This window comes from Streptomyces sp. CBMA152 (genome assembly GCF_014596475.1).
Classification (GTDB): Bacteria; Actinomycetota; Actinomycetes; order Streptomycetales; family Streptomycetaceae; genus Streptomyces.
Window position 1 is genome coordinate 228,497 of the sequence record NZ_MECJ01000028.1, and the last position, 56,818, is coordinate 285,314.

General features: G+C 70.1%; 54 protein-coding genes and 1 pseudogene (2 of these 55 cut by a window edge). 19 read left to right on the forward strand and 36 right to left on the reverse strand.

Translation table 11 applies throughout. The features are described 5' to 3' along the window. The 4 genes from BG418_RS24515 to BG418_RS24530 all read right to left on the reverse strand — a co-directional run. Positions 1–385, reverse strand: the 5' portion of a protein-coding gene (locus BG418_RS24515) for a DUF2079 domain-containing protein (RefSeq protein ID WP_188276138.1). Its footprint begins 1,118 nt before the window's first position; the window shows 385 of its 1,503 coding nt (coding positions 1–385); it begins with the start codon at positions 383–385; its stop codon lies beyond the left edge, outside the window. A gap of 30 nt (positions 386–415) precedes the next feature. Then, on the reverse strand, positions 416–1,210 hold the full coding sequence (locus BG418_RS24520) for a class I SAM-dependent methyltransferase (RefSeq protein ID WP_188276139.1): 795 nt from the start codon (positions 1,208–1,210) through the stop codon (positions 416–418). Between the two features lie 113 nt (positions 1,211–1,323). After that, a complete protein-coding gene (locus BG418_RS24525; RefSeq protein WP_188276140.1) occupies positions 1,324–2,031 on the reverse strand; it encodes a prepilin peptidase in 708 nt (235 codons plus the stop codon). A gap of 243 nt (positions 2,032–2,274) precedes the next feature. Next, entirely contained in the window at positions 2,275–2,562 is a 288-nt protein-coding gene (locus BG418_RS24530) for a hypothetical protein (RefSeq protein ID WP_188276141.1), read from the reverse strand. Between the two features lie 1,664 nt (positions 2,563–4,226). Here BG418_RS24530 and BG418_RS24535 point away from each other — a divergent pair. Together BG418_RS24535 and BG418_RS24540 are read left to right on the forward strand one after the other, a co-directional pair. Next, complete coding sequence (locus BG418_RS24535) at positions 4,227–4,583, forward strand: DUF192 domain-containing protein (RefSeq protein WP_188276142.1); 357 nt, start codon at positions 4,227–4,229, stop codon at positions 4,581–4,583. Positions 4,584–4,702: 119 nt separating this feature from the next. Then, entirely contained in the window at positions 4,703–5,107 is a 405-nt protein-coding gene (locus tag BG418_RS24540; protein WP_188276143.1) for a VOC family protein, read from the forward strand. 178 nt (positions 5,108–5,285) lie between these two features. Here the strand turns inward: BG418_RS24540 and BG418_RS24545 are convergent, their stop codons facing one another. From BG418_RS24545 to BG418_RS24610, 14 genes are all read right to left on the reverse strand, one after another. Beyond that, entirely contained in the window at positions 5,286–5,942 is a 657-nt protein-coding gene (locus BG418_RS24545) for an OmpA family protein (protein ID WP_399000102.1), read from the reverse strand. Positions 5,943–5,950: 8 nt separating this feature from the next. After that, positions 5,951–6,505: a hypothetical protein gene (locus BG418_RS24550; protein ID WP_317453746.1), complete on the reverse strand. Its 555-nt coding sequence runs from the start codon at positions 6,503–6,505 to the stop codon at positions 5,951–5,953. Between the two features lie 63 nt (positions 6,506–6,568). Then, complete coding sequence (locus BG418_RS24555; RefSeq protein WP_188276562.1) at positions 6,569–7,282, reverse strand: pilus assembly protein TadG-related protein; 714 nt, start codon at positions 7,280–7,282, stop codon at positions 6,569–6,571. Further along, positions 7,279–7,509 carry a hypothetical protein gene (locus BG418_RS24560; RefSeq protein ID WP_188276145.1) on the reverse strand — a complete coding sequence of 77 codons (231 nt, stop codon included), beginning with the start codon at positions 7,507–7,509 and terminating at the stop codon, positions 7,279–7,281. Before BG418_RS24560 ends, BG418_RS24555 begins: the two co-directional genes overlap by 4 nt. A gap of 165 nt (positions 7,510–7,674) precedes the next feature. Next, complete coding sequence (locus BG418_RS24565) at positions 7,675–8,424, reverse strand: response regulator transcription factor (RefSeq protein ID WP_188276146.1); 750 nt, start codon at positions 8,422–8,424, stop codon at positions 7,675–7,677. A 23-nt stretch (positions 8,425–8,447) separates the two neighbouring features. Further along, a complete protein-coding gene (locus BG418_RS24570; protein WP_188276147.1) occupies positions 8,448–9,671 on the reverse strand; it encodes a sensor histidine kinase in 1,224 nt (407 codons plus the stop codon). A 1-nt stretch (position 9,672) separates the two neighbouring features. Further along, positions 9,673–10,560, reverse strand: a complete 888-nt coding sequence (locus BG418_RS24575; RefSeq protein WP_188276148.1) for a DUF5936 domain-containing protein — start codon at positions 10,558–10,560, stop codon at positions 9,673–9,675. A gap of 52 nt (positions 10,561–10,612) precedes the next feature. Further along, complete coding sequence (locus BG418_RS24580) at positions 10,613–11,551, reverse strand: type II secretion system F family protein (protein WP_188276149.1); 939 nt, start codon at positions 11,549–11,551, stop codon at positions 10,613–10,615. A gap of 8 nt (positions 11,552–11,559) precedes the next feature. Then, complete coding sequence (locus BG418_RS24585; RefSeq protein ID WP_188276150.1) at positions 11,560–12,897, reverse strand: CpaF family protein; 1,338 nt, start codon at positions 12,895–12,897, stop codon at positions 11,560–11,562. Between the two features lie 17 nt (positions 12,898–12,914). Beyond that, a complete protein-coding gene (locus BG418_RS24590) occupies positions 12,915–13,304 on the reverse strand; it encodes a TadE/TadG family type IV pilus assembly protein (protein ID WP_188276151.1) in 390 nt (129 codons plus the stop codon). Next, complete coding sequence (locus BG418_RS24595; RefSeq protein ID WP_188276152.1) at positions 13,301–13,687, reverse strand: TadE/TadG family type IV pilus assembly protein; 387 nt, start codon at positions 13,685–13,687, stop codon at positions 13,301–13,303. The genes BG418_RS24590 and BG418_RS24595 overlap by 4 nt, the downstream gene beginning before the upstream one ends. A 26-nt stretch (positions 13,688–13,713) precedes the next feature. Further along, positions 13,714–14,949, reverse strand: coding sequence for an AAA family ATPase (locus BG418_RS24600; protein ID WP_188276153.1), 1,236 nt, complete (start codon positions 14,947–14,949; stop codon positions 13,714–13,716). Positions 14,950–14,957: 8 nt separating this feature from the next. After that, the gene (cpaB, locus tag BG418_RS24605) at positions 14,958–15,662 is read right to left on the reverse strand and encodes a Flp pilus assembly protein CpaB (protein WP_188276154.1); all 705 of its coding nucleotides are present in this window, start codon (positions 15,660–15,662) and stop codon (positions 14,958–14,960) included. Positions 15,663–15,716: 54 nt separating this feature from the next. Further along, positions 15,717–16,568, reverse strand: a complete 852-nt coding sequence (locus tag BG418_RS24610) for a hypothetical protein (RefSeq protein ID WP_188276155.1) — start codon at positions 16,566–16,568, stop codon at positions 15,717–15,719. A gap of 250 nt (positions 16,569–16,818) precedes the next feature. Here BG418_RS24610 and BG418_RS24615 point away from each other — a divergent pair, with 250 nt between their 5' ends. Further along, positions 16,819–18,510: a glycosyl hydrolase family 18 protein gene (locus tag BG418_RS24615; protein WP_317453747.1), complete on the forward strand. Its 1,692-nt coding sequence runs from the start codon at positions 16,819–16,821 to the stop codon at positions 18,508–18,510. Positions 18,511–18,561: 51 nt separating this feature from the next. Here BG418_RS24615 and BG418_RS24620 read toward each other — a convergent pair whose 3' ends face one another. Continuing rightward, positions 18,562–19,425: a serine protease gene (locus BG418_RS24620; RefSeq protein ID WP_188276156.1), complete on the reverse strand. Its 864-nt coding sequence runs from the start codon at positions 19,423–19,425 to the stop codon at positions 18,562–18,564. A 367-nt stretch (positions 19,426–19,792) separates the two neighbouring features. Here BG418_RS24620 and BG418_RS24625 point away from each other — a divergent pair, with 367 nt between their 5' ends. The 5 genes from BG418_RS24625 to BG418_RS24645 all read left to right on the forward strand — a co-directional run bounded on the left by BG418_RS24625 (position 19,793) and on the right by BG418_RS24645 (position 23,236). Next, the gene (locus tag BG418_RS24625; RefSeq protein WP_188276157.1) at positions 19,793–21,139 is read left to right on the forward strand and encodes a M14 family metallopeptidase; all 1,347 of its coding nucleotides are present in this window, start codon (positions 19,793–19,795) and stop codon (positions 21,137–21,139) included. 157 nt (positions 21,140–21,296) lie between these two features. After that, positions 21,297–21,539: a hypothetical protein gene (locus BG418_RS24630; RefSeq protein ID WP_188276158.1), complete on the forward strand. Its 243-nt coding sequence runs from the start codon at positions 21,297–21,299 to the stop codon at positions 21,537–21,539. Between the two features lie 5 nt (positions 21,540–21,544). Further along, positions 21,545–22,057 (forward strand): DUF6879 family protein, encoded by a 513-nt coding sequence (locus tag BG418_RS24635; protein WP_188276159.1) that lies wholly within the window; start codon positions 21,545–21,547, stop codon positions 22,055–22,057. 12 nt (positions 22,058–22,069) lie between these two features. Further along, complete coding sequence (locus tag BG418_RS24640) at positions 22,070–22,918, forward strand: helix-turn-helix transcriptional regulator (RefSeq protein WP_188276160.1); 849 nt, start codon at positions 22,070–22,072, stop codon at positions 22,916–22,918. Positions 22,919–23,014: 96 nt separating this feature from the next. Continuing rightward, positions 23,015–23,236, forward strand: coding sequence for a hypothetical protein (locus BG418_RS24645; RefSeq protein ID WP_188276161.1), 222 nt, complete (start codon positions 23,015–23,017; stop codon positions 23,234–23,236). Between the two features lie 214 nt (positions 23,237–23,450). On the opposite strand, the gene BG418_RS24650 is transcribed toward BG418_RS24645, so the two are convergent. From BG418_RS24650 to BG418_RS24665, 4 genes are all read right to left on the reverse strand, one after another. Continuing rightward, positions 23,451–24,929 (reverse strand): GntP family permease, encoded by a 1,479-nt coding sequence (locus BG418_RS24650; RefSeq protein WP_188276162.1) that lies wholly within the window; start codon positions 24,927–24,929, stop codon positions 23,451–23,453. 134 nt (positions 24,930–25,063) lie between these two features. Continuing rightward, entirely contained in the window at positions 25,064–25,477 is a 414-nt protein-coding gene (locus BG418_RS24655; RefSeq protein ID WP_188276163.1) for a RidA family protein, read from the reverse strand. After that, positions 25,474–26,238, reverse strand: coding sequence for an IclR family transcriptional regulator (locus BG418_RS24660; protein ID WP_188276164.1), 765 nt, complete (start codon positions 26,236–26,238; stop codon positions 25,474–25,476). The genes BG418_RS24655 and BG418_RS24660 overlap by 4 nt, the downstream gene beginning before the upstream one ends. Then, entirely contained in the window at positions 26,235–27,392 is a 1,158-nt protein-coding gene (locus BG418_RS24665) for a sugar kinase (RefSeq protein WP_317453748.1), read from the reverse strand. Before BG418_RS24665 ends, BG418_RS24660 begins: the two co-directional genes overlap by 4 nt. A gap of 85 nt (positions 27,393–27,477) precedes the next feature. Between BG418_RS24665 and BG418_RS24670 the strand changes: the two genes are divergently transcribed. Continuing rightward, positions 27,478–28,794 carry an amino acid deaminase gene (locus BG418_RS24670; RefSeq protein ID WP_399000119.1) on the forward strand — a complete coding sequence of 439 codons (1,317 nt, stop codon included), beginning with the start codon at positions 27,478–27,480 and terminating at the stop codon, positions 28,792–28,794. Positions 28,795–28,798: 4 nt separating this feature from the next. Next, positions 28,799–30,394, forward strand: coding sequence for an amidohydrolase family protein (locus BG418_RS24675; RefSeq protein WP_188276167.1), 1,596 nt, complete (start codon positions 28,799–28,801; stop codon positions 30,392–30,394). 30 nt (positions 30,395–30,424) lie between these two features. Here BG418_RS24675 and BG418_RS40075 read toward each other — a convergent pair whose 3' ends face one another. Next, on the reverse strand, positions 30,425–31,903 hold the full coding sequence (locus tag BG418_RS40075) for a DUF4157 domain-containing protein (RefSeq protein WP_223185346.1): 1,479 nt from the start codon (positions 31,901–31,903) through the stop codon (positions 30,425–30,427). Between the two features lie 140 nt (positions 31,904–32,043). After that, positions 32,044–32,475: an ATP-binding protein gene (locus BG418_RS24685; protein ID WP_188276168.1), complete on the reverse strand. Its 432-nt coding sequence runs from the start codon at positions 32,473–32,475 to the stop codon at positions 32,044–32,046. Positions 32,476–32,572: 97 nt separating this feature from the next. Here BG418_RS24685 and BG418_RS24690 point away from each other — a divergent pair, with 97 nt between their 5' ends. Further along, positions 32,573–33,388: a helix-turn-helix transcriptional regulator gene (locus BG418_RS24690; protein ID WP_223185347.1), complete on the forward strand. Its 816-nt coding sequence runs from the start codon at positions 32,573–32,575 to the stop codon at positions 33,386–33,388. Further along, the gene (locus BG418_RS24695) at positions 33,385–33,633 is read left to right on the forward strand and encodes a DUF397 domain-containing protein (RefSeq protein ID WP_188276169.1); all 249 of its coding nucleotides are present in this window, start codon (positions 33,385–33,387) and stop codon (positions 33,631–33,633) included. Before BG418_RS24690 ends, BG418_RS24695 begins: the two co-directional genes overlap by 4 nt. Here the strand turns inward: BG418_RS24695 and BG418_RS24700 are convergent. After that, entirely contained in the window at positions 33,600–35,495 is a 1,896-nt protein-coding gene (locus tag BG418_RS24700; RefSeq protein WP_188276170.1) for an alkyl sulfatase dimerization domain-containing protein, read from the reverse strand. The genes BG418_RS24695 and BG418_RS24700 overlap by 34 nt on opposite strands. 428 nt (positions 35,496–35,923) lie before the next feature. Here BG418_RS24700 and BG418_RS24705 point away from each other — a divergent pair, with 428 nt between their 5' ends. Both BG418_RS24705 and BG418_RS24710 read left to right on the forward strand, forming a co-directional pair. Then, positions 35,924–37,135: a pyridoxal phosphate-dependent aminotransferase gene (locus BG418_RS24705; protein WP_188276171.1), complete on the forward strand. Its 1,212-nt coding sequence runs from the start codon at positions 35,924–35,926 to the stop codon at positions 37,133–37,135. 92 nt (positions 37,136–37,227) lie between these two features. Further along, positions 37,228–37,605: a hypothetical protein gene (locus BG418_RS24710; protein WP_188276172.1), complete on the forward strand. Its 378-nt coding sequence runs from the start codon at positions 37,228–37,230 to the stop codon at positions 37,603–37,605. A gap of 343 nt (positions 37,606–37,948) precedes the next feature. Here the strand turns inward: BG418_RS24710 and BG418_RS24715 are convergent, their stop codons facing one another. From BG418_RS24715 to BG418_RS24745, 7 genes are all read right to left on the reverse strand, one after another. Further along, a complete protein-coding gene (locus BG418_RS24715) occupies positions 37,949–39,091 on the reverse strand; it encodes a hypothetical protein (RefSeq protein WP_188276173.1) in 1,143 nt (380 codons plus the stop codon). Continuing rightward, positions 39,088–39,888: a PP2C family serine/threonine-protein phosphatase gene (locus BG418_RS24720; protein WP_188276174.1), complete on the reverse strand. Its 801-nt coding sequence runs from the start codon at positions 39,886–39,888 to the stop codon at positions 39,088–39,090. The genes BG418_RS24715 and BG418_RS24720 overlap by 4 nt, the downstream gene beginning before the upstream one ends. 6 nt (positions 39,889–39,894) lie before the next feature. Continuing rightward, a complete protein-coding gene (locus tag BG418_RS24725; protein ID WP_188276175.1) occupies positions 39,895–40,659 on the reverse strand; it encodes a VWA domain-containing protein in 765 nt (254 codons plus the stop codon). Positions 40,660–40,687: 28 nt separating this feature from the next. Further along, positions 40,688–41,725: a hypothetical protein gene (locus BG418_RS40080; RefSeq protein WP_223185348.1), complete on the reverse strand. Its 1,038-nt coding sequence runs from the start codon at positions 41,723–41,725 to the stop codon at positions 40,688–40,690. A 96-nt stretch (positions 41,726–41,821) separates the two neighbouring features. Further along, positions 41,822–42,256, reverse strand: a complete 435-nt coding sequence (locus BG418_RS24735) for a hypothetical protein (protein ID WP_223185349.1) — start codon at positions 42,254–42,256, stop codon at positions 41,822–41,824. Between the two features lie 13 nt (positions 42,257–42,269). After that, positions 42,270–43,265: a serine/threonine-protein kinase gene (locus BG418_RS24740; protein ID WP_223185350.1), complete on the reverse strand. Its 996-nt coding sequence runs from the start codon at positions 43,263–43,265 to the stop codon at positions 42,270–42,272. 231 nt (positions 43,266–43,496) lie between these two features. Continuing rightward, positions 43,497–45,320, reverse strand: a complete 1,824-nt coding sequence (locus BG418_RS24745; RefSeq protein WP_188276176.1) for a phosphoenolpyruvate carboxykinase (GTP) — start codon at positions 45,318–45,320, stop codon at positions 43,497–43,499. Positions 45,321–45,616: 296 nt separating this feature from the next. Here BG418_RS24745 and BG418_RS24750 point away from each other — a divergent pair, with 296 nt between their 5' ends. The 3 genes from BG418_RS24750 (at position 45,617) to BG418_RS24760 (ending at position 48,559) form a co-directional block, all read left to right on the forward strand. Next, positions 45,617–46,288 (forward strand): hemolysin III family protein, encoded by a 672-nt coding sequence (locus BG418_RS24750; protein WP_399000131.1) that lies wholly within the window; start codon positions 45,617–45,619, stop codon positions 46,286–46,288. Positions 46,289–46,354: 66 nt separating this feature from the next. After that, positions 46,355–47,893, forward strand: a complete 1,539-nt coding sequence (locus BG418_RS24755) for an MFS transporter (protein WP_188276178.1) — start codon at positions 46,355–46,357, stop codon at positions 47,891–47,893. 30 nt (positions 47,894–47,923) lie between these two features. After that, positions 47,924–48,559, forward strand: a complete 636-nt coding sequence (locus BG418_RS24760) for a TetR/AcrR family transcriptional regulator (protein ID WP_188276179.1) — start codon at positions 47,924–47,926, stop codon at positions 48,557–48,559. A gap of 84 nt (positions 48,560–48,643) precedes the next feature. Here BG418_RS24760 and BG418_RS24765 read toward each other — a convergent pair whose 3' ends face one another. Beyond that, positions 48,644–49,339, reverse strand: coding sequence for a hypothetical protein (locus BG418_RS24765; RefSeq protein ID WP_188276180.1), 696 nt, complete (start codon positions 49,337–49,339; stop codon positions 48,644–48,646). Positions 49,340–49,466: 127 nt separating this feature from the next. Then, positions 49,467–51,836: a glycoside hydrolase domain-containing protein gene (locus BG418_RS24770; protein WP_188276181.1), complete on the reverse strand. Its 2,370-nt coding sequence runs from the start codon at positions 51,834–51,836 to the stop codon at positions 49,467–49,469. Between the two features lie 292 nt (positions 51,837–52,128). Between BG418_RS24770 and BG418_RS24775 the strand changes: the two genes are divergently transcribed. Further along, complete coding sequence (locus tag BG418_RS24775) at positions 52,129–52,518, forward strand: hypothetical protein (RefSeq protein WP_188276182.1); 390 nt, start codon at positions 52,129–52,131, stop codon at positions 52,516–52,518. 86 nt (positions 52,519–52,604) lie between these two features. Here the strand turns inward: BG418_RS24775 and BG418_RS24780 are convergent, their stop codons facing one another. Continuing rightward, positions 52,605–54,620: a thioredoxin domain-containing protein gene (locus BG418_RS24780; RefSeq protein ID WP_188276183.1), complete on the reverse strand. Its 2,016-nt coding sequence runs from the start codon at positions 54,618–54,620 to the stop codon at positions 52,605–52,607. Positions 54,621–54,745: 125 nt separating this feature from the next. Between BG418_RS24780 and BG418_RS24785 the strand changes: the two are divergent. Beyond that, positions 54,746–56,818, forward strand: a pseudogene (locus BG418_RS24785) (tetratricopeptide repeat protein); it runs 1,146 nt beyond the window's last position.

The following is a 56,818-nucleotide window of genomic DNA, read 5'->3' on the forward strand; positions in this document are numbered from 1 at the left end:
GGGCCAGCGGCACGACGGCGACGGCGAGCAGCGCGGCCTGCGCGAAGAGCAGGGTGTACGGGGAGGGGGCGAGCCGGTAGAGGGGTGCGAGCACGACGAGCACGGGGTGGAAATGATCCCCGAGGAGGTTGAATCCGTCGCCGCGCAACGGGGCGATCGGGGCGCGGAGTTGGGCGTACTGCTTGACCGCCTGCTCGAAGATGCCGAGGTCGTAGCCGGTGGTACGGATCAGGGCCTGGCGGCGGGCGCCGACGGCGGCGTAGAGCAGGAAGAGCGCGGCGGCCCACCCCCACCACAGGAGGGCGGGCCGCCCCGCACGGACCGCGGTCTTGGCAGGCACCGCCCGCCGTACGACGGCTTCCACTTCGCTGACAATTGTCCGCATCCGTTCCATATGACCGGATGCTAGATCGTGTCAGAAGGACCGAAGCGGCTTCCTGGCCTCGATGAGAAACCGTGTCGTGTGCGCGACGAAGGGGCCTTCGGTACGGATCTGCTCGTCCAGGGCCTTGAGCCGGTCCCGGTGCTCCTCGACGGTGAAGCCCGGCACCATCCAGATGACCTTGCGCAGGAAGTAGACGACCGCGCCGATGTCGTGGAACTCGGTGCGCAGCTTCTCCAGCCGCAGATCGGCGACCTGGAGCCCGGCCGCCTCGGCCTCGGTACGGGCCCGGCCCGGGTCGCGCCGATTGCGTACGTCGGCGGACTGCGGCCCGAGGAAGTACTCCACGAGCTCGAACACACTGGCCGGGCCGACCTGTTGGGAGAAGAAGGTGCCGCCGGGAGTGAGCACCCGGGCGATCTCCGGCCACCACGTCTTCACCGGGTGACGGCTGGTCACCAAGTCGAACGCGCCGTCCCCGAACGGCAGCGGCGGCTCGTCGGCGTCGGCCACCACCGCGACGCCGCGCGGGTGCAGCAGGGCGGTCGCGCGGGCGACGTTCGGCGGCCACCCCTCGGTCGCTACGGCGAGCGGCGGGAGCTGCGGCGCGGCGGCCAGGACCTCGCCGCCGCCGGTCTGCACGTCCAGGGCGGCGGTCGCCCGGGCCCAGCGCGCGGCCATGGCCTGGGCGTACCCCCAGGACGGCCGCTCCTCGGTCGCCCGGCCGTCCAGCCACGAGAAGTCCCAGCCGTCCACGGGGGCGGCCTCAGCCTCGGCGATCAGCTCTTCGAAGGTGCGGTTGTTGTGGTTCCGGATGGTATGCGCCATAGCGCGGACCCTACGCGCCTTGTGGGGCGAGGGGGCCGAACGGGGATGGCGTGCTTGCTACGTGCCCTGTGCGGCGAGACCGCCGAGGAGGCCGAACCGGGGTGGGGTGCTCGTTACGTGCCCTGTGCGGCCAGACCGCCGAGGAGCAGGCCGAGGAACGCGCCGCCGAGCATGAAGGGGCCGAACGGGATCGCGGCTTTACGGCTTGCCCGGCGGGCGACGACGAGTGCGAGGCCGTAGCCGCCGCCCAGCAGGAAACCGGCGAAGGCGCCGGTGAAGAGGGTGGCCCAGCCGTACCACCCGAGCACCAGGCCCAGGCTGACGGCGAGCTTCACATCGCCGAAGCCGAGGCCGCGGGGGTTGATGAGGAACAGGGTGAAATACGCGCCCCCGAGCGCGAGTCCGCCCAGCAGCGCGTGCCGCCAGGACCCGGCGTGATCCGGTACGAGCGCGGCGGCCCCGAGGAGGACGGCGGCGGCCGCGGCGAGCGGGACGGTGAGAACGTCCGGCAGCCGTTTGACGCGCGCGTCGACGACGCCGAGAAGTACGGCCGGGGGGACGAGCAGCAGCCAGACGGCGAGTTCGGGGTGGGGGCCGGTGGTGGCGGCGAGGGCGGCGCAGGTGGTGGCGGCGACGGTGGCGGCCGCGCTCGTGGTGCGGCACGGCGGCCCGCCGAGCCACCCCGTGAGTCGGTGCCCGGCGGGACATTCGGTGCGCCACAGCTCGTCCGGCTCCACGGCGAGCCGGTACGCGGCACGCGGCAGAAGCCGACCGAGGGTCAGTCCGTAGCCGGCGGCGAGGAGAACGAGCAGGACACGCACGCCGGTGAGCTCCCCCACCCCGCCCCTTCCCTAAACCCTCCGGGGGTGGGTGGGGGCGAAGGTGCGTTTCCCGGGGGGGGCTCCGCCCCCCGGACCCCCTTGCGGGGCCTGCGGCCCCTGCACCCCGCTTCGGGGCTCCGCCCCGGACCCCGGCTGGGGGGGGTGGGGTGGGTGGCAGGACTCCGCCCCGGAGCGCGTGCGTGGGTGAGGGGCGGCTCGCCCCCACCCACGCGGCTCGGCCGTTCAGCTGAGGTTCTGGAAGTTCCGCCAGCCGCCGAGGCCGACTTCGGTGCCGCCGCCTTGGATGTCGGAGTAGAAGTAGAGCTTGCCGTCACCGCCGGTGGACCACAGGTCCGGCCTCCCGTCGCCGTTGGCGTCCGGAACGGCGGTGAACAGCGGGCGGTAGGCGGGCGTCCAGCTCGTCCCGATCACCGTGGCCGCCGGGCCGTAGCCGAGCCCTTCGCCGTTGGGGCCGGTGCCCGCGTACTGCCGTAGTTCTCCTGTGGTCTTGTTACGGGCGATCAGGTCCACGCGTCCGTCTCCGGTGCGGTCCCCGGGGGCGGCAAGGTCGTAGTCAGACCAACCGCCGTCGCAGGCATGTACAACTTCTTCGCTCGCCGAGGATTCGAGCGGACACTGGAGAAGGGATCCCCGCCACTGCTCCACGGGGTTGGGATGGCTCAGTGGCCGCGCACCATCGGCGACTGGATCAAGAATCTGCGTTGATCCCGCGAGATCGGTTTTGAGCGCTGAAGCTGCATGGGGGTGCGTCCGACACCAGGAGCCGGACGCACCCCCCAAGCGTCGCGATCATGATCCATCGGAAGGAATTCACAATGAAGGTACAAAAGAGTAAACGCCTGACGCAAGATCACATTTACGTCAACTATCTAGACAAGCGAGGGGTCCGAGATTCAACGATCGGGTTCCCGCAGATATTTCGCGACGCTCTCGGCGGCATGCTGGTGTCGGTTACCACTGGCGCACTCCTGGGATTCTTGGTGGGCCCCCTTTGGGGATTACTCGTTTTCGCAGTCCTGTGCCTGTCGCTCGCCTTGGTATTCATTATTTGCCTGACTGTCGGCCACAGGGCGAGGTGTGCGGCCCTTCTCGCCGTTCGCTGGCCTTTCCAGTTCGCGGAATTCCTCTAGGGGATAAGCAGGTATCTTTCGAGTGTCAACAATTTTGGAACTTGCCATGCTGGCTCTGGTCTCGACTGCATCCGGCACTGCCGCCAGAGCAGCGGTTCGACGTAGGGCGAATTCGCGTTGCCGGGCGTTCGATGCGGGGAAGCGGGTAGCGGTGCCCTGTCGTGTTACATGGAGAGAGTTGGCCGGGAGCGATCTCTCGATGCCCGGGAAGTTTGTCTCGACCGATGGGCGGGTTTGGTTCGAGCGGACATTCCGCAAACCAGTGCAGGTCCCGCCGGCTGCGTACTTAGGTGCCGAAAAAAATTGGCGAGGCGGAAAGGAGGTTCTCAAGTACAGGTCAAATTTGAGTGGGGATGTCAGGATCTTGGTCAGTTCCGGGGGCGCTGAAATTGTCCGCTCTATTCTGAAGTCCACTTGGGGTAATTGAGCGGCATCCGCTCCGACCAAGTCACGGGTCGGAGCTTGGGCGACCGGGGTGCGCACGCTGCTCGTGCGGGTGCATCAATAGCCGGCTCTCCGTGGACGGGATTTAGGCGATCAGCGCAAAGAGCCCGATGCCCTTAATCGCCTTCACCGAGACCTTCGGCGTCGGCACCATGTGTCTCTTCCGGGCAATATTCTGAATACGAACAGGAGTCAGAGTGGTTGAGCGGTCGTATCCACACGTTATGAAGTACTGGAGAAATGCCCCTGTATCCTGCCCGGATGACGAGTGGGTTTCTCAACCTGAAGCGGCCAAGATACTGGGGGTATCGTTAGTGCGGTTGGGGTTTCGCGTTATGTGCGAACACTTGGTTCCTGCCCATAACAGCAGTGGTAGAGCAGGAGTTACGCGCTTGAGCGTCCAGAAGGACCTGGAATGGCTCGCAGCGGCCTCCCGGCGTGCGAGGGCATTCCGGCTGCTTAAGAATCTGGTGCGCTTACTCTGAGGGTGGTAGGCGGCGTCAGTCCGCTGTGACGGCGGGAGTTGACGGGAGAGGCCACCGGCCCAGTGCGACCTCGCAGCCGATCATGGGGGCTGGCGCGAAACCCCACCGATAGCCTATGCCCATGGCTCGATGGGTGGACGGGGAAGGGGAGTTGGACGTCGATGGCGGTCGCCTCGGCGTGCCGCTCCAGGTGGCCGGGTCCTATCGCGCCCGCACCCGCGGCCTCCTAGGCCGCACCGGCATCGACGGGGCCATCCTCCTCACCCCCGCCACCTCCGTACACACCTTCCGTATGCGATTCGCCATCGACGTCGCCTACCTCGACCGCACGCTCCGCGTGATCGCGCTGCACACCGTCCCCCCGAACCGCCTCACCGCCCCCCGCCTCCGCGCCCGCCACATCCTGGAGGCGGAAGCCGGCGCGATGGCGGAATGGGGCATACGGCCCGGGGTGCAGCTCCGGGTGCGGTGACGCGCAGCCTTGCGGGGCCAACACGCGCCTGCCTACGATCACCGCACGGCATCGCGCGTTGGTCACCGGCCGGGTGAGCGTGGAGGTGCCCGTGAGATGCCCGTTGGAGGCATTCCACCGTGTCAGTCGAGTTGAATCACACCATCATCCATTCCCGGGACAACCGGGCCTCCGCCGAGTTCCTGGCGGACATCCTGGGGCTGCGGGTCGGCGACGAGTGGGGACCGTTCGTCCCCGTCGAGACGGCCAACGGCGTCACCCTGGACTTCGCCACCGGCGACCCGGACAAGATCGTGCCGCAGCACTACGCGTTCCTCATCTCCGAGGACGAGTTCGACGTCGGCTTCGAGAAGATCAAGCAGGCGGGCGTGCGGTACTTCGCGGACCCGTACATGAAGCGCCCGAACGAGATCAACCACAACGACGGCGGCCGGGGCGTCTACTTCCTCGACCCGTCCGGCCACGCCATGGAGCTGATCACCGTCCCGTACGGTGGCGGCGGCCGTGAGGTCAACAAGCCCTAGGGTCGGGCCATTACGCGGCGCGTGCGCTTTTTTCCAAGCCACGCGCCGTCCGCCCCCGGCAGTCTGTGTGGTGCGCGGGAGCGTCACCTCTACGGACGTTGACGGGGGGCCCGCGCGCATACGGGACCCGGCCGACCGCACCTCCACCCGGCCGGCCGGGCCCACCCTCTCCACCGCGCTACGGGGTCGCCCCGCGCGGGAACGAGACCTCCACGCGGCGGTTCTTGCGGCGGCCGTCCTCCGAGGAGTTGTCGGCGATGGGGTAGTCCTCCGCATAACCCCGGATGTCGAAGGTCACCGATCCGCCGCCCACCGCCTGCGAGAGCGCGCCCTGGACCGCGTCCGCGCGCTGCTTGGACAGCACCACGCCGTGTTCGTGCGTACCGAGGTTGTCGGTGAAGCCGAACACCCGGACGTTCGTGGCCTTCTGCTTCTTGACCTCGTCCGCGATCGCCTGGATACGGCCGGTCGCCTCGGGCGACAGCTCCGCGCTGTCCTTGCCGAAGAGGACTTCGGCCTGGAGCGCGAACGAGATGTCGGCGTTGGTGTCGGAACGGCGTTCCTCGCCGCCCATGTCCTCCACCACCGACTTGATGTCGATGACCCTCGGCGCGGCGAGCGTGGCCCCGTCGGAGAGCTTGAGCCCGGGCGCGTTCGCGTCGACCCGTACGGGCGGGGACGCGGAGGGTACGGCGGTGGGGTTCGGGTCGTCGGCGACGGCCGGGACCGTCCCCGCGAACAGCAGCGCCCCGACGGCGACCGCCGCCATCGTCGCCGCGCCGAGCCGACTGGTGCGTGGCGCGCCCGCGTACGCCTGGCTTCTCAGTTCGCGCATCGCGTGCCTCAGCCGGAGATCTTGATGGTGGCGGTGGGCATGGTGGGGAGCTGGAAGTCGACGTCGGTGACGTTGGCGGGGGGTGCGGGGAACTGGGCGTAGAAGGGGATTTTCTGACCGGCGGTCAGGCCGGTCGGGAAGCGGGTGCACAGGCAGCGGCCGTCGGTGTCGCGCAGGATCAAGTAACGCTTCTTGCCCGTCTTGTCCACCAGGGACGCGCCCGCCATCGACGCCCCGTTGTCCCTCAACTCCTGCTCGCTGCCCTGCCAGCCGGGGGCCGTGAAGCCCTGCGACGAGTTGTTCGCCACCACACCCTCGACGGTGACGAACCCACCCGTGTCGCGCTTCGCGCTGTTGACCACGATCTCGATGCCGTCGCCGCCCGTGACGGTCGCCAGCACCTCGTTGTTCTGTGTGGAGGGCGCGTTGCTCTGGGACTGGGACTTCCCGCCGGACGCGGCGGCCGGGGTGGACGTCTTGTCGTCCGGCTTCTTGCCGCCGCCGTCCCCGCCGCAGGCGGTCAAGGTGAGAGCCAGGGCGGCAGCGGCCGTCGCGGCGGCCACACCTCTCACCCACGCTCTGTTCTTGGCCCTATCCATCAGTCAGTCCCTCGCTTCTTCCTACGCTTACTTGTCGGCCAACTGGACGGAGAACAGGTCGGACGCCTTGGGCAGCAGGTCGAGGTGTGCCGGGTCGACGTCGAAGTCCCGCTTGTCGCAGACCAGTCGGTACGCCTTCGGGTCGCCCCCGGGTCCGCCCGGCCCGGGCGACTCGCTGGGAGTCACTGTCGGCTTCGGCTGGGGCGACTGCCCCGGCTGGCCCTCCTGGAGATGACAGCGCGGTACGACCACGGCGGTCGCCTTCGCGGCGCCCTTGTGGTCGCTCGTGGCGGCGATGACCGAGTGACCGGCCGTCTTGTTGGTCCGCACCGCGACCCGGTAGGTGGGATCGGGCGCGAAGTCGAGGGCGCAGCCGCCCGGTTCGACCGTGGCGTCGTTGCGCCCCGCGAGGTCGTTCGCCGCCGCGCAGGAGTCGTGCGGGAGCAGCCCGCCCCGGTCGCCGTCGAGCAGCTTCTGCCAGCGGTCGAGGTCGAAGGCGTCGAGCATCCCGTTCCGGAGCTGGTCACGGAAGTCCTGCGCGGCCGCCAGGGCCGCGGCGTCCGCAGCCGTCTGGGCCTCGTTGCGCTTCACCGCGGCCTGGCCCACCGCGAAGTACGCGAACGCGAGAAAGAGCAGGCCCGCCACCGCCGTGATGTAGAGGGGGAAGGCCTGCCCGCGGTCGCCTCGGAGACGACGGGACGTACGAGAGGGGCGAGATGTACGGGACGTACGCGCGGTCAGGGGTTGATCTTGTTGATCGCGGCGGTGATCTTCTGCGCGATGGCCGTGCCGAAATTCGTCTGCGTAAGCACCAGAATGATCGCCACCACCACGATGATGATCCCCATGTACTCCACCGCGCCCTGCCCCCGGTCCCCCCGGCGCCGCAGGGCCTCGGTCGTGGTGTCGAGCCAGCTGTGAACCCGGGTCCTGGCGGCGGTCGCGGGCTTGAGGAGTTTGTCGTTCATGGCGGGGGTCCCCTCCGGGTTCGACGGCGGTGCCGCATTCGACAGCGGCACCGTACCGGGGGGTTCCGGTGGGGGCACAGGGTCCCTGGGCCCAATTCCGAGCCCTGCGGGCCAGTTGGGGCAGCCTCCGGGCCCGGGCCACCAGCCGCCGCGGCGGCGACAGCCTCATCCCGGCACCCCCTGACCCGCCCGCGTACCCAGCCACGTCGCGACCGCCTGGGTGCGGCTGTTGCTGTGCAGCTTCGCGAAGATCCGGTTGATGTGGTTCTTCACCGTCTTCTCGCTGATGAAGCAGGCGGCGGCGATCTGCCGATTGCTCATGCCCACCGCGATCAGCTCCATCACCTCCACCTCCCTCCTGCTCAGCAGGTGCTCGCCAAGCCCCTTCCCAAGGGCCGGAGTTAGCCTCCGGAGTCCCGGGGACGACTGTCCCACATTCGGTTGCATCCGCGAAGCCTCTTCGTTCGGATTTAACGAAACGAACGGGTCCATGACACTTCCCGAGCCCCCCGCCGACGGCTCCGCCAGCGCCCGCGCCGCCGTCTCCGTGAACCGTGCGCGGCCCGCCGTGACATCCCGCACCGCGCCCACCAGTTGCTCCACCGTGAACTCGCCGTGCACCAGATAGCCGCCCGCGCCGAGCCGCAGCGCCTCCCGTACGGTCGCGCTCTCCCCGCTGTACGTCAGCATCAGCACCGGCGCCACCCGCACCAGGCGGGGCAGGGCCGTCAGTCCGTCCACACCCGGCATACGCACATCGAGCAGGACCACGTCCGGCCGATGCCGTACCGCCGCCTCGTACGCCGCACCCCCGTCCGCCGCCTCCGCCACGACCTCCATACCGTCGCGGCCGCACAGCAGCGCGGTGAGCCCGGCCCGTACGACCGGGTTGTCGTCCGCCACCACCACCCGCATGCCGGGTCCCCTCCTGTTCAACGTCACACCCTCAGCGCCGTCAGCGGCAGGTCCACCCGGACCTCCGTACCCCTGACCGCCTCGCCCCGGCCGATACGGATCCGCGCGCCCAGGCCCGCCGCCCGCTCGACCATCCCGACCACCCCGAAGTGGCCCGCCCGCCTCAACCCTTCGAGGGTCGTGCCGGGCGGCAAGCCGCGCCCGTCGTCGTACACGCTGATCCGGAACAGATCGCCGACCACCCCCGCCGACACGTCGACCCGGGACGGACCCGCGTGGCGATGGGCGTTCTCCAGGGCCTCTGCCGTGATCGTGAGGAGCTGGCGCGCGATCGGGTGCGGTACGGGCGGCAGGGCCGGGGAGCCGTCGAGCGCCTGATAGGTGAACCAGATGTCCCCACTTCGGAGTGCGAACTCCCTTACTCGTGAGGCCAGTTCACGCATGACGTCGATGCCACCGCCCTCGTCCTCCTCCCGCCGCAGATCCGCCAGCAGCTCCCGCGACTCCGCCGCCGCCCGGCGGGCCGAGCGGGCCACCAGCAGGGCGCGGCGGCGGACCGCCGACGGATCCTCGGCCGAAGCCGCCGCCAGGCCCTCGGCCGCCAGCGCCACACCGTGCAGCGTCTTTGCGACCGAGTCGTGCAACTCCCTTGCCAGGTATGCCCGTTCCTCTTCCACCGCCAGGCGCTCTCGCGTACGGGCCAGGGCCCGGGACGCCTCGCCGAATCTCAGCAGCAGGCCGCCGAGCCCCACACCCGCCGCCCCGGACAGCACGCAGAAGCCCGGCAGCAGGAGCGAGGACGGCACCGCCTCGTGATAGCGCCGCTCGGCCATGTACGCGAGCGCCAGGATCACGCACTGGAGCCCGGCGAAGACCCCCGCGCCCCGCCACCCGTACACCAGACCGGCCAGGAGCGGGGTGCAGACCACCACGTACGCGAGGGTCGAGTCGGGTGTCGCCGTGAACAGCAGCAGCGCGCCGAAGACCGTGTCCACGGCGAGCAGGGACGGGTGGCGCAGGAGGAGCGGGCCGAAGCGTTCCCAGTCGCGGTAGAGCGCGTACGAGCCCATGAAGGTGATCAGGACCGCCCCGGACACCAGCCACGTCGGACCCCCCGCCGCCGTGTTGGTCAGGGCGAAGGGGGTCGCCAGACCTATCATCGCCAGGCGGAACAGGAACACCTGTCTGCACAGTGCCTGTAAGGCGTTGAGCTGGAGGGACACCTCGGGCGCCGGACTCTCGGACATGTCACTTCCCCGTCAGTGAGCCGAGATCCGCGTCCGACCCGAGCAGCATCGCCGACGCCATGAGGATCATGGTGGCGGGCACCATGAAGGTGGTGACCATCAGCGTCGCCTTCGGCACCGCCTTCGCGGCCTTGCGGCGGGCGTTCTGGGCGTCGGTGCGGCGCATGTCGGTGGCGATCGCTATCAACGTGTCGACGATGGGCGCGCCCAGCTCCTCGCCCTGCTGGAGTGCGGTGACGAACATGGCGACCTGCTCGGAGTCGTTGCGTCGGCGCAGGTCGTCGAAGGCCTGGCGGCGGCTCACGCCCATGTCCATCTGGCGCAGGGCGATGCGTACTTCGTCGGCCCACGGGCCCTCGTACTTCTCGGCGACCCGCTCCAGCGCCTGGCGGAAGCCGAGTCCGGCCGAGACGACGACGGCGAGGACGTCGAGGAAGTCCGGCAGGGTGCGCTCGATGTCGTCGCGGCGCTGGCGTACGGCGACCCAGATGCCGACCTCGACCCAGTAGTACGCGAACGCGAGCATCAGCACGGCCAGGAGGTAGTTGCCGCCGGTCAGCATCACCACCGCGCCGACCGCGCCCAGCGCCCCGTACACCGCGCGCCGGGCCGCGTACCGGTCGATGGTCAGGCCCCCGGGGTTGCCCGCCATGTCGATCCTGCGGCGCTTGTCGTTGACCCGCTTGGGGCCCATCAGACGCAGCACGAACGGCGCGTAGCGGATGCCGAGGCGGTCGACGGCGCCGCCGGTCCTGGTGGTGCGGGTGGCGCCGACCTCCAGGGCGAGCCGCAGGTCGGTGGGGAGCTTGGTCTCGGCGCGGTACATCCGTACGCCCTGGAAGGCGCCCAGGACGCTGAGCGCCAGGACCAGTCCGAGGATCAGTTCCATGCCCCACTCCACCTGTACGTGTCCGACTCCATGCCCGGTTCCTCCGTGGTCCTCAGACGTCGATCTTCGAGATACGGCGGATCGCCACGAAGCCGAGGGCGTACAGGCCGAGGGCGACCACCACGGCGGCCTGGCCGAGGAACGTGCCGGTCATCTTGGCGAGCGAGCCCGGCGCGATCTGGTTGACCAGCAGCATCGCGCCGACCCCGATCGCCGGGACCGCGTACGCCGTGGTGTTCACCTGGGACAGCTGGGTGCGCACCTCGCGGCGGGTCTCCTTGCGCTCCTCCAGGGTGGTGGTGAGGTTGCGCAGCGAGTTGACGACCGCGCCGCCCGCCCGGTTGGAGAGGATCAACGTCGAGACCAGGACCACCAGTTCGCGCGATGGCAGCCTTCGTGCCAGCTCGTCGAGTGCGTCGTCCAGCGTGCGGCCCACCGCCAACTGGTCGGCCACCGCCTTGAGTTCGTCGCCCGCCGGGGCCTCCAGCTCGTCCGCCGCCATCGCGATCGCGGTGCGCAGGGCGAGTCCGGCCTGGGTGGCGTTGGCGATCACGCGGGAGATCTCGGGGAGCTGGTTGATGAACGCCTCGGTGCGGCGGGTGCGCTGCCAGGTGAGGAAGGTATTGGCCGCCCACAGGCCCGCGAGGGCGGCGAGCGGGCCGAAGAAGGAGGCGAGCACGGAGGCCGCCACCACCCACAGGCCCACCACGGCGGCGAGTACGTAGACGGCGTACTCGCCGGGCGTCACGTTCAGGCCGGTCACCGCGAGCTTGCGCTCGATGCGCTTGCCGAGGTCGGTGCGGCGCAGCCTGCGGTCGATCCCGGCGAACCGGCGGTGGCGCCCGGCGGGCGACGCTTCGCCCGCCGCGGAGAGCCGTTCGACCAGGGCGCGGCGCTGGGCGCGGCCCGTGGCGTACGCGTGCGTGCCGGCGGCGGCCGCCGCGCAGGCGAGCAGCGTGACCCCGATCGTCAGCTGGGCGAGTCCGTCCATGGCGCTGCTTACCTTGCCTCTCGGGTGGCGAGCTGTTCGTCGAAGGACGCGATGCCGAACGCCGGCGGGACGGGCTGCCCGGCGAGGTAGAGGCGGTCGGCGACGCGGCGCGGGACCGGGAAGTACTGGAACTCGCCGTGCACGCGCCCGTCGGCGCCCATCGGGAGGGCGGCGAACCGGGCGACGGTGGCGAGCCGGTAGGGGTCGCGGCCGTGCGAGTCGAGCAGGGCGATCTCGGTGACCCGGCGGGAGCCGTCGGCGTGCCGGGTGAGCTGGACCAGGACGTCGACGGCCGAGTTGATCTGGTCGTGCAGCGCCTCGAACGGGATCTTGATCTCGGACATGGAGGCGAGGGTCTGGAGGCGCATCAGGGCGTCCTCGGCGCTGTTGGCGTGGACGGTGGCGAGCGAGCCGTCGTGGCCGGTGGACATCGCCTGGAGCATGTCGAGTGATTCACCGCCGCGCACCTCGCCGACGACGATCCGGTCGGGGCGCATGCGCAGCGAGTTGCGGACGAGGTCACGGATCGAGATGTGTCCCTTGCCCTCGACGTTGGCCGGGCGGGCCTCCAGGCGGATCACATGGGACTGCTGGAGCTGGAGCTCGGCGGAGTCCTCGATGGTGATGATCCGCTCGTGCTCGGGGATCAGCCCCGACAGGGCGTTGAGCAGGGTCGTCTTGCCGGTGCCGGTGGCGCCCGAGACGATCACGTTGAACTTGGCCTGGATGAGCCCGGCGAGCAGCAGCAGCATGTGCTGGTCGAGCGAGCCGAAGCCGATCAGCTCGGGCAGCGTGAAGGAGCGCGGGAAGCGGCGGATGGTGAGGGTGGCGCCGGTCAGCGAGAGCGGCGGGATGATCACGTTGACGCGCTCGCCGGACGGCAGCCGCGCGTCCACCATCGGGTTGGACTCGTCGACCCGGCGGTTGACGGTCGACACGATCCGCTCGATGGTCTGCATCAGCTGCTCGTGCGAGGCGAACCGCATCGGCAGCCGCTCGACCCGGCCGCCGCGCTCGACATAGATGTGGTCCGGGCCGTTGACCATGATCTCGGTGACGGAGGCGTCTTCGAGGAGCGGTTCCAGTACGCCGAGGCCCAGCGCCTCGTCGACGACCCGGCGGATCAGCTGGGCCCGCTCGCCGGTGGACAGGACCGGGCCCTCGCGGCTGAGGATGTGGCCCAGCACGCGTTCGAGCCGCGCCCGGCGCTCGGCGGCCGCCAGCGACGACATCTCCGCGAGGTCGATCTCCTCCAGGAGCTTGCCCCGGTAGGTGGCGACGAGATGGGCGTCGCCCTCGCTCCCCCGGGTCTCCTCGGGGGCGGTGATACGGGCCCGCAGGCTCATCTGGCGTGCCTCCTCGGTCAGTTCCGGTCGTCGCAGGGCATGGTGGCGGTCTTGGTGATCGGGCCGAAGTGGCCGACGAGGAAGACGGACGGAACGGGGACGGTGACCTTGGCCGTCACCGTCGCGCCGGGGCAGCCCGCCGCGCTGATGTCGCTGTCCTTGCCGACCCAGCCGCTCATGGCCGCCCTCGCCGCCTGTACGTATCCGTCGGCGCGGTCCTTCTGCGCGGCGGTCCGCGCGGCCGCCCGGGCCGCCGTGCCCGCCTGCTGGGCCGCGTACGCCGCGATGCCCAGCTGTACGCCCGCGAGCGCGACCAGCAGGAGCAACGGCAGGAAGCCGAGGTACTCGACGGCGGCGGCGCCCCGGTCGCCCCGGGCGCGACGGCTTTCGCGCGGGCCGCGCCTCACGGCGTCTCCTCCCTGGCCGCCCCGGCGTGCCCGTGCACCGTGAACCCGAAGTTCAGCGCGCCCGGGAACAGCACCGGCACCTTCAGCCCGACGGTCGCCGTGAAGACGGCGGGGTCACCGCCCCCGGAGCAGTCGGTGTCGGCGCTCCACCCGTCCGGCACGGCCTTCGCCACCGCCGCCGCGCACGCGCCCGGCCCCCCGCCCTTCGCCGCCCCGGCCCGCGCGCCCTCGTCCGCGACGTTGCCCGCGACCGTGAACGTGTAGCCGGTGAGCACCAGTTGCCAGATGGCGGCGAGGGTGACCAGGATGATCGGCACCATCCCGGTGAACTCGACGACGACCTGACCCCGGTCCCGTTCGGCCCGCGCCAGGAAGCCGGGCATCCCCAGGCCCCGCGACCGTATGCCCCTCATCCGTGCGCCCGCCGCCGCAGTACCAGGGCTCCCCGCCCGCTCTTGTCCGCAGCGGCCGCCGACGCCTTCACCAGGCCAAGCTCCCCCGCCAGCGTCCACAACGCCTGCTTCACCGTGGACTTGGCCTCCAGGTCGTGCAGCCGCCCGGAGTCGACGACGGCCTGGAGCTCCTTGAAGTTGGCGGGGACGGACGTCCGGGTGATCCGGGTGCCGGTGACCTTCTGGACCAGGGCAGGCTGGATCTCGGTGGTGCGCGTGTGCCGGTTGACCACCGTCGTCGTCTCCTCGGCCTTGCGGATCTGGAGCCGGTCCCACATCCGTACGATCCGCTTCGCCGCGCGTACGGACACCACGTCCGGGGTGGTGACCAGGAGGGCGATGTCCGCCATCTCCACGGCGGCGGCGTTCGCGCCGTTCATCTGGGTGCCGCAGTCGGCGATCACCACGTCGTGGCGGTTGCGCAGCGCGGAGAGGATCTGGCGGGCCGCGCGGTCGGTGACCTCCTCGGCCCGTTCGCCGTCGGCCGGGGCGAGCAGCAGGGCGACGCCGCTGGGGTGGGTGAACAGGGCGTCCTGGAGGACCCGGGGCGAGATGTCGGTGATCGCGGCGAGGTCGGCGACGGAACGGCGGAACTGCACGTCGAGGTAGGAGGCCACGTCCCCGGCCTGGAGGTCCATGTCGACCAGGGCCGTACTGTGCCCCGACGCCCGTGCCGCGAGGGCGAGTTGGACGGCGGTGACCGTCGTGCCGACCCCACCCTTGGCGCCGGTGACCGTCACGACCGTACCGCCGGGGCCGCTGAGCACTTCGCCCGTGCCGCCCAGATGGCGGCGCACGCCCACCGACCACTGGGCCGCCACCTGCACCCGGCTGACCAGCTCCTCGTAGTGCAGCGGCAGGGTGACCAGGCCGCGCGCGCCGGAGTCCATGGCGGCGGCGAACAGGCCCGGGCCCGCGTCGGCGGTGATCAGGACGACGCCGACCGCCGGGAAGCGCAGCGCGACCTCGCGGACCAGGTCGAGCGCCGGGACCGGCCCGATGCGCTCGTGCACCAGGACGACCTCGGGCAGTTCGTCCAGCGACTCCCCCGCGAGCCGGGCGAGGGTGTCCAGGAGCTGGGTGGAGTCGCCGACGGGCATCGCGGGCTCGGCGTCCGGGAGCTGGCTGAGCAGGGTGGTGACGGACCGGGCGGCGTCGGCGTCGCCGACGGCCGGGAGGATCCTGGTGGTCATCCGCTACCTCACTGGTCCTTTTCGAGGCGGTACGTACGGTCGCCCGGCCGGACCGAGGAGTCGCTGCCGGGCGCCACCAGCGCGAGCCGCACATGCTGGGCGAAGGACTCCGCGTACGCGACGCGCTGGGCGTCGAGGGTGTTCAGGGCGAAGGTGATCGGGACCGCCTCGGTGCTCTTGTTCCGGTCGTCGCGGTTGGCGTCGATCGGGGTGAGCTTGCCGACGTCGAGGACTTTGGCGCCGGAGACGATGATCTTCGACTGGGGCGTGTCACCCTGCTTCCCCGCCGCGAAGGTGGCGAAGATGTTCACCGCCGAGCCCGGCTGGATCTTGCCCGCCACCCCGGTGGCCGCGTCGATCATGATCGCGATCTCCTGTTCGCCCGGCTGGAGTTGCGGACGTTTGACGATCATGTCGGACTGGAGGAGCGAACCGGCCTTGAGCTGGGTGACGGCGATCTTCCCGTCGATCGCGGAGAGATCGGTGACCGCGTTCCCCGAGAGCCACTTCTTGGGCATCTTGGTCTGCTCGAACTGGCTCTCCTCCAGCTTCGTATAGGGCGCCACATCGGACTTCACCCGGTACGCCGTCACCTCGGGGCCGACCTTCGCGTTCGCGTCGTCGACCACCGAGATGACCCCGCCGAGCGCGCCGATGGCGCACAGGACCGAGACCAGGAGAAGGATGACGCCACGGCGCTGACGGGAGTTCATTGACCGTACGACCTCGTTCGATGACGTGGGACTTGGCGGACAAGGGCCATCCGGCTAGCGCGCGCTGCCCCCGGCGGGCAGCCGGAGTTCGGGGGCCGGGACCGGGGACGAGCAGAACCCGCAGCGGTCACCGATGAGTTCCATGCCGCACCACCGGCACGACTCCCGCCGTACGGAGGCGACCAGCTGGTAGAGCACGGAGAGGTCGGGCAGATACGCGGCGAACTCGGTGAGCTTCGAAGTACCCCACCAACCGGGCGAGTACACGGGCAGCGCGCACCGCTCGACACCCCCGACCTGCCAGCGCGCGGCGAGCGTCGCGGTGACCCAGTCGGCGGGCGCGGGGTTGCCCGCCGCCAGCAGATGGCAGGCGTAGTCGGGCCCTTCGAGCTCGCCCGTACCCACTCTGACCAGCTGCGGAGTCGGATGCGCGAGCACCGCGAACTGACTGCCGGGCAACCAGGACTTGGCGTGCGCCTTGAGGCCGACCGGGACCCGGTCGAGCTTGGTGACCGAGCCGAGCACCGCGCCCGCGTGCACATAGTGCGCGAGCAGCCGGGCGGCCGAGGCGAGCACACCGGGGCTGAAGTCGCAGACCGAGAGCTGGCGCAACTGGCGTACGAGCACGGCGAGGCCGAGCGGCGGCAGCGCGGAGCCGATCAGCGTGATCCGGTCGCTCTCCAGGAGCGAGCGGACGGTGTGCAGGCGCTGTTCATGGGCGGGCGGAAGGGACTGCGGATACAGGACGATCACGTAACCGTGCTGGTCGAGCAGCCGGTTCATGTCGGCGAGCGCCGCGTCCAGCGGCTGCGCCTCGGGTGCCTGGAGCAGCGCCGCGAGCGGGGTCTGCGGATCGGTCGGCGGCAGCACCAGGTCCGGGCTGGTGACGGCTATCGCAGTTGGCACATCAAGTCCCCCCGCTCACTCCGGTCTTCGGCCGGGTCCGGTCCCCACGGGCGCGTTCGATCACTGCTGTTCCCTGCTGCAACAGCACTGTATCCACGACATAGCTGCGGGTGAACAGTCTTCTCGTTTCTGTGATGCCCCGAGTGCCGCCAGAGGTCTTGACAACCGGATTGGTCTGGACCAACTTGTACCAGCAGCGGCGCGCGCCCACTCCCCACCGACCTCCCCACTCCCCCACCGGAGGCAGCACGTGAAACGAGCAAGCGGCAGAATCGGCCTGGCCGTGGCCGCCGCCGGCGCCCTGTCCATAGCCGGGCTCACCGGCACCGCACACGCCGCCGATGTCAACAACGCCCAGAACGCGGGCTTCGAGTCGGGTCTTGCGGGCTGGAGTTGTACGGCCGGGAGCGGCGCCACCGTCTCCTCGCCGGTGCACACCGGGGCCGCCGCCCTCAAAGCGACTCCGTCCAACTCCGACACCGGCCAGTGCACCCAGACCGTCGCCGTGAAGCCCAACTCGACGTACACGTTGAGCACCTGGGTGCAGGGCAGTTACGTCTACCTCGGCGCCACGGGGACGGGTACCAGCGACGTCTCCACCTGGACGCCCGGCACCGGCGGCGGCTGGGGCCAGCTGTCGACGACCTTCACCACCGGCTCCTCGACGACCTCGGTGCAGATCTACACGCACGGGTGGTACGGCCAGCCCGCCTACTACGCCGACGACATCTCGGTCTTCGGCCCCGACGGCGGAGGCAGCGGCACCCCTTCCCCCACGATCCCGGCGGCCCCGACGGGCCTCACGGCGGGCACGGCGACTTCGTCGTCCGTGGACCTGACCTGGGGCGCGGTCTCCAACGCGACCGGCTACAACATCTACCGCGACGGTACGAAGGTGCAGTCCACCAGCGGCAGTTCGGCGACCGTGACCGGGCTGAGCGCGTCCACCTCGTACCAGTTCCAGGTGACCGCGACCAACGCGGCGGGTGAGTCGCCGAAGTCGGCGGCGGTGAGCGCCACGACCTCCGCGACCGGCAACCCGGGCGGCGGCACGACCGTGCCCAAGCACGCGGTGACCGGGTACTGGCAGAACTTCAACAATGGCGCGACCGTGCAGAAGATCAGCGATGTGCCGTCGAACTACGACATCATCGCGGTCGCCTTCGCCGACGCGACCGGCACCCCGGGCGCGGTGACCTTCAGCCTCGACAGCAATGGCCTGGGCGGCTACACCGTCGACCAGTTCAAGGCGGACATCGCCGCCAAGCACGCGGCCGGAAAGGCGGTCGTCATCTCCATCGGCGGCCAGAACGGCACGGTGTCGATCAACGACTCCACGTCGGCGGCGAACTTCGCGAACTCGGTCTACTCGCTGATGCAGACGTACGGCTTCGACGGCGTCGACATCGACCTGGAGAACGGCCTCAACTCCACGTACATGACGCAGGCGTTGAAGTCGTTGTCGTCGAAGGCGGGCAGCAAGCTGGTCATCACGATGGCGCCGCAGACCATCGACATGCAGTCGACGTCGGGCGAGTACTTCAAGACGGCGCTCAACATCAAGGACATCCTGACCGTCGTCAACATGCAGTACTACAACAGCGGTTCGATGAACGGCTGCGACGGAAACGTCTACTCACAGGGCACGGTCGACTTCCTGACCGCACTCGCGTGCATCCAGCTCCAGGGCGGCCTCGACCCGTCCCAGGTGGGCCTCGGCCTGCCGGCCTCGACGAGCGGCGCGGGCAGCGGCTATGTCTCCCCGTCGGTGGTGAACGCGGCGCTCGACTGCCTCACCCAGGGCACCAACTGCGGCTCGTTCAAGCCCTCGCGGACGTATCCGGGTCTGCGCGGCGCGATGACCTGGTCGACCAACTGGGACGCCAAGTCGGGCAACGCCTGGTCGAACGCGGTGGGGCCGCACGTCCACGCGCTGCCGTAAGCCGGAGCGACCTCCCCGCACCCCGTCGCCGGGGCGCGGGGAGAAGTCGCGTTACGGCTTGGGCAGGGTGCAGCCCGGGCGGCTGAGGTCGAACTTGTTGCCGGCGCCTATGCACGGCACGATGATGTACGTCTCCTCGGCGTAATTGATCTTGTAGTGGACGGTGACGTTGCCGTTCTCGTCCACCTCGCACGGGTTGTTCTCCGTGCAGCTCTCGCCGTCCTCGTTGCCGGTGTTGTTCACCGCGACGACCTTGCCGGTGGCCGTGTCGATGACCGGGGAGCCCGAGGTGCCGCCGATGGTCTGGCAGGCGGGGGTGTAACGGACCGAGTCCTTCCAGGTCCAGTCGCCCTCCTTGAGGCGGTAGACGAACCCGTCGACGTTGCAGCTGTACGTCCGCTTCCAGTATCCCGAGACCACCTTGATGGCGGTGCCCGCCGTCGGGTGCGCGTCGTTCAGCGTGAGCGCGCTGATCCCGTACCGGCTCTGGATCTGGGCGTACGTGGTGTTCAGCTGGTAGACCGAGATGTCGGTGTCGGTCATCGTCGCGTACGCCACCTTGCTGGCGCGCAGCGTGGCGACCCTGCCCGCCGAGCCGTTGAGCAGCGAGAACGTACGGGACGAGGCCTGGTCGGTGATGACCTCGCCCGGCCCCGGGAAGCCGGTCTCCAGGCAGTGGCCGTTGGAGAGGATCAGGGCGGGGTCGTTCGGCTGGGAGCTGGGGGTGCGGATCAGCGAGCCGGAGCAGTTGCTGAGCGCGACGGTGCCGGCGAAGTCGACCGCCTTGACGGCGGGGGCGGGCTTGCCGGCTTTCGCGGTGGCCGTGCTGTCCGCGGGCTGCATCGCCAGGGCCGGGGCGGCGCCGGCTCCCACCAGGGTGAGGGAGAGCAGCGCGCCGACGAGAGGCTTGTTCATGTGGGGGTTCCCCTCTGCGGGATCCAGGAGTGGGTTCCTGGATTTGTCATGCGCATTGTTGAGTGCGCCAACCCCCTTGGGCAACGGGTGAGTTCAGGCCGGGGCGGTCAGTTGCGGGTGGGGTGGGTGGGGCGCGCGGGTGGCGCGGTGGGGAGGTCGCACGGCCCGCATGACACAAAGCACCTGGTCGGCGCACCACACAGGGCGCCGCCACCACAGGGGCATCCAGTACGCCCGTACGGCCCACGGGGACCCTCCGTACGCCACTTTTCGGCCACCGCACCGAGCACGATGAGTGCGCTCAGCCGCAGCACCACAGCTACGTCGACATGAACACCCCCACCTCCGGACCCCACCAGGAGCATTCATGCGACTCCCCAGAGAAGGCCGACGCCGCACGCACGCAAGGACCACGCGGACGGCGGGTCTGGCAGCCCTGCTGGCCCTGGCGCTGGCGGCCCCGGTGACGGCGAGAGCCACCGTGTCTCCCCCTGGGGGTGACGAGACGACGACCCAGTACGAGATCCCCGGCCCGTCCACCCCCGCCGCGCGCACGGTGATCGCCGCGACCGGGGTGTCGATCGACGAGGTGCGCGAGCACGCGGTGGTGGTGAGCGCGGACGCGACCGAGGCGAAGAGGCTGCGCACGCTGGGCTACAAGCTCAAGGCGTTGCCCGGCCCGCCGTCCCGTACGAACGGCCTGAAGGCCAAACCGTTCGACTTCCCTCCCGCGGACTCCGGCTACCACACCTACGCGGAGATGACGGCGGAGATCGACCAGCGGATCGCCCAGTACCCCTCGATCATGAGCAAGCGCGTGATCGGGAAGTCGTACGAGGGGCGGGACATCGTCGCGATCAAGATCAGCGACAACGTGACGACGGACAAGGACGTGCCGGAGGTGCTGCTCACCTTCCACCAGCACGCGCGTGAGCATCTGACGGTGGAGATGGCGCTGTATCTGCTGCGGGAATTCGGCGCGGGGTACGGAAAGGACGCGCGGATCACCGCCATGGTGAACAGCCGCGAGATCTGGATCGTGCCGGATCTGAACCCGGACGGCGGCGAGTACGACATCGCGACGGGCCGGTACCGCAGCTGGCGCAAGAACCGCCAGCCCAGTGGGAGTTCGCTCTCGGTCGGCACGGACCTGAACCGCAACTGGAACTACAAGTGGGGCTGCTGCGGCGGCTCTTCGGGCAGCAAGGGTACGGAGACGTATCGGGGTTCGGCGCCGGAGTCGTCCCCCGAGGTGAAGGTGGTCGCCGACTTCGCCCGCAGCCGGGTGATCAACGGCAAGCAGCAGATCAAGGCGGGCATCGACTTCCACACGTACGGCGAGCTGGTGATGTGGCCGTTCGGCTGGACGTACAACGCCACGGCACCGGGCCTCACCCAGGACGACCACGCCGCGTACGCGGCGGTAGGCGCCAAGATGGCCGCGAGCAACGGCTACACGCCGGAGCAGTCCAGCGACCTGTACCTCACGGACGGCACGATCGACGACTACCTCTGGGGCACCCAGAAGATCTTCGACTTCACGTTCGAGATGTACCCGGGTGATTCGGGAGCGGGGGGTGGCTTCTATCCCCCGGACAAGGTGATCGACCGGGAGACGTCCCGGAACCGGGATGCGGTGTTGCAGCTGCTGGAGAATTCCGACTGCATGTACCGGTCCATCGGGAAGGCGTCGCGGTACTGCGCGGGGAGCTGACGGCTGGGCGGCTTAGGGTCTCGGGGCACGCCCCGGGCCCCCTTTGCCGCGCCGCGCGCCACCTCAAGTAATGGCTGAACAGGCCCTCTTGACGAGTTCTAGCAAGCACGCAACGCTCGTGCAACCGAGCGCAATCGCACCGACACCGGGAGCGGCCATGAAGCTTCGGTTTCTTGGGATCATCCCCAACACACCTGACACGGACTCGCCGACCATATGGCTGGACGAGGACACAGGGGACCTGCTGATCCAGTCGTACAAGGCGACCAAGGAGGAGGTGAAGGGGTGTCAGGAGGTCGGCTCAATCCCCGGACACTCCACAGACGTCCCAGATCACGAGACGATCATCAGGCTTCCTAAGGTCATGCTCCAGTACATCCCGCACCCCGGCAGTGAGTAGCGCATATGACGACACCGGTACAAGAGGCCCTGGCGCAGGCGCAGCATTCGGCCGTGCATTTGGAGATGCGCGATGCCTACGAGCCCAACGACCCCGAGTTCATCGCGTGGCAGCGCGGCAAACGTCTCGACCCTGCCGACCGGTCGTCGTGGTGGCGTCCATTCATGGACGTGGTGGCCGAGACAACGGCGCGCGGAGTCGTGATGAGGCGTGCCCGGATCGTCTCCGAGCCGGTGACGGACTACATCAAGTACGAGTACGACGTGACGTTCCCGAACGTCGCGGCGGGCGAGCTGGTCCGCTGGCTACCCCGGCGTAAGGCCGCCGACATCGCGCTCCCCGGCACCGACCTGTGGATGTTCGACGGCACGTCCGTACTGTTCACGTACTTCTCCGGGATCGGTGAGGTGGTCGACCGGGAATGGCGCTCCGATCCGGCCACGGTGGCACTGGTGAGTTCGGCGTTCGAAACGGTCTGGGAACGAGCGACGCCACACGAGGAGTACAAGCCGGTCTGACCGGTCCGCGCCATGCCCCAATCAGGATCGTCAAGCGTTCAAGCCGCCCGGCAAGTCCTCGCTGATCGTCTCCGGGAGATGTGCCGGGACGCCGGGCTGGACGGCAAGCGACTCGCCGAAGCATGCGGGTGGCATCCGTCCAAGGTGTCCCGGATCTCGACCGCGAGGACTTCGCCGTCCGCCGACGACATCCGCGCTTGGTGTCGGGCATGCGGCAGGGAGGATCGAACGGACGACCTGATCGCTTCGCTCCAAGCCGTCGAGGGCATGTGGGTGGAGTGGCGGCGGATGGAACGTACGGGGCTGCGGCGCGCCCAGGAGGCGCGTTTGCCGCTGTATGAGAGAACGCGCTGGTTCCGCTCGTACTCGTCATGGCTCGTACCCGGACTTCTCCAGACGTACGGGTACACCGAGGACGTATTGCGTGCCGTACAGCGAAGACGCGTCGAGGTGGACGACGTGGCCGACGCGGTGGCCGTACGGATGGAACGCCAGCGCATGCTGTACGAGGGGCAGCGCCGCTTCGCGTTCCTCGTCGAGGAGTCGGTGCTGAGCAACGGGCTCGGCAGCGCCGACACCCAGCGCGAGCAGCTTGAGCACCTGCTCACGGTCGGGGCGCTGGCCAACGTCAGCCTGAGCGTGGTGCCCACGCGCCTCGGCCGGTCCCGGATGCCGGTGGAGGGCTTCTGGATCTACGACAAAGCACAGGTCAACGTCGAGCTGGTCTCCGGCTACCTCACGCTCACCCAGCCCACCGAGGTGGCCGCGTACGCCGACACGTTCGCCGGGCTGTCCGACATCGCGGTCTACGGCGCGAAGGCCCGCGCACTGATCACCGCAGCGATGGACGCGCTGCGGTGATCGCCTCGCAATCGCGTGCAATCTGCTGCGAGTTGAGACTCGGCCGTCCCTAGCGTGGTGGTCATCGGACGACACAACGGAAACGGCGACACGGCGATGACCACCTCACCCACGCACCCCCGACCGGCGGTTGAACTGACCGGGTTCGTCGACAACTACCTGTACGGGTGCCTGCCCGCAGCCGGGTGCGGCGTGTGTACCGTCCTCGTGAAGGAGCTGGAGGCGGCACGCCAGGCCAAGGACCACGGCACGGCGTACGACAGCGCGGCCGAGATCAGGAACCACCCGCACCCTGCGCCCCGCATCCGAACGCGCTAGAGACTGTCTCGCCGGGACGGGAAGGGGAATCACTCAGCCCGCGAGCCAAGCGGGGTGCAGGGGCCGCAGGCCCCGCCAGGGGTGCTAGGGGCGGAGCCCCCGCCTCGGGGGGATGGGGGCGTTGCCCCCGGGAGCCCCACCTCAACCCGCCCCCACCCCCGGAGGCCACGCGGCGGAGCCGCAAATGTCACAGTGGGAAGGGGCGGGGTGGGGGCTAGATCAGCAGGCTCAGTACCCCCGTCACCCCGAACCCCGTCACCGACAGCACCGTCTCCAGCACCGTCCACGACTTCAGCGTGTCCCGCTCAGTGATCCCGAAGTACTTCGCCACCATCCAGAAGCCGCCGTCGTTGACGTGGGACGCGAAGATCGAGCCTGCTGAGATGGCCATGATGATCAGGGCGAGGTGGGCCTGGGAGTAGGACGCGCCATCTACCAGGGGGACCACTATGCCCGCCGTCGTCACGATCGCCACCGTCGCCGAACCCTGGGCCACCCGCAGGACCACCGCGATCAGCCACGCCAGGACGACGATCGGGAGGCCGACGTCGTTGAACGTCTTCGCCAGCGCGTCCGCGATCCCGCTCGCCTTCAGGACCGCCCCGAAGACCCCTCCCGCGCCCACCACCAGCAAGATGTTGCCCACCGGCTTGAGCGATGACGTGGACACCGTTTCCAGGGACTTGCGGGACCAGCCCCGCCTCAGACCCAGCAAGTAGTACGCCAGCAGCAGCGCGATCGTCAGCGCCACGAACGGGTTGCCGAAGAACTCGACCACCGAGCGGAAGGTGGATGGGGAGAGGGCTATCGAGCCGAACGTTGCCGCCAGGATCAGGATCAGGGGCGTGCCGATGATCGTCAGGACCGTGGTCAGCGCCACCGGCTGCTCCTGGGGGGTCACCCCCGCCGCCCGCTGCTCCGCCGCCACCGCCGCCTTCGCCTCATCGGCCGCCTCCACCATGTCCTGGGGGACGTCCACGAAGATGCGCTTGCCGATCCACGCGGCGTACGCCCACGCGGCGAGTACCGACGGGATGCCGACCAGCGCGCCCATCAGGATGACCCAGCCCAGCGAGACGTGGAAGAGTCCGGCCGCCGCCACGGGACCCGGGTGCGGGGGCAGGAACGCGTGCGTCATCGACAGGCCTGCCAGGAGTGGCATGGCGTACAGCAGAATCGACTTGCCGGAGCGCTTCGCTGCCGCGTACACGATCGGTGCCAGGACGAAGATGCCCACGTCGAAGAAGACCGGGATGCCGAAGATCAGGCCGGTCAGGCCCATCGCCAGGGGGGCACGGCGTTCACCGAACAAGCTCAGCAGGCGCGCGCTCAACACCTCCGCCCCGCCGCTCACTTCGAGAATCGCGCCCAGCATCGTCCCGAGCCCGATGATGATCGCCACGTGCCCGAGGATGCCGCCCATGCCCGCCTCGATCGTCGAGACCGCGGCGGACTTCTGCACCGTGCCGAACAACTCCGTCACCGACAGGCCCGCGCCCAGGCCTACGGCTATCGACACCGCCAGGAGCGCCACGAACGGCTGGAGTCTGATCCTGATGATCAGGAACAGCAGCAGGGCTATGCCCAGCGTCGCCACCGTCAGCAGGCCCGTCGTGCCGCCGATGAGCGGAAGGATTCCGCCCGTGTGCGGTGGGGGTGCGGCAGGAGGCGCGGTGGTGAGCGGGAACGACATTCTGCAACTCCGGTGACTCGCAGGGGTGTTCCAGGGCGTGGGGGACCGCGGGGCGGCGACCCGGCGGTCCGGGACGCCGCTCCGTGCGGCCTGTCGAGATGTCGAACTAAGGGCATGGGGCGGTCAGTTGAGGGTCAGTTGTCCAGTACCGCGAGCGCGTCGATCTCGATCAGCACGCCCTTCGGCAGACCCACGTACACCGTCGTACGCGCCGACGCCGGGGCCTTCAGGGCCTGGTCCTCGAAGTACGCGTTGTAGATCTCGTTCATCTCCGCGAAGTGGGACACATCGGTGAGGTAGACGCGCATCATCATCACGTCGTCCCAGCTCGCGCCGCCCTCCTCCAGGATCGCCTTGACGTTGGCGAAGGTCTGGAGGGTCTGCTCGCGCAGGGTGGGCCCGGCGACCGTCGCGGGCTCGCCCTCGACCGCCGGCCGGAAGCCGACCTGTCCGGCGACCTGGAGGATGTTCCCCTTGCGCACGCCGTGGGAGAACTTCGCGGGCGGGGTGGTGTGGGTTGCGGGAGTGAGAGCGACCTTCTCGGTCATCGACGTGCTTCCTTCTTCTCGGGCTTGCCGGAGTACTCCCGGCTGATGGCTTCCGCAGTGCGGCGCACCTGCGGGAGGAGGCCGAGGAGTTCCTCGGCGGTGACGACGACGTTCGGGGCGGAGACGGACATCGCGGCGACGACGCGGCCGTCCGTGCCCGTCACGGGCGCGGCGACGCAGTTGATGGACTCCTCGTGGCCGCCGAGGTCAGTGGCCCAGCCCTGTTCACGTACGGTCGCGAGCTCCTTCAGGAACGCGGCGGCGTGCGGGGTCGAACGGGGCGTGTACATGGGGTAGTCGAGCTTGTCGGCGACCGTGCGGCGCTCAGGCTCGCGGAGGTCGGCGAGGAGCAGTTTGGCGACGGCGGCGACCGTGATCGCGACCGGCTTGCCGACCCGCGAGTACATCCGGACCGGGTACCTGCTCTCGACCTTGTCGATGTAGAGGACCTCGCCGTCCTCGTACACCGCGAGGTGCACGGTGTGTCCGACCTGTTCGTTGAGCGCGACGAGGTGGGGGTGCGCGATCTCCCGTACGTCCAGGTTCTCGACGGCCTCCTGGGCGAGGGCGAACAGGCGCGCGCCGAGGCGGTAGCGCTGGTCCTCCTGGCGGTATACGAGTCCGTGCTCGTGCAGGGTGCGGAGCAGACGCAGTGCGGTGGACTTGTGTACGCCGAGGTGGTCGGCGACCTGGCCGAGGTCGGCGGGGCCCTGGGCGAGGCGCGGCAGAATGCTCAGTGCACGGTCGACGGTCTGGCTCATGGCGTACGTACCTCCTGCTCGTCCCCCGTCCAGCCGGGGCCGAGTCGCAGTCTGCCCCAGGCTTCGTCGCTCAGAGCGGTGAGTTTTTCGGCGTGCGGGCGGGGTGGTGGGGGTGCGTGGTCGCCGGGGGCCGTGAGTACGGCTGCGGCCATGAGGTGGCCGTGGCGCGCCCGTTCCCTTGCGTTCAGCCCTCGCAGGGTGCCGTGGAGGAAGCCTGCTGCGAAGGCGTCGCCGGCGCCGGTGGGGGCGACGACGTGTACGCGGGGCGCCGGGACTTCGGTGACCTTTCCCCACCCCGCCCCTTCCCGAAAGCCTCCGGCGGATGTCGTTCGGCTGGCCGCCGGTGGGGGCTGGTCGCGCAGTTCCCCGCGCCCCTCAGCGGGCCCTTCGGGCCCCTCTAGGGGTGCGGGGAACTGCGCGCGCAACCCGGCACGGTCCGCAGGGCTCTCAAAAACCGTCACCCCCCGCTCGCCCCGCTTCACCACGACCACCCCCACCTCCGGCAACGCGGCCCGCACGGCCGAAGGCCCCCGCAACCCCCACGCCGACTCCGCCTCGTCCTCCCCCACGAACACCACATCCGCCCCCCGAGCCAACTCCAGCAACACCTCGGGACCAGCAGACCCCGAACCCCACAACCCCGCTCGGTAGTTCACGTCGAACGACACCAGCGGACGACCAGGTCGACGCACCAACAGCGAACGCATCAGCGACAAACAATCCGCAGACAACGCCGCCGTGATCCCCGACAGATGCAGCACCCGCCCCGCCCACACGTCACCCCACGGCACGTTCGCCGAAGACATCGCGGACGCGGCCGACCCCGCCCGGTAGTACGCCACCTCGTGCGACCCCGCCGAGCGGTCGTCGGCGGTGCGGAAGTACACGCCGGTCGGCCGCACCGCATCCCGCCGCACCCCCGACACATCCACCCTGTAAGCAGACACCGCCGAGACCACCGCGTCCCCGAAAGCGTCCGCCCCCACCCGGCTGACCCACTTCACCGCGTGCCCGGCCGCCGCAAGCGCGCACGCCACATTCGACTCGGCCCCGCCGACCCCCCGCTCGAAGGACGGCACCTCGGCGAGGCGCCCCGGCCGCGACGGCAGGAACGCGACCATGGACTCCCCGAGACAGACGACATCCACGTCCACCCGCGTACACACCTCCCAGCACCACCAGAGCGACCATTGACCCGACGTTGGCCCGGATGTTAGACAGCGGTCAGCGAGATACGCAATGACCGTTGCACACCGTGCAACGACATTCTCCGAGGAGGCTTCCATGGGGTTCCTGGCAGGACTGGCCGACGAGCGTGTGGACCACCGCTTCAAGGGGCTTCCGCCGGACGCCGACGGGCTGACCGTCGGTGAGCTCGCCGCCCAGCGCAGGAACCTTTTCACGGACGGCTTCACCACCCCCGTACTCGCCCTCTCCGCCGAGCGCCTGGAGCACAACCTCGCGCTGATGGAGCAGTACGCCACCCGTCACGGCCTCGCCTTCGCCCCGCACGGCAAGACGACCATGGCTCCCGAGCTCTTCGCCCGTCAGCTCGACCACGGCGCCTGGGGCATCACGCTCGCCGTGCCCCACCAGGTGCGCGTGGCGCGGCAGTTCGACGTCAAGCGGATCTTCCTCGCCAACCAGCTCGTCGACGCCCCCGCCCTGAAGTGGGTCGCCGGGGAGCTCGCCCGCGACCCTGACTTCCAGCTCATCTGTTACGTGGACTCCGTACGCGGCGTACAGCTCATGGACGCCGCCCTCACCGGAGCGGCCCGCCCCCTCGACGTCGTCGTCGAGCTCGGCGCGGGCGACGGGGCCCGTACCGGCGTACGCACCGAGGCCGACGCCGCCGCCGTCGCCGATGCGGTGGCAGCGACGCAGACCCTGCGCCTCGTAGGTGTCGCTGGATACGAGGGCGAGGTCCCGCAGGCCACCCCGGAAAAGGTGGACGTCTGGCTGCGGCGGCTCACCTCGCTCGCCGTCGAGTTCGACAAGGCGGGCCGCTTCTCCGGCTCCGGCCTGGACGAGATCGTGGTCAGCGCGGGCGGCAGCGCCTGGTTTGACACGGTCGCGGACGTCTTCGCCGAGCTGCCCGAACTCTCGCTCCCCGTACTGAAGTTGCTCCGCTCCGGCGCGTACGTCTCGCACGACGACGGCCACTACAAGCGCCTGACCCCCTTCAACCGCGTCCCCGGCGAAGGCGCCCTGCACCCCGCGTTCCGCCTGTGGGCGCAGGTCGTCTCCAAGCCCACCGCCGACCAGGCGTTCGTGAACGCGGGCAAGCGGGACGCGGCGTACGACCTGGATCTGCCCGAGGCGCAGGTCGTACGGGACGCGGTCAGCGGTGAAGTGCGGCCCGCCACCGGCATCACGGTCACCAAGCTCTCCGACCAGCACGCCTGGCTGGACACGGGACCGGACGCGGCGATCGAGGTCGGCGACTGGGTGGGCCTGGGCCTCTCCCACCCGTGCACCAGCTTCGACAAGTGGCAGATGATCCCCCTGGTGGAGGCGGACGGAACCGTCGTCGACTACATCCGTACGTACTTCTAAGCCAATGGACCTCGTCATCCGTGACGCGCGCGTGATCGACGGCAGCGGCGGGCCCTCCTACCGCGCCGACGTCGGCATCCAGGGCGGCCGTATCGCGGCCCTGCGCCGCCGGGGCGAGCCGAGACTGTCCGGCGTCCGCACCCTGGACGCCGGCGGGCTCGCCCTCGCGCCCGGCTTCATCGACATGCACGCCCACTCCGACCTCGCCCTGCTGCGCGACCCGGACCACAGCGCGAAGGCCGCGCAGGGCGTGACCCTTGAGGTCCTTGGCCAGGACGGACTCTCGTACGCGCCCGTCGACGACCGCACCCTCGCCGAGGTCCGCCGGACGGTCACCGGCTGGAACGGCGACGGCGGCGACATCGACTTCGACTGGCGGTCGGTCGGCGGATACCTGGACCGGCTCGACCGGGGCATCGCGGTCAACGCCGCGTACCTGGTCCCGCAGGGCACGGTCCGGATGTACGCGATCGGGTGGGAGGACCGCCCCGCCACGCCCCAAGAGCTCGACCGGATGCGGGAGTTGGTGGCCGAGGGGCTGGAGCAGGGTGCGGTGGGGATGTCGTCGGGGCTCACGTACACACCCGGCATGTACGCCCCCGACGCCGAGCTCGCCGAGCTCTGCAAGGTGGTGGCGCGGTACGGGGGCTACTACTGCCCGCATCACCGTTCGTACGGGGCCGGGGCGCTCGAAGCGTACGAGGAGATGGTCGCCCTCACCCGCGAGGCCGGGTGTGCGCTGCACCTGGCCCACGCCACCATGAACTTCGGCGTGAACAAGGGCCGCGCGGCCGAGCTGCTGACCCTGCTCGACGAGGCGCTGGCAGCCGGGGCCGACATCAGCCTCGACACATATCCGTACACCCCCGGCTGTACAACTCTCGTGGCGATGCTGCCCAGTTGGGCCAACGCGGGCGGCCCGGCGGCCGTTCTGGAGCGGCTGCGGGACGACGCCATGGCCGAGCGCATACGCCACCACCTCGAAGTCGTCGGCTCGGACGGCTGTCACGGGGTGCCGATCGAGTGGGACACCGTCGAGATCTCCGGCGTGAGCGATGCGGGTCTCGCCTCGTACGTGGGCCGTACGGTCGCCGAGTCGGCGCAGCTGCGCGGCGAGTCGCCGTGGGCCGTCGCCCGCCGTCTGCTCCTCGACGACGGGCTCGGGTCGACGATCCTCCAGCATGTGGGGCATGAGGAGAACGTCCGGGAGATCATGCGGCACCGCGTGCACACGGGCGGCAGCGACGGCATCCTCCAGGGCGAGAAGCCGCACCCGCGCGCGTACGGCACGTTCCCGCACTACCTCGGCCACTACGCGCGTGACCTGCACGTACTCCCACTGGAGGAGATGGTCGCGCATCTGACCTCCCGCCCGGCGGCCCGCCTGCGCCTGCCCGACCGGGGCCTGATCAGGGAGGGCTACCGCGCGGACGTCGTCCTCTTCGACCCGGACACCGTCGCGGCGGGTTCGTCCTTCGAGCACCCGCGCGCGCTGCCGGTCGGCATCCCGTACGTCCTGATCGACGGGAAGTTCGTCATCGAGGACGGGCGGCGCACGGACGTCCTGGCGGGCCGATCGGTCCGCCGCGCCCGTGGCTGATCCGCAGTTCCCCGCGCCCCTGAAAGGGCCCTACAGCAGGTCGGATGACGTGTCCTTGCCCAGGCGTACGTCGAGTGAGGCCTCGGCGGTGGCCAGTGCCAGCAGCCCCGCGTCCACCAGACCCCAGACCGCCAGATGAAGACTCTCGGAAATGGGCGTCATCTCCCCGCCGTTCGCATCCGAGAAATACGCGGCATCAAAAAGCTTTCCGATGCCGCTGTTCACCCCGGATGCACCGAACCTGAGATTCCTCGGATTGTTCGAGGCGTCGGAGACGAGCCCCTGGAATTCCCCTGGAGCCTGCTGCGCGTTGCCTGCGGGCCCCTGCCCCACCGCGAACGCGAAGAATCGGTCCACGACGTCGTTCACGCTGCGACCTGGCACGCACGCCCGAATGAAGTCCAGCACGGCCGTACTGTGACCTGCATTGGTGGCGTCGTACCTCTGCAGGACCTCATTGAGGATATGGGCTATGTAGTGATCGGAGAGCCTGTGGTTCCGGGATATGGAGACTCCGTTCCGATCCGCGCCCATGGTTCTAGTTGCCGAATAGTTCGCATGTCCGTCCATATTGAAGTGGTTGGATCCTCCTCCGTTGTCCTGGATGCCCAGCCTTCGGAGTTCCGCGCGCGGCGAGCCCGGCCCATTGCCCTCGTTGTAGTCGTAGATGCCCAACGTGTCGGCGCCGGGGATGGCCACTCTCCCCGGGTAGGCGGCAGGGTTATTGGTGATATTCCCGGCCGCCTGCTGGTTCCGCAGAGCCATGTGCTGCGTCTGCGCGTCGAGTTGGTCCTGGGCCATCTGCTCCATCTGCTGGCGATACTGCTGCTGCGGGGTCAGGGCGGGCTGCTGGAACATGCGCTGCACCGCCACGCCTGCGGAGGTGGGCTCCGCTCCACCCCGGGAGGGGGCGGCGCTCTCCGCGGTCAGTGGCGCCGGGCTCTGCGCCATCACCCGGGTCGCGTTGGCTTCCGCCTCGCGTTCGAAACGGTCGGAAGGGTCGCTGACGGACAGACCCGCCCCGTTGTCGGTGCCCGCGACAGGGCCTCGGCGCTGCTGAATGACGTGGGTCAGCTCATGGGCGAGGGTGTGCTTGTCCGTTCCGCCGTTGCCGATGACGACGTGGTTGCCGGAGGTGTAGGCGCGGGCGCCCACTTCGGCGGCAGAGGCCTTGGCCGCGCTGTCGTTGTGGACGCGCACATCGGAGAAGTCCGCGCCGAGCCGGGCCTCCATGTCGGTACGGGTCGTGTCGTCGAGCGGCCGACCGCCGGAACGCAGGACGTCGTGGACAGCGGAGCGCTGCACCTGCTGATGCCCGCATCCGGCACCGTGCTGATGCTGCTCCGGCTGCGCCCACCGATGTCCGGCCTGACGCAGCATCTGGACGACGGCGGCGTTGCCCGCGCCGCTCTGCAGGGCGAGGATCCCGCCACCACCGGCGGGAGCCTTGGCAGCGGGGCGGGGGGACTTCTTGGCCTGGGGCGTCCGGGCCTGGTCGTCGGCGTGCATCGGTTCCTCTCGCGGGCGGTCGGGCACGAAGCTTTCACGCGGCGCCAACGTTTCCCTAACGGTTTCCAGCGATATGCATTAGCGGGAGTGAGAGATCGATTTCTCCGCCCCAGGGGCGCGGGGAACTGCGCGAACGGCCCTCACAGGTGCACACCCCCCGGCACGATCAGCTCGAACCACACGGTCTTGCCGATCCCGCACGGGCGGTGGTTGGCGCCCCAGGCGTCGGACAGCGCCTCGACCAGCGCGAGCCCGCGCCCCGACTCATCGTCCGGACCCGCCGCTCTCGGGTACGGCAGCACCGCGTTCGCGTCGACCACCTCGACGCGGAAGATGTCCCCGCCGAGCACGCACCGCGCCCGCACCTCCCGGTCGGCCGGGGCCCGCCCGTGCCGTACGGCGTTGGTCATCAGCTCGCTGAGCAGCAGGACGGCGGTCTCAGTCAGCCGGTCGGGCACCTTCCAGGCGCGCGCCTGCTCTGCCAGCAGCGCCCGCGCCCGCCCGACGCTGCGGGGTCCGCGCGAAAACCGCCACTCAACGTCCTTCGAACGGGGGGTAGTTGTGTTGTCCATGGCTCATACGGTGTCGGGCCGGGCATAGCCTCGGGGAGTGACAGCCCGGGTACAGGCCACCCCTGTACCCGCGATGTACCCGGAGAGGCGGTTTCCGATGACCGAGGCGAACTCACACCCGCCGATGGCCTGGTGCTACTGCGGCGACCAGGTCAAGCTCTGGCGGGAGAGCACGGGTGTGAGCCGCGAGGAGCTGTGCAAGAAGGCGAACTACCAGTACGAGTACGTCAAGTCGATGGAGAACGGCCGCCGCAAGCCCACCCTGCGACTCCTTCGGGCCGCTGACGAACTGTGCGGGGCAAATGGGAAGTTGCTGGCCGCGCACCGGTATTTGAAGCCCGAGCCGTTCCCGGCGAGGTCGCAGGAGTTCATGCTGCTCGAAGCGGCGGCCATCGCCCTCGACTGGTACGAGCCGTTGCTCATCCCCGGCCTGTTGCAGACCGAGGAGTACGCGCGGGCGCTGATCAGCGGAAGTTTCCCGCCGCTGGACGAGGAGACCGTCGAGGAGCGCGTGAACGCGCGCTTGCAAAGGGCTGAAGCGCTGCGGAAGCGACCGACGACCATCTTCAACTTTGTGATGTACGAAGCGGCCCTGCGCACCGTGGTCGGCGACCGGGGCTTGATGAAGCGGCAGTTCGACCACGTGCTGGCGGCGGGCGAGTTGCGCAACGTCTCCGTACAGGTGCTGCCCATGAGCCGTTGCCCCGGTGCCGCACTCAACGGTTCGCTCGTGCTGCTGGAGACTCCTGACCACGAGCACGTCGGTTATGTAGAAGGCCAGGAGACGAGCGCGCTCTACGCCGATCCCGCCAAAGTCAGTCTGTTGGCGCAGACCCATGGCATGATCCGCTTGCACGCCCTCAGTGTTGAGGAGTCGGCGGAGTTCATCGGCAACATGGCGGAGGAGCTATGAGCGGCCAGCTCGTATGGTTCAAGTCCAGCTACAGCGACGATCAGGGCGGCAACTGCATCGAAGTCGCCCTGGATTGGCGCAAGTCGAGCTACAGCGACAGCCAGGGCGGCGCCTGCGTAGAGATATCCGCCTGCCCCCACACCATCCACGTCCGGGACTCCAAGCTCGGCGGGGACGGGCCGACGTTCGCCGTCCCCGCCGGGGCCTGGGCTCAGTTCACGGCCGGGATCGCCGGGGATAAGTAGGCGAAGACCGTGTCGGCGGCCGTGCGGTCGTCGTCGATGCGGGCGCGTCCTGCCCGTACCGCCTCGTCGAAGTTGGCGAGGAAGTCCGGGCCGTCGACGAGGAGTCGGTCGAGCGCGGCGCGGGTCAGGGCGATCGTCGCCTGGGGCTTGTCGACGCCGGGCGGCAGGGTATCGCCGCGCGTGTCCGCGTAGACCAGCACGCCGTCGCGTAACACCGTGACGCCCGACTGGCCAGTGTCCGTCAGGTGCCACAACAGCACGATGGGGACGGCCTGTTCGGCCGCCCGGGGGCCGTCGAGACGGGCGGCGACCGTGGCGAAGTACTGGGCGGGGTTGGCGTACCGCACCAGGTCGCCGACGACCGGCCGTACGGCCGTCGGCTGCGGACCGTCGGTGTGCAGATTGCGCGCGGCCGTCAGATAGATGTTGCGCAGGGGGCCGTACTCGGCGAGGTAGCCGAGCTGGGTCAGGGCCAGCGCCTGGAGTGTCTTCGCCGCGCCCAGGACTCCGGCGGAGACCGTCGCCGGGTCGCAGGCGGCGGCCACGACGTGGTCGAGGAGTTCGACGACCCGCTCGTAGTGGGGCGCCTCGGCCTCGTACTCGCGGCGCGCGGCGCTCAGCACCTCGTGCGCACCGCCGAGCGCGCGCACGTACCGCTTGGCGGTGGCGCCCGTGGCGGGGGTCGCGGCGACCGCGTCCGTGGCCGCGACGAACTCGTGGCCGAGGAGCCTGAGCCAGGTCTGGCGGGCGGCCTGCGTCGCGGTGCCGACGTAACCGGACGCGTAGAACGGCCTGTTGGACGGTTGGGACTGGCGGCGCACCCAGGCGTCGCGGCGCGCGGCCAGACGAGCGGTGACGTTCTTGCGGCCCCAGCCGGGCCACTCGTACGCCCCGGCGACCGTCTCCGCGACCGGGCCGAACGCGCGCAGGGTCTCGTCGAGGTGGCGGGCCCGTACGTCCCCGAGGCCGCCGAGCAGGCCGGGGGCGGTGAGGTAGAGGACCTTGCGGTCGGGCAGGTAGAGGTTCATCTCGGCCGGGGACTGCAACCCGGCTGCGGGCTGGAAGACGATGTCGACGCCGTCTACCTCGACCCTCCCCGCGAGGTGGTCCGTCGGCGGGATCAGCGTGGCCTCGCCCGCCGAGACGGTCAGGCCGGGGCCGCTGTCGATCAGGCCGTACGGGCCGGCTTCCAGGCGGGTGCCGTACGTGTGGTCCACCAGGCACGCCGTGGCCATGCCCTCGACCACATGGCGGCGCACGGCGTCGTCGAGGAAGCCGTCGGGCGCGTACACCTTCAGATCGTCCGGGATCTCGTCGCCGCACTCGGCGAACAGGCCGCGCGAGCCGCCGAAGTGGTCGACGCAGCTCGCGGTGTAGATCACGGCCGTGACGGGGCGGTGGTCGCCGGTCGTCCTGCGGTACAGACGCAGCGCGTACTGCGCGGTCTCGTACGAACCCAGCGGGTCGATCACGATCAGGCCGGTGGCGCCCTCGACGATCGTCATGTTCGCCAGGTCGTAGCCGCGCACCTGGTAGACGCCGCCCCCGTCGCCGCCGGTCACCAGGTACAGCCCCGCCATCGCGTTCATCCGGCCCTGCCGCCACACGCGCGCGTTGACCGAGACGGGGATCTCCTCGGCCTCGCGCAGGAAGTCGAAGCGGCCGTGGTGCCAGGCGTGGCCCGTGCCGTCGCCGGTCCCGTCGCGCGCGGGGATCGCCTCGACGTCCGGCCCCGCGATCAGCCCCTGGGAGGCGCCCCGGAAGTCGGAGCCGTCGGCGGGGGCGCTCTGCTCGGCGGGACGGTTGCTCTGGATGACGAACGGGGTCGGTGCGACGGTCTCGTGCTGCTTGCCGTTGGTCATGGCGCTGCCTCCTGAAGGCTGCTCGGCGCGGCTTCACGGCATGCCTCGCGACAGGCGTCTCGGCATGGCGCCTCGGCATGCGGAAGCCGCACCTGAGAGGTGCGTACGGTGCACGGAGCGGTGCGTACGGCCGGGGTGCAGGCGGGGAACGTAACTCCGGGCGGGCGGGAACGGTAGGGCGTGTTCCTCTTCGGCGGGCCCCGCTGGCCGACAACCGCCCGTACCGGACAGGAGTGGTACATCTCACCCGGCGCGGCCCCCGGCGACGCAATCCAAGCCGGGGCCCGGCCGCGGCCCGGCGTTCCCACGGTTCACCGGGTGCCGCCGCATTCCGATGGAAGCCCGGCGTCCGCTCGTACCGCCCCCGGCGGGCGTACCGGCGTACAAACACCGCGCGTGGCCCGAAACGCGCCCGTAAGGTTTCCGACATGCAGGTGATCCAGTCGACGAAGCTCGCCAATGTCTGTTACGAGATCCGGGGCCCGGTTCTCGAAGAAGCCATGCGGCTGGAGGCGGCAGGACACCGCATCCTCAAGCTCAACACCGGCAACCCCGCCGCGTTCGGCTTCGAGTGCCCGCCGGAGATCCTGGAGGACATGCTCCGCAACCTCTCCGGGGCGCACGGCTACGGCGACGCCAAGGGCCTGCTGTCGGCCCGGCGCGCGGTGATGCAGCACTACCAGACCAAGGGCATCGACCTCGACGTCGAGGACATCTACCTCGGCAACGGCGTCTCCGAGCTGATCCAGATGTCGATGCAGGCACTGCTCGACGACGGCGACGAGGTGCTGGTCCCGGCGCCGGACTACCCGCTGTGGACCGCCTCGGTCTCGCTGGCCGGCGGCACGGCCGTGCACTACCGCTGCGACGAGCAGGCCGACTGGATGCCGGACCTCGCCGACATCGAGCGGAAGATCACCGACCGCACCAAGGCGCTCGTGATCATCAACCCGAACAACCCGACGGGTGCGGTGTACGACGAGGAGATGCTGCGCGGTCTCACCGAGATCGCCCGCCGCCACAACCTGATCGTCTGCTCGGACGAGATCTACGACCGCATCCTCTACGACGGCGCCACGCACACGCCGACGGCGGTCGTCGCCCCGGACCTGATGGTGCTGACCTTCAACGGGCTCTCCAAGAACTACCGGGTGGCCGGATTCCGCTCCGGCTGGCTCGCGGTCTGCGGCCCCAAGCAGCACGCGTCCTCGTACATCGAGGGCCTGACGATCCTCGCCAACATGCGACTGTGCGCCAACATGCCGTCGCAGCACGCGGTGGCGACGGCGCTGGGGGGACGGCAGTCGATCGAGGACCTGGTGCTGCCGGGCGGGCGGCTGCTTGAGCAGCGGGACACGGCGTACGAGCTGCTTACGCAGATCCCCGGCGTGACCTGCGTGAAGCCGAAGGGCGCGCTGTATCTGTTCCCGCGCCTGGACCCCTCGGTCTACAAGGTGAAGGACGACCGGCAGATGGTCCTGGATCTGCTCCGGGCCGAGAAGATCATGGTGGTGCACGGGACGGGCTTCAACTGGCCCGAGCCGGACCACTTCCGGATCGTGACGCTGCCGGCGGCGAAGGATCTGGCGCAGGCGGTCACGCGGATCGGGGCGTTTCTGGACGGCTACAGCCAGACGTAGGGCGCGTCTTCCGGCCGCGCGTTCTGGTCTCCGCTCAACTTTAGACAGAATCTAAGCTAGGATGGTCTCCTGCAACAGAAGGAGGCCATCTCATGTACGAGCCGATCCGGACCAAGTCGGTGCACAGCACGATGGCCGCCACTGTTGCGGGCGTTCCGTCCCGCTCCCGCGAGGAGGAGCTCGACATCCAGCTGGCGGGTCATCTCGCGGCGCTGCTGGCTGTGACGGACGAGCTGGGGTTGAGCGAGGCCGGGGATGCGATAGCCGCGCAGGTTGCTCGGCTGCGGGGTGGCATGCCGCCGGTGCGGCATGCGGGGCTGAGCCGGCTCAGTGTGGCTGCGCTGCACGCGCGTGCGCATGCGCTGGCGGGGCGGGCCCTGGTGGTCGCGGCCTCGCGTGCCGACACTTCTGCGGCGATCCTGGCCGCGTCCCGGATGGATGCCCACTCCGCGGCGGCTGCCGCCTCCTGAACGGCCCCGGTCCGCGAACCGCGGAGGCCCGCGGACCGGGAGCCATCCTTTCTGTCGCCTTCGGCGTCAGGCTGCATGCGTCACGATGACGGGCGATGTTGCGTTGTCGGGTACGGGCCGTGCTGGGTTGCTCGCGCATTGGCACCCCACCCCGCCCCTTCCCGAAAGCCTCCGGCGGGTGTCGGTCGTCTGCGGATCGTGCTGGGTTGCTCGCGCAGTTCCCCGCGCCCCCAGGAGGGCCCGAAGGGCCCATCAAGGGGCGCGGGGAACTGCGCGACCAGCCCCCACCGGCCCGCAGGCGAACAGGTCCCTCGGAGAGTTTCGGGGAGGGGTGGGGTGGGGGCTACAGCACCGACCCCAGGATCACCACCAGCACCACTAGCAGCACCAGCCCGACCAGCAGCGCGTCCCTCCACGAAGTGGGCGGCGCAGGCACCGCAACCGGGCCCAGGTTGAACACGTCATGGCCCGTCGCCGCCGCCCGGGCGCACCACGGGCACCCCGACAAGTGCGACCCGTACGAGTGCATCGGCCGCACAGAGCACACCCGTACACGTGACCGCTCACGATCCAGCGCCCGGAGCCAGTCCTCGGCCGTGGGGCGGGCCCCGGGGTTGTGCACCCCGGACCCGAACGCCGCCCGCGCCAACCCCAACAGCTCCGGCGGGAGCACCGACGGGTCGACCGTCCCGCGCGGCACCACCACGACCTCCGGCGACACCACGTACGAAATGCTCGCCGCGATGTTGTCCTGCACCGTCGACTCCGAGACGGATTCGTGGGGCACGCCTCCGAAGGGGTGGTTGCCTGCTGTCAGGAGCTGGTACACCAGCACCGCCAGCGCGAAGTCGTCGCTCTCCCTCGTCGCCGGACCCCCCGCCTGCCTCTCCGGCGCCGAGTAGTCCGTCGTATGCATCAGGCACGGGAACAGCTCCCCCGTCACCGGGTCCGTGAACGCGATCGAGTCGCAGTCCAGGAACGTGACGAAGCCGTTCGCGTCGACCACCACGTTGCTGCTGGAGAAGTCGCCGATCACCAGGTTCTCGTGATGCATCCGGGCCGTCATGAAGGCGAGGTTCCAGCTCACGCCGAGCAGGAACCGCCAGTCCGCCCGGTCGTGGAACAGCCGCACGCGCTGCGCCCGCGTGAACAGGCCGACCAGCTGGACGTGTTCGGGCTCGCCGAACCGTTGCATCGCGTAGCCCAGGAACTCCCCGCCGGGTGAGCGCGCGGGCGCGGTCGGCCAGGCCAGCTCCGGGCGCTGGGAGCGGTCCGTGGGGCGGCCGCCCAAAGGGGCCATCGTCAGCATCCGGTTCAGGCGTCGCTCCTGCTCCGGGCCCGGCCGGTCGCGGTACAGCTTGACCACGATCCCGTCGTGGCCCTCGACCGTGTAAACCGCCGCCTGGCCGCCGCCCTTGAGGGGAGTCGGCGCCAGGACCACCGCCGTACCGCCGAGCATCACGGTCCGCCCGCCCGGGTCCGTCATACCGCGCCCCCTACCCGTACCGCCCGCAGCAGCGTCTTGTCGTCGCCGTTGAGTGCCGTCAGCCGGTCGGACCTGAGCAGCGCGGCCAGCTTCTCGTCCTCGGCCGCGACCGTCCCCGCGTCCAGCGAGCGCAACACCGCTGCGGCGAAGGACTCGTTGGCCGACTGCGGGACCCCGCCCGACCAGGACAGGGCCGCCTGGGCGAGGCCGTCCGTGGAGAGCAGGACCGCGTCGACGCCCTCGTCGCGTACACAGTCCGTACGCATCCGACGGGCCGCGTCCGGTGAGGTGAGGAAGACCGTCTCGTTGCTGTACTCGCTCACCGCGTCGGGCTGCGGGAGAAGATGGAACTGGCGCTCGCCGTCCTCGGTCCCGGCCCGCAGCACCACGAAACCGTCCCCCACGCTGCAGTGCCCCAGCCAGCCGGGCGCGAGCACCACCACGGTGAGCGTCGTCGCGAAGTCCGCCGAACCGCCGCCGCCCGAACCGCTCGTACTGTCCGCGAAGTCGTCCGCCACCCGGAGAAACGCCTGGCGCAGCACCCGGTTCACGAACGGGCCGTCGCCCTCCGACGCGGGCAACCGGCCGAAGTGCTCCACCGCCAGGTCGACCGCGAGCCGCGAGCCCTCGTCCGAGCGCGGCCTGCTGCCCGCGCCGTCGGCGACCGCGAGCACCGTCACAGAGCCGTTCGTGGCGCAGCTCCAGGCGTCCTGGCAGGGCACGTTGTCGCGGCGGTGCCGGTAGCCCTCCACGCTGAGGCCGTGCACCCGCCAACTCCCGTTCGTCCGGGCGGCCATGGGCGCTCAGGCCTCCCAGGCCGGGCGCTGCGTCTTGAACTGGCTGAAGATCTTCTCGAAGACCTCGTCGCCCGCGCCCTTCTGCTCGGCGCCCGCGCTCGCCGACATCATCTGGAGCAGCTGGCGGAACGGGAAACCTTGCAGGCGCGCGTTGAACTTCGGTGCGAATGCTTGGAGTACCTGCTCCGCCATGTCCGTCAGGCCGCCCACCCCGATCGCGTACAGCCGGAAGCGCCGCGCCGCCTGCTCCTCGGCGAGCACCGGCACCAACCGCTGCCAGGAATGGGTGAGATGACCCATGCCGTCGGTCGGCAGACCGTCGGTGACCAGGCAGATCTGCGGGCGGTAGTACTGGAGCCCCTGCGAGCGCAGCTCGGTCTTGCGCGCGGCCACCACCTGCATCGCGAGCTCCAGCGCCTCCGTCATCAGCGTCACCCCGGAAGCGGCCAGGCGCGGCGCCTCGAACTGGTGGGCCGCCACGAACGGGCCGACGGGCGCGCCCGGTTCGAGCGGCCGCGCCCCGCGCCACGCGGTCACGCCCCGCCCGCCGAACGTGATCACGGCGACCTCGACGCTGTAGCTGAGGCTGACGTCGTCGTGGAGCTCGCGGGTCCATTCGCTCAGCGCCTGGTTGAGCGCGTCTATGGGCGGGCCGGTCATCGAGCTGGAGGTGTCGAGGCAGAGCACCAGCGGCAGCCGTTGGGCGTTGTTCTCGAACTCGATGTCGGCGTACTCCGCCGGAAGCGTCCTGGGTGGCTGCTGCCTGCGCATCGCGGTCTCTCCCCGTCGGTTCTGTGTCTCAACTGCCGTGTGGAGCATGGTGGTTGGTGATACGTACGGTCTTGTCGTCGGCCCCGTACGCGTAAAGCACTCCGGCGTCCCTGCCTCGCCCCTCCGTCACCTCGACCCGCGCGCCGGGCCCGGGCGCGGGGGTCTCGGGCTCGGCCCAGACGGCCCGGTAGAGGCAGTCGTCGAGCTCCACGTATCCCTGCGGGTGCAGTTCGGTGCGGACCACCGCGGTACGGCTGGGGCCGGAGGGGCCGCCCACGTCACGGCCGTGGGTGCGGTGGCGCGTGGCGGGGATCGTGGTGGTCGCCGTGGTCGCCCGATGGGTGGGCGTCTGCTTCGCGTGCGACCCGGACGAGAGCGTCGCGTACGCCGGTCGCGGGCCCCGGGAGCGGCGTACGACGATCACGAACGCCGCCAGGAGGACGAGCAGCAGCGCGGCGACCCCGAGCGCGGGCAGCAGCAGCGAGGAGCCGCCGTCCGCCGTGCCCACGCTGTCGGTGTTCTTGTCGAGCGGGGCGGCCAGGCCCGCGTCGATGAGGTCCTGACCGGTCAGCGCCTTGCCCTTGCGGCCGGTGGCGTCGACGAGCTTGCACACCGTCCCCGGGCAGGCCCCGGCGTTCTTGAGCTCGGTCACGGTCTCGGCGTCGAGCCGGGTGATCTCGGCGTCCGGGGCGACGAGCCGGTCACCGGCGAGGACCAGCAGCAGCGTGCCGCCCTGCCCGGTGGCATGCCCGGCGGGGACGAGGACGACCAGCGGACCCTGGGCGAACACGGACTTGCGCTGGGAGATCTTCCAGTCGTCCCGCTTGCCGTCGAGCGCGAGCGGGGTGTGGAGGGTGACGATCACGGCGTCCTGGGTGCCGACCCGGTCGGCCCAGCAGGCGAGCCGCTTGGCCAGGTCCCCCGAGCAGCCGTCCTTGGCGGCGGCCGAGGTCGCCGGGACCAGCAGCAGCGCCAGCAGCGCGAGGGCGAGCAGCCCGACCCGCCCGGCGAGGCCGACCGAACCGGTCACAAGACGTCTCGACCGGATCCACCGGAGAAACCCCATGAGCGAAAAACCTCCCCCGACCCCGGAACGCACATCGCAAATATGGCGCCTGGACGGGGTGTCCGAAAGGGTTTTGGCCATTCGCACCAACCCCACCTACAACTGGAACACCTGGTGGCACCGTGTGAACATCTGCCGCGCCTGTTCCACCCAATCACTGGCCAGAGCATCGAATTCCTGCTGGTTCATCCGACAGGAGAGCGGCAGGGTGCAGACCCCGGCGATACAGGGTCTGGGGCCGCGTACGTCCCACACCGAGAGCATGGGAACCAGTTGTTCGGTGTTCCACGCGTTCGCCGCGGCGGCGGCCGTCGCCAATTGGTCACCGCGCAGAAAGCGGCCGTCGGTCATAAACGCGACCAGCAGCCTTTTGGTGGTCATGAACCGGATGGTGACGGATTTCCCCGCCTCCGAGAGATCGAATGTCAGGGACAGCGAGACGGTGTCCTCATAGCAGTGGAAATGGTGACCGGTCGCCCATCGGTGGACCAACGTCCGCCAGCGGAAGCCCAGTTCGGTCCCCTCGCTCATCACCGGCGCCCCCTCAGCGTGCGGCACGTCCCACCGCCTCGATCACCATGGCATCGTCGAGCCCCGCGTCGAGCAGCGTCTGCGCGTGCAGCAGCAGACAGGACGGTACGGAGACGCCGGTGGCCGCCACGCGGGGGGCCTGCATCTCCCTGGTGCGCACCCGGATGCGCCGGGCGACCGTGGGCGGCGGCCAGGTCAGCGCCTGCGCGGTCGCCGCGTCCGGGCCGAGCAGTGCCGCGAGGAGGTCGTCGAGCCCGGGACGGTCCTCGGGCCGCTTGGCCAGACACCGCCCGACCAGCTCCCTCAACTCCCCCGGTACGTCGTCGAGTTCGGGCTCGCCGTGCACCACCCGGTAGCTGACCCCGGCGCCGTGCCCGTGCGGGGGATGCCCGGCGACCGCGTACACCAGGGTCCCGCCCAGCGAGAACACGTCGCTCGGCGGCCCGACCCGCTTGCCGGTCAGCTGCTCGGGCGACATGTACGGCGGCGTCCCCAGCACGGTCCCGGCCCGGGTGAGGCCGGGCGCGTCGGCCACCAGCGAGATGCCGAAGTCGATGACGCGCGGCCCGTCGGCGGCGAGCAGGACGTTCGACGGCTTGAGGTCGCGATGCACGACCCCGGCCGCGTGGATGGCCTGCAACGCCTCGACCAGACCGGCCCCGAGCCTGCGCGTCTGCCCTTCGGTGAGCGTGCCGTCCGTCGTGATCGCCTCCGACAGGGCCGGGCCGGGTACGTACGCCGTTGCCAGCCACGGCAGTTCGGCCTCCGGGTCGGCGTCGACGACCGCCGCCGTGAACGCCCCGCCGACCAGCCGCGCGGCCGCGACCTCGCGGGCGAAGCGGCGGCGGAACTCGGGGTCGGCGGCGTGTTCGGGGCGTACGACCTTGACCGCCAGAGCCCGGCCCGCGGGCGAGCGGCCCAGATAGACCCACCCCATCCCGCCGGAGCCGAGCCGCCCGACGATGCGGTACGGCCCCACCCGCATCGGATCGCTGACCGGTGTGCGCAACCCCGCCACCTCGCTCGGCACTCGGTTCGACCGTGCTCGTCCAGGGTCCGAGTGTCCCGCTAACGCCCGTGCGTGGCTGCCGGGATGACGAAAAAACGCCCCCGAAAACATGCCGGCCCCGGAGCCGTGAGGGGGCTCCGGGGTCCGGCGTTCACGCGACGGGGCAATTCGTGACCCCACAGGTCAGGGCGGATGTCGGGTTGCACCGCCGCGCGAATCTGCGGGTGGGACTCAGCCCAGTCGCGCCACCAGCGCGCGGTACTCGTCCCACAGCTCCTTCGGCGTGTGGTCGCCGAAGGTGTTGAGGTGCTCCGGCACCAGCGCGGCCTCCTCGCGCCATACCTCGGTGTCGACCTTCAGCAGGAAGTCGAGGTCGGCGGCCGGCAGGTCGAGCCCGTCGGTGTCGATCGAGTCGGCGGTCGGCAGGATGCCGATCGGGGTCTCGACGCCCTCGGCCTTGCCCTCAAGGCGCTCCACGATCCACTTCAGGACGCGGCTGTTCTCGCCGAAGCCGGGCCACACGAACTTGCCCGCGTCGTTCTTGCGGAACCAGTTCACGTAGTAGATCTTGGGCAGCTTCGCCTGGTCCTTGCCCTTGGCGACGTCGATCCAGTGGCCCATGTAGTCGCCCATGTTGTAGCCGCAGAACGGCAGCATGGCGAACGGGTCGCGGCGCAGCTCGCCGACCTTGCCCTCGGCGGCGGCGGTCTTCTCGGAGGCGACGTTCGCGCCGAGGAAGACGCCGTGGTTCCAGTCGAAGGACTCGGTGACCAGCGGCACGGCCGAGGCGCGGCGGCCGCCGAACAGGATCGCCGAGATCGGCACGCCCTTGGGGTCCTCCCACTCCGGCGCGATGATCGGGCACTGCCCGGCCGGCACGGTGAAGCGGGCGTTGGGGTGGGCGGCCGGGGTGTCGGAGGCGGGCGTCCAGTCGTTGCCCTTCCAGTCCGTCAGGTGGGCCGGAGCGGTCTCCGTCATGCCCTCCCACCACACGTCGTTGTCGTCGGTGAGCGCGACGTTGGTGAAGACGGAGTTGCCCCACATCGTCTTCATCGCGTTGGCGTTGGTGTGCTCACCGGTGCCGGGCGCGACGCCGAAGAAGCCCGCCTCGGGGTTGATCGCGTACAGCCGGCCGTCCTCGCCGAACCGCATCCACGCGATGTCGTCGCCGATCGTCTCGACGGTCCAGCCGGAGATCGTGGGCTCCAGCATGGCGAGGTTGGTCTTGCCGCAGGCGGACGGGAAGGCGGCGGCCACGTACTTCGACTCGCCCTGCGGGGGCGTGAGCTTCAGGATGAGCATGTGCTCGGCCAGCCAGCCCTCGTCGCGCGCCATGACGGAGGCGATGCGCAGCGCGTAGCACTTCTTGCCGAGCAGGGCGTTGCCGCCGTAGCCCGAACCGTACGACCAGATCTCGCGGGTCTCGGGGAAGTGCGAGATGTACTTGGTGGAGTTGCAGGGCCACGGCACGTCGGCCTCGCCCTCCGCCAGCGGCGCGCCGAGCGTGTGGACGGCCTTGACGAAGAAGCCGTCGGTGCCGAGCTCGTCCAGGACGGCCTGGCCCATGCGGGTCATGGTGCGCATGGAGACGGCGACGTACGCGGAGTCGGTGATCTCGACGCCGATGGCGGAGAGGTCCGAGCCGAGCGGGCCCATGCAGAAGGGCACGACGTACATGGTGCGGCCGCGCATCGAGCCCCGGAAGATCCCCTTCTCGCCCGCGAAGATCTCCTTCATCTCCGCCGGAGCCTTCCAGTGGTTGGTCGGCCCCGCGTCCTCCTCCTTCTCGGAGCAGATGAAGGTGCGGTCCTCGACCCGTGCGACATCGGTCGGGTCGGACGCGGCGTAGTACGAGTTCGGGCGCTTGACCGGGTCGAGCTTCTTGAACGTCCCCTTGGCGACGAGCTCCGCGCACAGACGCTCGTACTCGCCCTCGGAGCCGTCGCACCAGACGATGCTGTCCGGCTGCGTGATGGCAGCGATCTCGTCTACCCAGGAGATCAGTTCCTGGTGGTTGGTCGGGACAGAAGTGGGAGCCGCGATGTCGCGCGCCACGATCGCTCCTTGTAGAGGGTTCGGTGATTCCCTTGTGAGGGTCTCTTCGTTCGTTGCCCCGTGGGGGCTGCGACCCGGACGCTTCGGTGTTCCCTGGCGCTCATCCGGTGCCGACCGCACTCATCTGATCATCCGTGCCACTCGCCCATATGTCCAGAGGCACTCTCACGTGAGCATCGCCACTCATTGTTCACCTCGGGGGCATCTGACGGGCGTAAGGGGCCGACACGGCGAGGGCATACGGTTACGGGCCGCACCTATCCGTAACTTACGGAGGCGTAGGTAGCATGCGGGACATGACTGATCAGGTGACGGACCTCGCGCCGACGAGGCCTCAGAAGCCCAAGCTGCGAGGGTGGCTGCACGCCGGGATGTTCCCGGCGGTGATCATCTCGGGCCTGGTGCTGACCGCGCTCGCCCACTCGACCCGGGGGCGCATCGCCTGCGGGATCTACGTCCTGACCGCCTGTCTGCTCTTCGGCGTCAGCGCGCTCTACCACCGGGGCGACTGGGGGCCACGCGGCGAGGCCATCCTGCGCCGACTCGACCACGCCAACATCTTCCTGATCATCGCGGGCACCTACACCCCGCTCACCCTGCTGCTGCTCCCGGACTCCACCGGCCGGGTACTGCTGTGGGCGGTGTGGGCGGCGGCGGCCGCGGGGATAGCGTTCCGGGTCTTCTGGGTCGGCGCGCCGCGCTGGCTGTACACGCCCTGCTACATAGCCATGGGCTGGGCGGCGGTCTTCTTCCTGCCCGACTTCATGCGCACCGGCGGCATCGCGGTGCTCGTCCTGGTCGTCGTCGGCGGGCTGCTCTACAGCGCGGGCGGCGTGATCTACGGCATCAAGCGTCCCAACCCCTCCCCTCGCTGGTTCGGCTTCCACGAGGTGTTCCACTCCCTCACCCTCGCCGCGTTCGTCGTGCACTACGTCGGCATCTCCCTGGTGGCGTACCAGCACGGATAATTTCTTGACGCGAGCTACTTTTTGAGAGTTACTGTCACTTGACGGTAACTCTTACGGAGGTGTGCCATGACCCAGGCGTCAGGTCCCGATCCACGGCGCTGGTGGGCGCTCGGGGCGATGGTCGCGAGCATGCTGGTGCTCGGCTTCGACATGACGATCCTCAATGTCGCGCTGCCGACCATGGCCCAGCAGCTCGGCGCCACCACCGGCCAGCAGCAGTGGATGGCCGACGCCTATGTCGTCGTCTTCGCCGCCCTGATGCTCCCGGCGGGACTCCTCGGCGACCGGTTCGGCCGCCGCAAGATGCTGATCACCGGGCTCGGGATCTTCCTCGCGGGCTCGCTCATCGGCTCGCTCACCACCAGCGTCGGCGCGGTCATCGCGGCCCGCGCGGTCATGGGCATCGGCGGCGCGCTCGTCATGCCGCTCGCCATGGCCGTCCTGCCGACGCTCTTCCCGACCGAGGAGCGCACCAAGGCGATGGGCATCGTCACCGCCGCCTCCGCGCTCGGCCTGCCGCTCGGCCCGCTGGTGGGCGGCTTCCTGCTCGACCACTTCTGGTGGGGCTCGGTCTTCCTGGTCAACGTGCCCATGGTCGCCATCGGCATCACGGCCTGCGCGCTGCTGCTCCCGGAGACCCGCGACCCGTCGGCTCCCCGCGTCGACGCCGTCTCGACCGCGCTCACCGCCGCCGGACTCGGCTCGCTGATCTACGGCATCATCGAGGCCCCGACGCGCGGCTGGGGCGACTCGGTGGTGCTCGCGACGCTGGCCGCCGGCGTGGTGCTGATCGCGGGCCTGGTCGTACGGGAGCGGCGCGCGGCGCGTCCGATGCTGGACATGAAGCTGCTCGGACACCGCCCGTTCCTGCTCAACACCCTGGCCGCGACGCTGGTGATGTTCATCCTGTCCGGCCTGATGTTCGTGCTGCCGCAGTACCTCCAGGCGGTCCTCGGCAACGACGCGTTCGGCACCGGGGTGCGGATGATGCCGCTGATGGCCGGGCTGATGGTCGCGGCCAAGGGCAGCGAGCCGGTGGTGCGGCGGTTCGGGGCGCGCGGCGCGATCACCGCCGGTCTTGCCGTCCTCGCCTTCGCCGCGTTCCTCGGCGCTCGTACGACCGTGGACAGCGGTTACGGCTTCACGGCGCTGTGGCTGACGATCACCGGCGTCGGCTTCGGCTTCGCCATGGTGCCCGCGATGACGGCGGCGCTGGCGACCCTGCCGCCGGACCGCGCGGGCAGCGGCTCCGGGCTGCTGATGACGGTACGTCAGGTGGGCAGCGCGATCGGTATCGCCCTGCTCGGCTCGCTGCTCGCGGGGATCTTCGCGGACCGCCTCGATGTGGCCGGGCTGCCCGGGGCCGCGGCCGACAGGGCCGGGGACTCGGTGGTGGCGGCGCATCTGGTCGCCGCCAAACTCCACGACGGGCGGCTCGCCACCTCCGCCGACTCGGCCTACGTCCACGGCATGGACATGGTGCTGCTGGTCTGCGGCGTGGCGGCGGTGATCACCGCGCTGCTCGCTGCGGCCCTGCTCAGGAACCCGGCGGCGCCTTCCGGCCAGCCGGAGGACGACGTGGTGCCGACCGCAGTGGATGCCTGAGAACGTCGACGGATGCCGGAGAATGTCGACATGCCCGCCACCGCACGTACACCCAAGTCCCTCGACTCGCTCGCCGAGGACCTGCAGCCGCAGCTGGGCCTGCGCGAACGCAAGAAGCTCAAGACCCGCATCGCGATCCGGCGCGCCACGTACGAGCTGATCGCCTCACAGGGGTACGAGGCGACGACGGTCGAGCAGATCGCGGAGGCGGCCGAGGTCTCCCCCTCGACGGTGTTCCGCTACTTCCCGACCAAGGAGGACATCGTCCTCACGGACGAGTTCGACCCGCTCATGGTCGCCGAACTGCGGGCGCGCCCGGCGGACGAGCCGGTCCTGGAATCCCTGCGGCACGTCGTCCTCATGGGGGTCCGGCTCGCCCTGGAGCACGACCCCGAGGAGATGTACCAGCGCACCCGGCTGCTGGTCGAGGTCCCCGTGCTGCGGGCCCGGATGATGCAGTCGATCTCGGTGACCTGCGGGATGGTCTGCGAGGTGCTGGCGGAACGGACCGGGCGGGGCGCGGCGGACCTGGAGGTGCGGGTCTACTCGATGGCGGTCCTGGGCGCGCTCCACGAGACGACGGTGTACTGGGCCGAACACGACCACGAGGACGACCTGGTGGACCTGGTGAACCGGGCGCTCGACACCGTACGGGACGGCATGTGACGAGGCCGGGCCCTGGGCGGCATGTGACGAGGCCGGGCCCGACCTTCCGCCGAAGGTCGGGCCCGGCCATCGCTTTTGTCGCCCTCAGCGCTGGCGGGCCGCCAGGGCCTTGGCCGCCTTCATCCGGGCCGGGGCGGTGGCCTCGATGGTGCCCGCGCCCTCGCCGGGCGTGAGCTCCCAGCCCCGCAGCTTCGCCGCGACCCGGCGCAGCGCCGCGTCACCCGGCTTCACGTCGATCTGGAAGTGCGACTCCTTGGCCGGCGTCAGGTCGCCGCCCCACTTCACGACACCCTCCAGGTCGGCCAGGATGTCGCGGATCACGACGAGCTCGTGCGGGAAGAACCCGCCCTGCGCCCGCGCCGGGTAGAGCAGCGGCCGGATCGCGATCGCGGTGCCCGAGAGGTAGTTGCTCTCGTACGCGGCCGCGACGGTGCGCGAGGTGGTGTGCCCGCCGACCTCGCCCGCGCCGAGCGTGTCGATCTCGTAGTGGAACCGCCGCACGACGTGCGTCAGCACGGTGGCGACGTCGCCGTCGACGGCGTCGAAGTGGACCCCGCCGGTGCCCTCGACGCGGTGCGCCGGGGCGTGGGCGAGCACGGGCCACCCGTTGGCGCTGGTGCTCTTGCCCCACTGGGCGTTCCGGGGAGCAACGGGCGTAGCGGCGACGGCAGTTGTGGCCATCCCACCGGAGGCGAGCACGGCCCCACCGGCAACACCGAGCCCGGCGAACAGGAAGCGGCGCCGGTCGAGCCGTATGGCGGGCGGTATGACATCACGCATGAATAAAGGATTCCTTTCAAGACTGACGGAGGCAGGAGCATTCCGGGACGGCCTACAGGGGCGCGGGGAACTGCGCGACCAGCCCCCACCGGCCCGCAGCCGCAAAGAGACCGCACCCCAAAACGGGCTACAGCCCCCTCGCGTTCGCTTCCTGCATGACGCGGTCGTGGAGCTCGTCGGCGAAGGCCTGGCAGAACTCCTTCAGCTGCGCCTCCGGAAGATCGAGGGGCATCGTGGCGTGGGGTGCGATCTGCGTGATGAGGTACCAGCGACCGGCCGAGATGACCGGGTCACTGAACATCGTGAGCATGCCCTTGGCCATGGCCGCGACATTGTCCACGCTGCCGCCGAACCGCATCTCGAAGAAGTCCCGGAAGCGGGTCAGGGCGCCCATGTCGCGCTCGCCCTTGCCGTAGTGCTCGCGCGCCACGTCCAGGAACTGCCCGCCCTGCTCCACCCGCCGGGCGATCAGATAGCCGTCCGCGTCCTCGATGAGGTCGTCCAGCGGGAACGTGGACTGCACGCCGATCTTCGCGAACTTCGCGTGGACGTAGGACCCGGCGGACGGGTAGGCCTTGATGTCGCGCTGCCACTCGCCGTAGAGCGTCATGAGGTCGCCGCCCCAGCCCGCGACGTCACCCGCGCCGACCTGGCGGATGTTGCTGCTCGACTGGGGCTTGACGTAGTGGCCGTTGGCCGTGGCCAGCAGGTGCTCGGCACCCACCGTGACCCCGGTGACCGGGTCCTTGAACCCGTCGAAGACGTGGGCGCCGTGGCTGTCGGCGAACTTGATGAAGTCGTCGTCGGGAGAGCCGATCAGCGTCCCCCACTGGAAACCGCCGTACGCCTTGTGCCGGGCGTACTCCATGGTGAGCCGGTTCGGGTCACCCGCCTTGGTGTTCGTGTACTGCACCGCCAGCGGGAAGACGACTTCGAGGTACTTGATGAAGTCGTCGGCCGGGTTCACGGTCTTGCGGACCGAGTCCTGCCCCTCGTCGCTGTTCTGGCGGTGCGCGTCGTTGTCGAGGTCGAACGTGTCACCGCCGGAGCTGAACCTGAACTCCTTGATCTGGTTGAACGCCCAGTTCGGCGGCAGCGGGAAGCCGAGGTTGCCGGAGAAGCCCCAGGACATGCCGGACACGAAGGAGTACGCGGCGTCCGCGTGCTGGCTGACCTGCGTGCAGACGTTGCGCGAGCCGTAGACGCCGTGGACGTAGTACGCGCCCTTGTTGGCGAGGCCCGCCTTGATCCCCTGGAAGTAGGGGACGATGTTGGAGGTGATCTCGTCCGCCGTCGCGTCGTAGTCGACCGCGAAGTAGATGACCGTGCCCCGGTTGAAGCCGTACTGCTCCGCGTGCGAGTGGGCGTTCAGCGCGTGGTTGAAGCCCTGCTCGTACGTGAAGTCGACCAGGCGCCGGGCGTTGTCCTGGTAGATCGGGAAGACGCGCAGACCGGCGGCGAAGATGTCGTCGAGCTCGCCGTCCTTGATGTTCTTGTCGAGCGTGCTGCCCGGCGGGTCGAACAGGTAGCGGCCGACATAGCGGTAGCCCGCCTTGTACAGGGCGTCCGCTCGCGGGCGGGTGATCCGGAATCGGGTGTCGCACCCCAGGGTGGAGCGGTCCGGGTCACCGGTGGAGACCAGCAGCTGCGCCCAGGTGCGGAAGTCGCCCCGGCCGTCCCGGGTGTCCAGCTCCGAGAACTCCTGGAAGATCTTGACGAACTCCGTGAGCTTGGAGTCGAAGGTGCTCCGGAACGTGGTGGCGACGTTGGAGGTGCCCTTGACGACCGGGGAGTTGAAGACGCACGCGGCGGAGAAGAGCTGGACGAAGATGCCCGTGTCGCCCTGCTTCACCACGTGGTTCTTCAGACCCGCCTGGGTGCCGGGACCGAACGCGCCGGTCGCCTGCTCGTCGGGTATGCCGAGCTCGTACTGGATCGCCTTCATCAGCGACTTCTGCACATCGCGCGAGTAGACGCCGTCGGCGGGGCCGATGAAGAACGACGACCGGCCGACGTAGCGGCTGTTGAGCCAGCGCTGGACCTCGCGGACGGTGTCGGTGCCGCCCGTGACCGAGACGTAGGCGTCCATGCTCAGGAGCGCCTTGAAGACCTTCGGCGAGACGAGGCCGTTCGAGGCGTCGACACCGGCGTCGTTCTTGAGGTTGCGCACCGACTTGTCGGTGGCGGCGCCGTACGAGCCGGTGCCGTCGCCGCCCCAGTAGCCCTTGCAGAACAGGGCGTGCTCGACGATCTTCTTGATGTTGGTGTTCGACTCGTTCGGGCCGATGTCGCCGCGCTTGGCCAGCTCGGAGAGCGTGCCCGGGCCGAAGCTCGCCATCAGCGGGCCCATCGCCAGCTCCGACTGGAGCGCCATGGTCAGCGAGAACATCGTCGACCAGCCGGTGTGCCCGTCTTCGGGGCACTTCACATAGCCGGGAACGTTCACGTAGGTGGCGTTGACCCATCTCTGGGCAGCAAGGACCTTGTCGTCCGCCATGTTTCTCTTTCTGATGAGCGGGGCTCGGGACTCGGGGGTGCGTGAATCCTGATGGCGGAAGGCATGCCGGCTTACGGGCGCGGCTCAACTGCCCATGCGGGCAGGGTGGTCACAGCGGCGCGCGTGGGCAGAATTCCCCGCATCACCTCGGCGTCGGCTTCCCCCGTCGACTGCCGATGGTGCGGTGATCATAGCCGACGGAAACGCACCACTCGGCATGTACAAGCCACGCTCTGACCTGTCGTAATATCTCCCCCTGCAAGTGATCATTTACGATCTAGGGGGACAACTCATGGGTATGGGCAAGAAGTTCGCCGTAGCCACGGCGACCGGCGTGATGACCGTCGCGGGCCTCGCCGCCACGGGCGGGACCGCGTTCGCCGGTACCGACGGACAGCAGATCGTCATCGACGACCAGACCCGCCGGGTCGAGTCGATCAAGATCCAGGGCAACGACCAGCACGGCGCGCCCGCCACCGCGTGCCTGGTCACGTCGGGTTACGAGACCCGGATGCCCGGCTGGTGGTGGCGTGACTACATGCACTTCAGCAAGTGGACCGACAAGACCTGCGGCAAGAGCGGCGGCAGCTGGCTGGGCTCGCAGGACGAGATGGTCCCGGCGTGGATGGCGCCGGACCGGGGTGACTGGTACTACATCGGCATCTTCAAGAACGACAACTAGTCGAGCTGTTCGGTTCCCCGCACCCCTGAAGGGGCGCGGGGAACTGCGCGACCAGCCACGCACGGTCCGCAGCCGAAAACCCGCCCTTAACGCAGCGCGTCCCGCAACGCCTCAACCCCCGTAACCGGCGCATCGCACGTGAAGTGCCGGCACACATACGCCGCCGCCTCACCGTTGACCAGCGGGCGATCGGCGAGCAGGGGGAACTCGGACGCGTCCTTGGGCAGCCCCACCGCCACCACCGCGCCCGGGGCGTTGCCGAGCAGCGCGGCCCGGTGCAGCTCGCCCCCGGGCGGGCCCACCACGGCGACCTCGCGGGGGCCGTCGAGCAGGGCCTCGGCGGTCGCCAGACCCCAGCCGATGAACCGCGGGGCGCGCGGCCCCAGCGCCTTCACCACCCCCAACGCGCCCTCGGCGGCGGCGCGATGGGCCGACGAGCCGGTGTGCGCCGCGTACGAGAGCAGGGCGGAGGCCGCCGCCGTCCAGCCGGACGGGGTCGCGCTGTCCGTCGGGTCCTGCGGCCGCCGGATCAGCGGCTCCGCGTCGTGCGCCGTGTCGTACAGCGCCCCGCCGTCGCCCCTGAACTGGTCCAGGACGATGTCCAGCAGGAAGCCCGAGAACTCCAGCCAGGCACCCTCGCCGGTCACCCCGGCCAGCGCCAGGAAGCCCTCGGCGACGTCCGCGTAGTCCTCCAGGACGCCTGCGTTCGCGCCGACCTTGCCGTCCTTGGACGTACGGGCCAGACGCGCGCGGCCACCCGACACGTCGAAGTGCACCCGCACCAGCAGGTCCGCCGCCTCGGTGGCGCGCTCCACCAGGTCCGGCCGGTCGAAGTAGGCGCCCGTCTCGGCGAGCGCGGCAATCGCCAGACCGTTCCAGGCCGCGACCACCTTGTCGTCCCGGCCCGGGCGGGGCCGCGCCTCGCGGGCCGCGAAGAGCCGGTCGCGTACACCCGCCTCCAACAGGCCGCCGTCCTGCGGGAGTTGGAGGACCGAGGCGCCCTCCTCGAAGGTGCCCTCCTCGGTCACGCCGTAGTGGCGCGCGGCCGCCTCGCCCTCGCGCTCGCCGAGGACTTCGGCCAGCTGCGCGGGCGTCCACACATAGAACGCGCCCTCCACATGCCGCCCGCTGCCGTCGTCGCTGTCCGCGTCGAGGGCCGAGGCGTAGCCGCCCTCGGCGGTGCGCAGCTCGCGGACCATGAAGTCGGCGGTCTCCAGGGCGACCCGGCGGGCGAGGTCCGAGCCGGTGGCGCGCCACAGGTGCGCGTACACCCGGCACAGCAGCGCGTTGTCGTACAGCATCTTCTCGAAGTGCGGGACCACCCACTCGCGGTCCACCGAGTAGCGCGCGAAACCGCCGCCGAGCTGGTCGTAGATACCGCCGCGCGCCATCCGCTCACAGGTGTCGGCGGCCATCTGGAGCGCGCCCTCCGCACCCGTACGGGCATGGTGGCGCAGCAGGAACTCCAAGGTCATCGACGGCGGGAACTTGGGCGCGCCGCCGAAGCCGCCGTGCCGCTCGTCGTAGTCGCGGGTGAGCCCGAGCAGCGCGCCCGCCAGCTCCTCCTCACCGGGCACCCCGGCGTCCCCGCCGTAGCTCAGCTCGCGCTCGGACAGATCCCGTACGACCCTCACCGCGACCTCGCCGACCTCCTCGCGCCGGTCGGTCCAGGCAGCGTTCACCCCTTCCAGGACCTGCCGGAACGACGGCATGCCGTGGCGGGGGTCGGGCGGGAAGTAGGTGCCGAAGTAGAACGGTTCGGCGTCCGCCGTCAAAAAGACGGTCATCGGCCAGCCGCCCTGGCCGGTCGCCGCCTGCACCGCCTCCATGTAGACGGCGTCGACGTCCGGGCGCTCCTCCCGGTCGACCTTCACGTTCACGAAGTTCTCGTTGAGATACGCGGCCGTCGCCTCGTCCTCGAACGACTCATGGGCCATCACATGGCACCAGTGGCAGCTGCTGTACCCGACGCTGAGCAGCACCGGGACCCCGCGCTCGCGCGCCTTCGCGAACGCCTCGGGCGACCAGGGCCACCAGTCGACGGGGTTCTCGGCGTGCTGGAGCAGATACGGGGACGTCTCATGGGCCAGGCGGTTCGGCATGGGCCCATACTCCCCCACCCGGGGAATGATCCGCCGACTCCCTCGCGCCGACGCGCGGCAGGCAGGACACTTGAGCCGCGACACGGACTCGACCAGCACCAGATCGCTCCTGGAGGGGGACCCATATGCGGGACGGCCATCGGGCGGAGGCCGAGCGGCTGTTGGTACGCGCCGTCGAGGAGGAAGTACGGCGCTCCGGCGGCAGAGCGGACGCCAACGCGCTCCTGACACGGGGGCGGGCCGCGCTCGACGCGCTGGCGGAGAGCGCCGCCGAGGAGTACGCCGCGTACACCTCGGCGCTGGACGAAGGCGCGGCCGGGCAGCTGACGCTCGGCGCGCGGTTCGCGAAGGAGAAGGCGGGAACGGCCTTCTGGGTGACCGGGGTCGCGGCCGTCGCCGCGGGCCTCGCCGACACGGGGCTCGGCACGGGCGCGGGACCCGCCGCGGGCGCTGCGGCCGCCGTCGCCGTCGCCGGGGCCGCGACCACCGTCGTACGGGTGACCGCAGCGCACTGGCCTGCCGCGCACCGCCGCGCAGGCGAGCTCGGCCGCCCCGGCGGCGCCGAACAGTTGCGCCTCCAGTGGCTGACGGCCCTGGACGTCCGGGGCATCCGGCCGTTCCTGGACCAGCAGCGGATGGTGACGCCGACGACCCGTACGAGCAAGAAGACGGCCACGTCCGTACCGACGCAGCTGCGTGGCACGGACAAGAGCGCGGCGGCGAGGCGGCGCTCGGTCCTGGAGCAGTCGTTCGCCCATCTCCCCGAGCCGCAGGGGCCGTTCGCGGGCCGCCGCGCGGAGATCACCCGGATCGCCCAGTGGGTGCACTCGGCGCGCGCCGCGACCGAGACCCGGCCGGTGGTCGTGGTGCTGCACGGCCCGGCGGGCGCGGGCCGCACCACGCTCGCCGTACGGGCCACGCATGAGCTGAGGGACCAGTTCCGGGGCGCGTGCCTGGTCGATCTGCGCGGCGGCGGGGGCGGCGAGGCACCGCTGCCCACCCGGGACGCGCTGCTGCATCTGCTCAACCGCCTGGGCGCACCCCGCGAACAGCTGCTGTTCCGCGAGCGTTCCTCGGCCGACCAGCAGGTACGCCGACTGGCCGAGCTCTACCACCAGCATCTGACGGGCCTGCCGGTCACGGTCGTCCTGGACGACGCCTCGGACGCCGAGCAGGTGCGCACGCTGGTGCCCGAGCGGTCCGACAGTTTGGTCCTGGTGACCGCCGCCGGGCCCCTTGAGCTGCCCGCCGACTTCCCCGCCTGGGTGCACCAGCTGCCCGTCGAGCCGCTGGACGAGGCGGGCGCCGAGGAGCTGCTGCGGGAGGCGACCCAGGACGAGCCCAAGGAGCCGTACGACGCCGAAGCCGCCCTGCTCGTACGGGAGTTGTGCGGCGGACTGCCGCTCGCGCTGCGCATCGCGGGCTCCTCGCTCGGCCCCCGGGACGCGCGGGCGCTCGCCGCCGACCTCGGGGCGTACGGGCCGGTGGCGCCCGTCGAGCGCGCGCTGTAGCTGCGCTACACCGACCAGAGCGAGTCCGCCCGCAAGCTGCTGCGGCGGCTCGCGCTGGCGGGCCGGGCCTCGCTGGGCGCGGCTGCGGCAGCAGCGCTGCTGGCCACGAGCGAGGCGGAGGCGGGCCAGCTCCTGTCCGCGCTCGCGGAGACGGGCCTGATCGACCGCGTCCGCGCCGACCGCTTCCGCCTCCACGACACCGTACGGGCGTTCGCGCAGGCCAGGCTGCTGGACGAGGAGGAGCCCGCCGAGCGCACGGCCGCGCAGGAACGGCTGATCCAGAACTACGCGGAGCTCGCCGACGCGGTGATCCGTATGGTCGACGGCAAACTCTCCACCCGCGCCGGGCAGTTCGGCAGCCACGGCTTCACCTCGCTGGACGCGGCGCTGCGCTGGCTCGACGACGAGTCGAGCTTCATCACGGCCGCGCTGCGCGGGGTGGAGGGCGTCGACCAGCAGGCGGTGCTCAACCTCCTGGGCGCGCTCTGCGACTACTGCCTGCTGCGCGGCGACCTCTACCGCCTGGGCGAGATCAGCGAACTGTCGCAGGCCGTCGACCAGGGACTGCTCGAACGCTCGGTGCGCTGGCGCACCGGCATCGCGGCCCGCCAGCTGGGCGAGCTCGACAAGGCCCGTACGACCCTGTCGTCCGTCGTCGGCCTTTACCGCGAGGCGCAGAACGACGCG

Bases quoted from the DNA above. Each gene is read 5' to 3' on its own strand.
- BG418_RS24520 (WP_188276139.1), bottom strand. From the start codon at position 1,210: ATGGCGCATACCATCCGGAACCACAACAACCGCACCTTCGAAGAGCTG.
- BG418_RS24535 (WP_188276142.1), top strand. From the start codon at position 4,227: ATGCCCATGGCTCGATGGGTGGACGGGGAAGGGGAGTTGGACGTCGAT.
- BG418_RS24545 (WP_399000102.1), bottom strand. From the start codon at position 5,942: ATGCGCGAACTGAGAAGCCAGGCGTACGCGGGCGCGCCACGCACCAGT.
- BG418_RS24560 (WP_188276145.1), bottom strand. From the start codon at position 7,509: ATGAACGACAAACTCCTCAAGCCCGCGACCGCCGCCAGGACCCGGGTT.
- BG418_RS24565 (WP_188276146.1), bottom strand. From the start codon at position 8,424: ATGCGGGTGGTGGTGGCGGACGACAACCCGGTCGTACGGGCCGGGCTC.
- BG418_RS24570 (WP_188276147.1), bottom strand. From the start codon at position 9,671: ATGTCCGAGAGTCCGGCGCCCGAGGTGTCCCTCCAGCTCAACGCCTTA.
- BG418_RS24575 (WP_188276148.1), bottom strand. From the start codon at position 10,560: ATGGAACTGATCCTCGGACTGGTCCTGGCGCTCAGCGTCCTGGGCGCC.
- BG418_RS24580 (WP_188276149.1), bottom strand. From the start codon at position 11,551: ATGGACGGACTCGCCCAGCTGACGATCGGGGTCACGCTGCTCGCCTGC.
- BG418_RS24585 (WP_188276150.1), bottom strand. From the start codon at position 12,897: ATGAGCCTGCGGGCCCGTATCACCGCCCCCGAGGAGACCCGGGGGAGC.
- BG418_RS24595 (WP_188276152.1), bottom strand. From the start codon at position 13,687: ATGCCCGGCTTCCTGGCGCGGGCCGAACGGGACCGGGGTCAGGTCGTC.
- BG418_RS24600 (WP_188276153.1), bottom strand. From the start codon at position 14,949: ATGACCACCAGGATCCTCCCGGCCGTCGGCGACGCCGACGCCGCCCGG.
- cpaB (WP_188276154.1), bottom strand. From the start codon at position 15,662: ATGAACTCCCGTCAGCGCCGTGGCGTCATCCTTCTCCTGGTCTCGGTC.
- BG418_RS24620 (WP_188276156.1), bottom strand. From the start codon at position 19,425: ATGAACAAGCCTCTCGTCGGCGCGCTGCTCTCCCTCACCCTGGTGGGA.
- BG418_RS24625 (WP_188276157.1), top strand. From the start codon at position 19,793: ATGCGACTCCCCAGAGAAGGCCGACGCCGCACGCACGCAAGGACCACG.
- BG418_RS24630 (WP_188276158.1), top strand. From the start codon at position 21,297: ATGAAGCTTCGGTTTCTTGGGATCATCCCCAACACACCTGACACGGAC.
- BG418_RS24635 (WP_188276159.1), top strand. From the start codon at position 21,545: ATGACGACACCGGTACAAGAGGCCCTGGCGCAGGCGCAGCATTCGGCC.
- BG418_RS24640 (WP_188276160.1), top strand. From the start codon at position 22,070: ATGCCCCAATCAGGATCGTCAAGCGTTCAAGCCGCCCGGCAAGTCCTC.
- BG418_RS24645 (WP_188276161.1), top strand. From the start codon at position 23,015: ATGACCACCTCACCCACGCACCCCCGACCGGCGGTTGAACTGACCGGG.
- BG418_RS24650 (WP_188276162.1), bottom strand. From the start codon at position 24,929: ATGTCGTTCCCGCTCACCACCGCGCCTCCTGCCGCACCCCCACCGCAC.
- BG418_RS24655 (WP_188276163.1), bottom strand. From the start codon at position 25,477: ATGACCGAGAAGGTCGCTCTCACTCCCGCAACCCACACCACCCCGCCC.
- BG418_RS24660 (WP_188276164.1), bottom strand. From the start codon at position 26,238: ATGAGCCAGACCGTCGACCGTGCACTGAGCATTCTGCCGCGCCTCGCC.
- BG418_RS24670 (WP_399000119.1), top strand. From the start codon at position 27,478: ATGACCGTTGCACACCGTGCAACGACATTCTCCGAGGAGGCTTCCATG.
- BG418_RS24675 (WP_188276167.1), top strand. From the start codon at position 28,799: ATGGACCTCGTCATCCGTGACGCGCGCGTGATCGACGGCAGCGGCGGG.
- BG418_RS40075 (WP_223185346.1), bottom strand. From the start codon at position 31,903: ATGCACGCCGACGACCAGGCCCGGACGCCCCAGGCCAAGAAGTCCCCC.
- BG418_RS24685 (WP_188276168.1), bottom strand. From the start codon at position 32,475: ATGGACAACACAACTACCCCCCGTTCGAAGGACGTTGAGTGGCGGTTT.
- BG418_RS24690 (WP_223185347.1), top strand. From the start codon at position 32,573: ATGACCGAGGCGAACTCACACCCGCCGATGGCCTGGTGCTACTGCGGC.
- BG418_RS24695 (WP_188276169.1), top strand. From the start codon at position 33,385: ATGAGCGGCCAGCTCGTATGGTTCAAGTCCAGCTACAGCGACGATCAG.
- BG418_RS24700 (WP_188276170.1), bottom strand. From the start codon at position 35,495: ATGACCAACGGCAAGCAGCACGAGACCGTCGCACCGACCCCGTTCGTC.
- BG418_RS24705 (WP_188276171.1), top strand. From the start codon at position 35,924: ATGCAGGTGATCCAGTCGACGAAGCTCGCCAATGTCTGTTACGAGATC.
- BG418_RS24710 (WP_188276172.1), top strand. From the start codon at position 37,228: ATGTACGAGCCGATCCGGACCAAGTCGGTGCACAGCACGATGGCCGCC.
- BG418_RS24715 (WP_188276173.1), bottom strand. From the start codon at position 39,091: ATGACGGACCCGGGCGGGCGGACCGTGATGCTCGGCGGTACGGCGGTG.
- BG418_RS24720 (WP_188276174.1), bottom strand. From the start codon at position 39,888: ATGGCCGCCCGGACGAACGGGAGTTGGCGGGTGCACGGCCTCAGCGTG.
- BG418_RS24725 (WP_188276175.1), bottom strand. From the start codon at position 40,659: ATGCGCAGGCAGCAGCCACCCAGGACGCTTCCGGCGGAGTACGCCGAC.
- BG418_RS40080 (WP_223185348.1), bottom strand. From the start codon at position 41,725: ATGGGGTTTCTCCGGTGGATCCGGTCGAGACGTCTTGTGACCGGTTCG.
- BG418_RS24735 (WP_223185349.1), bottom strand. From the start codon at position 42,256: ATGAGCGAGGGGACCGAACTGGGCTTCCGCTGGCGGACGTTGGTCCAC.
- BG418_RS24750 (WP_399000131.1), top strand. From the start codon at position 45,617: ATGACTGATCAGGTGACGGACCTCGCGCCGACGAGGCCTCAGAAGCCC.
- BG418_RS24755 (WP_188276178.1), top strand. From the start codon at position 46,355: ATGACCCAGGCGTCAGGTCCCGATCCACGGCGCTGGTGGGCGCTCGGG.
- BG418_RS24760 (WP_188276179.1), top strand. From the start codon at position 47,924: ATGCCCGCCACCGCACGTACACCCAAGTCCCTCGACTCGCTCGCCGAG.
- BG418_RS24765 (WP_188276180.1), bottom strand. From the start codon at position 49,339: ATGCGTGATGTCATACCGCCCGCCATACGGCTCGACCGGCGCCGCTTC.
- BG418_RS24770 (WP_188276181.1), bottom strand. From the start codon at position 51,836: ATGGCGGACGACAAGGTCCTTGCTGCCCAGAGATGGGTCAACGCCACC.
- BG418_RS24775 (WP_188276182.1), top strand. From the start codon at position 52,129: ATGGGTATGGGCAAGAAGTTCGCCGTAGCCACGGCGACCGGCGTGATG.
- BG418_RS24780 (WP_188276183.1), bottom strand. From the start codon at position 54,620: ATGCCGAACCGCCTGGCCCATGAGACGTCCCCGTATCTGCTCCAGCAC.